This window comes from Proteus sp. G2609, from assembly GCF_963896135.1.
GTDB lineage: Bacteria > Pseudomonadota > Gammaproteobacteria > Enterobacterales > Enterobacteriaceae > Proteus > Proteus mirabilis.
On sequence record NZ_CAWQNB010000029.1, the window covers coordinates 115,343 to 173,013 of the forward strand.

Consider the following 57,671-nt stretch of genomic DNA (forward strand, 5'->3'; position numbering starts at 1 on the left):
TTTAACAAATTCGTGATATTTGTTCGTTCTGTGGTTTCCTTTTGTTAACTCTATGCAGACTATTAGAAACACTTCTAATTCTTTGGTAAATAATCAATAAATTCACTTGCACCTCTCTCTATATTTTGTCAGGTTAGTGTGAAGTCTCTCACTATTCCTACAGACAAAGACAGGGTAATTACAATGAAAAATGTTGGTTTTGTGGGCTGGCGTGGTATGGTCGGCTCCGTTTTAATGCAAAGAATGGTTGAAGAACGTGATTTTGATGGGATAAACCCTGTTTTCTTCACCACTTCTCAATTAGGTGAAGCAGCACCTGCTTATGGCAATCATCGTAGTACACTGCAAGATGCTTATGATATTGATACGCTCGCCTCACTCGATATCATTATCAGTTGCCAAGGGGGTGATTACACCCATGATATTTATCCCAAATTACGTCAAGCGGGTTGGCAAGGTTATTGGATTGATGCGGCATCTGCACTACGCATGAATGATGATGCGGTGATTATTCTTGATCCCGTTAATGGTCAACATATCCAAGATAGCCTCAATAAAGGTATTAAAACCTTTGTGGGGGGGAATTGCACCGTAAGCTTAATGTTGATGTCTTTGGGCGGACTTTTTGCTAACGATTTAGTTGAGTGGGCTAGTGTCTCCACTTACCAAGCCGCATCCGGCGCAGGTGCGCGTCATATGCGTGAATTATTGTCACAAATGGGTGCATTACATAACCAAGTGGTTAAAGAGCTAGAAAATCCAGCCTCGGCAATTTTAGATATTGAGCGCAAAGTCACTAACTTTACTCGCAGTGGTACTATGCCGACAGAGCAATTTGGTGTTCCACTGGCAGGTAGCTTAATTCCTTGGATTGATAAACAATTGGAAAATGGCCAAAGCCGTGAAGAGTGGAAAGGCCAAGCTGAAACCAACAAGATCTTAAACACCGGTTCAAATATCATTCCTGTGGATGGTCTTTGTGTTCGTATAGGTGCATTACGTTGTCATAGCCAAGCATTCACCTTAAAACTGAAAAAAGATTTACCGGTTAACGAAATTGAGCAATTGCTTGCCCAACATAATGATTGGGTAAAAGTAGTGCCAAACGATCGTGAATTAACAATGCGCGAATTAACCCCAGCAGCCGTAACGGGCACATTAAGTACCCCTGTAGGACGTATTCGCAAACTGAATATGGGACCTGAATTTATTTCTGCCTTTACCGTGGGTGATCAGTTGTTATGGGGTGCTGCAGAGCCACTTCGTCGTATGCTGAAGATCTTAGCTTAAAACACAACGAATACTATAGATATAAAAAACCCGCTAACCTATTGAATTAGCGGGTTTTGTTTGACTCAAGAAAACGTTATTTATTAGATATCGATATTTTCTGCTTTTAGTGCATTCTCTTCGATAAAGGCACGACGAGGTTCAACAGCATCACCCATTAAGGTTGTGAATAACTCATCGGTCGCAATCGCATCTTTCACAGTGACTTGCATCATACGACGTGTATCTGGGTTCATGGTGGTTTCCCATAATTGTTCTGGGTTCATTTCACCAAGACCTTTATAACGCTGTACAGCAAGACCACGACGTGATTCTTTGGTTAACCATTCTAGGGCTTCTTCAAAGCTTGAAATCGCCTGACGACGTTCTCCACGCTCAATATAGGCCCCTTCTTCAATCAGGTTACCAATAATATCGCCCAAATTAGTAATACGTTGATATTCACTACTATGAATAAAATCGTAATCCAATTTATAGTCTGTATCGATACCGTAAGTACGAATGCGTAATACTGGCTCAAATAAACGATTTTCTTCGTTTTGTGTGATGGTATAGCTGTAAGTACTGCTTTGCTCTTCCGCATTATTTAAACGGTTCACCAAGCCACTCATCCACTCTTCCACTTTCGCTTTATCAGAGAGATCATCTTCTGTCAGCGTTGAGTGATAGACCAAGCTATTTAACATACTCAGTGGATAGAGACGCTCCATACGACGAATAATTTTATGCGCAGCATGGTAGTCAACAACCAGTTTTTCTAATTGTGCACCATGCATAGCTGGGGCATGTTCACTGACGTAAAGCGCTGCACCATCAAGCGCAATAGACATCAGATATTCATCCATCGCATCATCATCTTTAATGTATTGCTCTTGTTTCCCTTTTTTCACTTTATAGAGAGGTGGCTGAGCAATAAAGATATGACCGCGTTCGATAATTTCTGGCATTTGGCGATAGAAGAACGTCAGTAATAATGTACGAATGTGAGAACCATCGACGTCCGCATCCGTCATGATAATAATGCTGTGATAACGCAGTTTATCTGGGTTATATTCATCACGGCCAATACCACAACCCAATGCCGTGATAAGCGTTGCCACTTCTTGAGATGCCAGCATCTTATCAAAACGCGCTTTTTCAACGTTTAAGATCTTACCTTTTAACGGTAAAATGGCTTGTGTTTTACGGTTACGCCCTTGTTTTGCCGAGCCACCCGCAGAGTCCCCTTCCACTAAGTAAAGTTCAGAAAAAGCAGGATCACGTTCAGAACAGTCCGCCAATTTACCCGGTAAACCGCCTAAATCGAGTGCGCCTTTACGACGCGTCATCTCACGTGCTTTACGCGCAGCTTCACGGGCACGAGCGGCATCAATAATTTTACCAACAACAATTTTTGCGTCAGTCGGATTTTCTAATAGATATTCCACCAGCTTCTCATTCATCAGCGTTTCTACCGCTGTTTTAACTTCAGAAGAAACCAGTTTATCTTTCGTTTGTGATGAGAATTTCGGATCAGGTACTTTAACAGAAATAACCGCAATCAGGCCTTCACGAGCATCATCACCCGTTGCACTGATTTTCGATTTCTTATTAAAGCCTTCTTTATCCATATAGTTGTTTAGCGTACGGGTCATTGCGGTACGGAAACCAACTAAGTGAGTACCACCATCACGTTGTGGAATATTATTGGTAAAGCAATAAACGTTTTCTTGGAAACCATCATTCCACAGCATCGCCACTTCAACACCAATGCCATCTTTCTCTGTAGAAAAATAGAATACATTTTGGTGAATAGGGGTTTTATTACGGCTTAAGTATTCAACGAATGCTTTGATACCACCTTCATAGTGGAAATGATCTTCGCGGTTATCACGTTTATCAATTAAACGAATAGAGACTCCTGAGTTTAAGAAGGAGAGCTCACGCAGACGTTTCGCTAAAATATCATATTGGAATTCAGTCTCACCTTTAAAGGTATCAAGACTTGGCCAGAAACGAACAAAGGTTCCTGACTTATCTGTTTCACCAATCACTTTTAAGCGATCGTCAGGTACACCTGAACGGTAAATTTGTTGATGAATTTTACCATCACGATGGATAGTCAGTTCAAGTTTTTCAGACAACGCATTAACAACGGAAACCCCTACACCATGCAGCCCACCAGAGACTTTATAGGAGTTATCATCGAATTTACCACCCGCATGCAGAACCGTCATAATCACTTCTGCTGCAGAAACGCCCTCTTCTTCATGAATACCCGTTGGAATACCACGGCCATCATCGCGAACAGAGACTGAGTTATCTGAATGGATAGTGACAATAATCTCATCACAGTAACCCGCGAGGGCTTCGTCGATAGCGTTGTCGACCACCTCGAAGACCATGTGATGCAGACCGGTTCCATCATCTGTATCCCCGATATACATCCCCGGGCGCTTACGCACCGCATCCAGCCCTTTTAATACTTTGATACTTGAGGAGTCATATGTATTCGACATCAACGTTTCTCGCTTTATTCCTATGGTTTAACCTCTATTTTGCCATGTTCTACGCTAAATAGCCTGCTATTTACATCTAGCATATCTTTAACTTGCCCAGAAGTGATTGCACTGACAAACACCTGAGCTTGCGTAGACTTTAAACGCTCGGCTAACAACTGGCGCCGATTTGCGTCTAATTCAGAAGCAAAATCATCGAGCAGATACAGGCATCTTTGCCCATTCTTACGAGTGAAATATTCACCTTGTGCCAGCCTTAATGCACACATTAACAACTTAAGCTGACCCCGTGACAACATATCTTCTACCGGAGTGCCGTTAGCACGAATACGTAAATCCGCTTTATGAGCACCTAACGAGGTATATGATAACACTTTGTCACGTTCAAATTGACGTTCTAGCAACTGTGCATAATCGGTTTCTTTATCCCATCCTCGTTGAAAACTGACTTTCAAGGTAAATTCAGGGAGAAATAATTGGCACGTTTCTTCAATATCTTTGGCGATATCTTCTGTATATTCAGCTCGCCATTGGCTTATCTGTTCTGTCAGTAAGATAAGCTCTTTATCCCAAGGTAAGAGTTGTCGATAAGACGACGCTTGCCTAAGTGCTGCATTACGCTGTTTTAAAACGCGTTTCAAATCTGACCATGCAGCAAAAAATCGAGGCTCATTATGAAAACAACCCCAATCGATAAAAGCACGACGATATTTAGGCCCACCATTAAGTAATGTGAACCCCTCAGGGGTGATTAATTGCATCGGTAATAACTTCGCTAACTCTGCAATTTTATGCCCATCGCTACCATCAATACGTACCGTACTGTTACCCTCGCGATCTTTACTTAAACCAATCGAGTAACCGCGACTTTCTTCATCAAGGCCACTTAAACGCCCATGTAAAATAAACGCATTTTCATCATGCTGGATCACTCGATTCGCTTGGGCACTACGAAATGCCCGTCCATGGCCTAATGTGTAAATCGCTTCAAGTATACTGGTTTTCCCACTCCCGTTTGGTCCTACAAGAAAATTAAAACCATCCGCTAATGGCAAATCAGCCTGTTCAATATTTCTAAAATGGCGGATCAATAAACGGGATAAAATCATATTAATCGTGATTACAAGCGCATCGGCATAACAACATAAGCTGCAGCTGCACTTGCCACATTCTCAACCTGTACACTTGAAACAGCATCAGTCAGTAATAATTTTACCTCTTCACACTTGAGTGTATTTAACACATCAAGAAGGTAGCTCACATTAAAACCGATCTCCATCTCTTCCCCCTGATACTGAACATCGACAATTTCTTCTGCTTCTTCTTGTTCAGGGTTGTTAGCGGTAATTTTTAATTGTCCATTAGTGAGGTTAATACGCACCCCACGGAATTTTTCATTCGATAAAATCGCCGCACGAGAGAACGCTTGTTTGAGGATATCACAACCTGCGATAACTGTTTTAGTCGGATTTTTCGGTAATACGCGGCGATAGTCAGGGAAACGACCATCAACCAGTTTCGAGGTAAAAATAAAGTCGCCTACATGAGCGCGTAAATTATTACTGCCAATTTGTAACTGTAATAAACTCTCACCACTGCCATCAAGTAAACGCATCAGTTCAATAACACCTTTACGTGGCACAATAACAGAATGTCCGGGTAAAGATTGTCCAATATCCATGGCACAGACCGCTAAACGGTGACCATCAGTAGCAACCGTGCGCAATTCCGTGTTTTCCGTTTCAAATAACATACCGTTGAGGTAGTAACGCACATCTTGATGCGCCATTGAAAACTGTGTGGATTCAATCAAACGTTTTAGAGTGGCTTGTGGCAAAGTAAATTCAACCTCACTTTGCCAATCGTCTAAATTCGGGAAATCAGACGCAGGGAGTGTCGATAAAGAAAAACGACTTCTTCCTGAACGAACGAGTAAGCGATCACCGTCTAATTCTACGCTGATTTCTGCTCCCTCAGGTAATCCGCGCCAAATATCAAAAAACTTACGCGCAGGAACAGTCGTTGCACCGATTTCATGAGATTGGCTAAGACTCACTCTTGCCATCATCTCCATCTCAAGGTCTGTACCTGTTAGCGATAAGGTATTCTCCGTCACCTTAAGCAACAGGTTGCCTAAAATAGGTAAAGTTGGGCGACCGCCTAAAGGGCCGCTGACTTGTTGCAGCGGCTTTAGCAGCTGTTCTCGTTCAATGATAAATTTCATAGCGCTAGGATGATAATGTTCTGATTAAGTTAGAAAAATCTTCTTTGATATCGTGACTTTCTTCACGCAGTTGCTCTATTTTTCGGCAAGCATGCAGTACCGTAGTATGGTCACGACCACCAAAGGCATCCCCGATTTCAGGCAAGCTGTGGTTTGTTAATTCCTTTGCCAGCGCCATTGCCATTTGCCTCGGACGGGCAACCGATCGGGATCGTCGCTTCGACAACAAATCCGCTACCTTAATTTTATAATATTCTGCTACAGTTTTCTGAATATTATCGATAGTAACGAGTTTCTCTTGTAATGCGAGTAAATCACGTAATGCTTCACGCACAAAGTCGATGGTAATGGCTCGACCGGTAAAATTTGCGTTAGCTATTACTCGGTTTAATGCACCTTCTAGTTCACGGACGTTAGAGCGGAGTCGTTTGGCAATAAAAAACGCCACTTCATCAGGTAACTGGATTTGATTTTCGTCCGCTTTTTTCATCAAAATCGCCACACGCGTTTCTAATTCTGGTGGTTCAATGGCTACGGTCAATCCCCAACCAAAGCGCGATTTTAATCGATCCTCTACCCCGTTAATCTCTTTAGGATAACGGTCTGAGGTTAAAATAATTTGCTGATTTCCCTCTAACAAAGCGTTAAAGGTATGAAAAAACTCTTCTTGTGAACGCTCTTTATTGGCAAAAAATTGAATATCATCAATTAATAGCGCATCTACAGAGCGATAGTAGCGTTTAAAATCTTCAATAGCATTATTTTGTAACGCCTTTACCATATCTTGCACGAAACGTTCCGAATGCATATAAACAACTTTAGCATTGGCTTTACGTTCCATAATACTGTTGCCCACTGCATGCAATAGATGCGTTTTACCCAGACCCGTTCCCCCATATAAAAACAGTGGGTTATAAGCTCCTCCAGGATTATCAGCAACTTGTCTTGCGGCAGCTCTAGCAAGTTGGTTCGATTTACCTTCAACGAAATTATCAAATTTATGTTTAGGATTAACATTAGAACGATAATTAAGTTCAGGTAACTGGGATTGCGGTTGATTATCCCAGCTAGGACGCACAGGCTGGCTGTTAGTCGGTGTGGAATTAACCGCGGGATGTGTCACGGTTTTGGGAACACTCTCGGTGGTACGTGCTGATACAGGTTTATTCCCCACTTCAAAACGCAACGAAGGGACATCAGAACCACAAAAGTCGACTAATAACGCATTAATATTGTTAATGTACTTTTCTCTTACCCAATCTAACACAAAACGATTAGGTGCATACAGTGCCAGCGTGTTATCGCTTAGTTCTGCCTGCAAGGGACGTATCCACATACTAAATTCAGTGGCAGGTAACTCATCCTGCAATCGGGCAAGACAATGCTGCCAAAGCGAAAGTGACACGGCGGACTCCCCTCAAAAACAAGACTAAAAAATAAACAGGAAAAATGTGATTAAACACTTAGGTACACAACACCGTTCCTCTTCAATTCTTAATAAGGAACAACTTTGATGACCACGATTTTTACATCGTGCTTCACGATCGCAGACTGGTTGTTCTGATCGTGACGGGGGATCATATCGCAAAATGAAACGAAGATCCTCTTTCTTTTACACAGTTTTTATGGTTTTTATCCACAGGCTTACCTATTTGTGATAATTCTCCGAAATAAATAGGTAAGGGAGTTCTAGTGTACTTGAGTCACCCTATAAATAGCAATTGGGGATAACTTTCTGTAGGTAAATTTCTGCTCTTCTTATAAAGGATGATCAATTATCTGCATGATGATCCACCAAAGATCCTTGCGCTTTCACCCTGAGTCCGTATAATCTTGCACCCTGCGTGCTTGTACCAACAATTCGCCCTTTATCTTCCCTTTTTAGGGTGTCGATAAGAGCGAGCGTTGCGCATAAGTAAGGATTGATAATCGGGTTTGCTAAAAAAGACGACAAAAATCGGTACTTAAAACGTCATCTTCATTGACGCATTTGAGTGATTTTATTACAATCCCGCATCTTTCCATCATTGATGCTGCGATTGAAGTACTGGTTTGTTTATTTATTGCACTCCTGTCTGTCAACGCATTTGCTGAATCAGTAATAATATAAAGTAGGTAGAAATCGCTATGAAACGCACTTTTCAACCGTCTGTACTGAAGCGCAACCGTAACCACGGCTTCCGCGCTCGTATGGCCACTAAAAATGGTCGTCAGGTTCTGGCTCGCCGTCGTGCGAAAGGCCGCGCTCGTCTGACCGTTTCTTCGAAATAATAAAAGCTAACCATTCCGTGGTTAAGCTCGCTTTTCCAAGGGAGTTACGTTTGTTAACTCCCAAGCATTTCAATTTTGTTTTCCAGCAGCCACAGCGTGCGAGTTCACCAGAAGTTACAATTTTGGGTCGCCAGAATGAGCTGGGGCATCCCCGCATCGGTCTAACTATCGCAAAGAAAAACGTTAAACGTGCTCATGAGCGTAATCGGATTAAACGATTAGCCCGTGAATACTTTCGTTTACATCAGCATCAATTACCTGCTATGGATTTTGTGGTATTAGTAAGGAAGGGGGTAGCTGAACTTGATAACCACCAATTGACGGAAGTGTTGGGTAAATTATGGCGTCGTCATTGTCGCTTGGCTCAAAAATCCTGATCTTGCTGATTAGGGGCTATCAACTGGGGATTAGTCCTCTGTTGGGGCCTCGTTGTCGTTTCAATCCTACGTGCTCTCATTATGGTATTGAGGCATTGCGCAGGTTTGGAATGATAAAAGGTAGTTGGTTAACAGTGAAACGCATATTAAAATGCCACCCTTTACACGAAGGTGGTGATGATCCTGTCCCACCTAGAAAAAACGACGATAACAGAGAAAATTAACGATGGATTCGCAACGCAATCTTCTATTCATCGCTTTACTGTTCGTTTCTTTCCTGATCTGGCAGCAGTGGGAGGGTGATAAAGTATCACAAAACACCACCACTACTACTCAGGTCTCGCAACAAGCGGACATGCCAAGCAGTGATAGTCTTGCTGTGACTGGTAACAGCAATGAGCAGGCAAAATTGATTACCGTAAAAACTGACGTACTTGATCTTCGTATCAATACTCAGGGCGGTACTATCGATGAGGCTGATTTGTTAGCCTATCCCGCCGAGCTTAATTCAAAAACCCCTTTCCGTTTACTGGAAACTACACCTCAATTCCTGTATCAGGCTCAAAGTGGCTTAATTGGCCCTGATGGTCCAGATCAGAAATCTCGCCCTGTCTACAGTGCCACACAACAAGAATTTATCTTAGGTGAAAACCAAGATGAATTACGTGTACCTATGACTTTTGTGAATGAAGAAGGCGTGAAATTCGTCAAAACCTTTATTCTGAAAAAAGGTCAGTATGACATTGGTATTGAGTACAAAGTTGAGAACCCAACAGATAAAACACTGACAATGAACTTTTATGGTCAGTTAAAACAGTCTGTTAAGTTACCAGAACACCGTGATACTGGAAGTAGCAACTTTGCGCTACATACCTATCGTGGTGCGGCTTATTCATCAGATGAAACCAACTATAAAAAATATAGCTTTGGTGATATCGAAGATAAAAACCTTTCTATCACAACCAACAATGGTTGGATTGCGATGTTACAACAATACTTCGCAACCGCGTGGATCCCAGCTAAAGATAGTCAGAATAACAACTTCTACTCTATCACTTTAGATAATAAATCTATCGCACTGATTGGTTATAAATCAGCACCTATTACTGTTGCACCGAATAGCACACAGGATATCACTTCAACATTATGGGTCGGGCCTGAGATCCAGTCTGAAATGTCTGCAATCGCACCACATTTAGACCTATCTGTTGACTATGGTTGGTTATGGTTTATCTCTCAGCCACTGTTTAAGCTGTTGAAATTCCTGCACAGCTTTATCGGTAACTGGGGTTTCTCCATCATCATGATCACCTTTATCGTTCGTGGTATTATGTATCCACTCACGAAAGCGCAATACACCTCTATGGCGAAAATGCGTTTACTGCAACCAAAACTGGCGGCACTTCGTGAGCGTATTGGTGATGATAAACAACGTATGAGCCAAGAAATGATGGCGTTATACAAACAAGAGAAAGTTAATCCTCTTGGTGGTTGTTTACCGCTGATTATCCAGATGCCAATCTTCCTTGCCTTATACTATATGTTAATGGGCTCGGTTGAATTACGTCATGCACCATTTATATTATGGATCCAAGACTTATCAGCACAAGATCCGTACTATATTCTGCCATTACTAATGGGTGTGACGATGTTCATCATTCAGAAACTGTCACCAACAGCAGTCACTGATCCGATGCAACAAAAAATTATGACCTTTATGCCGGTTGTATTTACTGTATTCTTCCTGTGGTTCCCATCAGGTCTGGTTCTGTACTATATCGTCAGTAACCTAGTAACCATTATCCAGCAGCAGTTAATCTACCGCGGTCTGGAAAAACGTGGGCTACATAGTAGAGACAAAAAATAAGGTCACATCAGGAAAAACCTCTTCTTTGGTTACATTCAAAGAAAAGTGACATAAAATAGTGAAGGCGGTCTAATAGGCCGCCTTCTGTTTTTTTATTTTTATACGATTAATGATTATTCTGATTAAGCGAGTTCACCATGCATAGCACTGATACTATCGTCGCTCAGGCCACACCTCCTGGAAGAGGCGGTGTTGGTATCCTACGCGTTTCTGGCCCTAAAGCGGCTGTTGTGGCACAAACTATTTTAGGCAAAGTACCTAAGCCACGTTATGCCGACTATCTTCCTTTTCGTAATGAAGATAACTCAGTGCTTGATCAGGGTATCGCCCTTTTCTTCCCTAATCCTAACTCTTTTACGGGTGAAGATGTTTTAGAACTACAAGGCCATGGTGGCCCAATTATTCTCGACTTACTCTTAAAGCGTATTCTACAAATTCCCGGTATACGTATTGCTAAGCCCGGTGAGTTCTCAGAGCGAGCCTTCTTAAACGATAAACTCGATTTAGCGCAAGCTGAAGCAATTGCCGATTTAATTGATGCCAGTTCAGAGCAAGCGGCACGCTCTGCGATTAACTCTTTACAAGGTGCTTTCTCCTCTCATATTAATGAGATGGTCGAGTCCTTAACCAATTTGCGTATCTATGTTGAAGCGGCTATTGATTTCCCTGATGAAGAGATAGACTTTCTTTCTGACGGGGTGATCGAGGGCAAACTCAATACGGTTATCAGTCAATTAGACGATGTTCGTGCGCAAGCGCGCCAAGGCAGCCTATTGCGTGAAGGGATGAAAGTCGTCATTGCCGGGCGCCCTAATGCCGGTAAATCAAGCTTATTAAATGCATTAGCGGGAAGAGAAGCGGCCATTGTCACCGATATAGCGGGTACAACACGAGATGTATTACGCGAGCATATTCATATTGATGGTATGCCATTACATATTATCGATACAGCAGGTTTACGTGAAGCCAGTGACGAAGTAGAACGTATTGGTATCGAGCGTGCATGGCAAGAGATTGAGCAAGCAGATAGAGTCCTCTTTATGGTTGATAGTACCACCACCGAGGCGACGACACCGGAAGAGATCTGGCCTGAGTTTATGGCTCGTTTACCTAGCACACTGCCGGTCACCGTTATTCGCAATAAATCAGATTTAACGGGTGAACCTGCCGAGATCACCTCGCAAGGTGACTATCCGATGATCCGTTTATCTGCCCGTGATGGAATGGGCATTGAATTACTACGCTCACACCTTAAAGAAGCCATGGGCTTTAACAGCAATACTGAAGGGGGCTTCTTAGCGCGCCGTCGTCATTTACAAGCATTAAACACAGCCGCTGAACACCTACAACAAGGCTATCAGCAATTGGTTTATGCCAAGTCAGGTGAGCTATTAGCAGAAGAGTTAAGACTTGCTCAACAAGCATTAAGCGAAATTACTGGTGAATTTACATCGGATGATTTATTAGGGCGAATTTTCTCTAGTTTCTGTATTGGGAAGTAACGACCAAACTTTACCTGCTATAGCGTGTAAATATTACTTTACCGGTTATAGCAGGTAAAAATTGCATATATACGATATAAAGTTAGTTAATACGTTTTTTCAAAAATAGTGTCATAAATTAATTATTTTTATTTATTATATTATTTAATACTCGATTTTAATTAACCTATTAATAATATATATCAAACAACATACTTGGTTATTTTTTATTTAACTATAAATCTAATAAAGCAATCGTTTACTTTATCTTTTATTTTTCAATAGATAAATAGATTTCAGATAGCAAAAAATTTGTTATTTAAATGATGATGTTTAATGATCTAAATATAGTAAATCAACTAATGACAATGCTAAACTTCACCTTTAGTTAACAGGGTAAATATCCCCACTACTTTTAAGAGTCTATCGTGAGAACGCTTTATTTTACTGCGCTGACAACAGGCATTCTTTCTGCCATTTGGGCATTTGTTGCTAGCCAATTTGACTTATTAAGTTGGGCTGGTTTTTTAGGTTGCACGGCTTATTTCGCCTACCCTAAAGAAGGTTTTAAAGGCTTAGTCGTGACGATTGCGACTATTATGAGTGGTGTTATTTGGGCATTAGCGATTATTTATGGTAGCCAACTGTTTAATGATAGTGCGATTTTTGGCTACGCCGTCACCGGTGTAATTGCCTTTGTAATGTGTGTGCAAGCTAAAAGCACATTACTGGCTTATATTCCGGGTACTTTTATTGGCGCATGTACTATTTTTGCCGCACAAGGTCATTTAACACAAGCTATCCCTTCACTCATTCTCGGTATTTTATTTGGTTACTCGATGAAAATGAGCGGACTGTGGATCGCGAATAAATCACAGAAGAAAGCCATTTAATCAATTTACCTCACCATAAAAAAGCGGTAACTCTATAGGTTTTATTTCTAGAGCGCCGCTTTCTCTTTTTCACCACTTTCTCCAATGTTTCTCACAGTCCACTAATAAACTTTGCAATTGTAGTTTATGGCTATTTAGGTCAAAAAGGAGGCTAACCCATAAAAATGTAACGAGGAGTATCGCGATGACAACAACACAATCTACTGATTACAATATTATTGTCATGTCAGATCCACAACCTTGGCGTCTAGATCTGGATAATAATGACCCCAATAATGATCAATCCCGTTGGGAAACCACCGTAAAAAGCGTTAGAGACAGTATTCAAGCATTACACCGTGAAAAATCTTTTGCTTTTGGCATTATAAATGGTGACTTAACAGAATTTGGCCGTCGCTCCCAACGTGAGAGTTTTCGTGCACTGTTTGCCCCTTCACCTTTAGGATTTAATACCTATGTTGGACTTGGTAATCACGATTATCAAAACAATGTGGGTGACTGTGCAGAGCCGAGTAATGCCGATTACAGTATGAATGCCTGTGCAAGAGGCATGGTTTTTGATATGCACTACCGTATTGAAGAGTATCGTAATTATGCGACTTCAGGTAATTTTAGATACGATAGTAGCGAATATTCAGGTAGTAAGGCTTACTCTTGGGAATATGGTGATATCCATTTTGTACAATTACAAAACTATCCCACTTATCATGTGGTGCTCGATCACTGGTCAGCTTCAACCATTAATGTCACAGATTCTATTGATTGGTTAGAAAAAGATTTAATTCAGGCCCGAAATAGCAATAAAACCATCATATTAAACTTCCATGATGGAAACCAACACTTCCCAGAAAAATCCTCTCAAGAAGAGCTGACCTTCTTTAAATATATGCTAGAACATTACGGGGTAAAAGCGGTATTTGTTGGGCATACCCATTATGTTGGTCAAGATAACCGTTATGGTGGCAGTGAGATCTTCGGCGATGTCCCAGTTTATAATAGTGGTGCGCTATTTAAAGGAGATTATTTAGCCGTAGAAATCCGTGGTACAGAATTATCTATCACTGTTTATAACGGCTTATCAGGTACACCTCAATTAATAGAAAAATGGAATTAAATAATACTACGTCAGAGAAGGAGTCTCTTTTATGCATTTAAATCCGTTAAAAATATCAATAAGCCCTTCGTCACTCCCCTGCACTCAACCTTTAACCTGCATTGAATATGAGGACTTAAAGGATGGGATGTTAGATATGATTAATCGCAACAGTAATATATTACCCACTGTTGTGGATGAATTTAATCAACAAGATCCGCTTAATGCGCCTATTATGGTGGGTGAAGTGGTCGTGGGTCATATCATTGGTCTAATACCCGTTGTTGGGGGGGTACTTTCAAAAATTACTTCCGCGCTTTTTGGCCTCATGAATAAAAATATGAAAGATAGCTCTTTAGCTGAGCAAATTATTGCCCATGTCTCTCGTATTATTGATGCTAAAATCACTGATAACAATATAAAAATCATTAAACTCACAACAGAAGGAATTAGTGACGTTTATCAATTATTTTCAGATTCTCTCGCTCGTTACCTTGACCCAAAGGTGCATTATTCAGAAACACAATTACGAGATTTACGGGAACAAGTTCTTAACCGTTTTGATGATGTGATTTCGACAATTATTGCTCAACAACCATTAGTATTAAATTTAGCACAATCAGCAGGATTGCCCTTTTATTGCCACTGTTGCGCACTTTTTGTCGCCGCCCATTGCGATATATTAACCAATAAAGAAAAACTTGCTCTGGAAGAGGATTATTTCAAAAATAATCTAAAAACATTAAGAAACAGCATTGATAAATTTAACGCCAATATTCATAAAGCCATTTATCAGCAGACCTCCCAAGTTCTTAAAGATGATTATAATAAATGTAATACTTTTTTAGTGGGTATCTATACTTCTGGTTTATCTTTCTATCAAACTTGGGTTAAACGTAGTTTTGAAATTGAATTTACAACCCCCTTTGCTCGTTGGAATAGCTTAGAGCTTTATGGAAATGACTATAGCCATGATCCAAAAATCAGTTATTACAAGACTTACGTTGAGATGGGAAAAGATATATTACATAGAACATCCATGCTACAAAGTATTGAATCCTACTCTCATATTGATGCAGTGATCCGTTTAAAACAGAACTACTTAACACCTGAAAAAGAGGTAGATAGTTTTCAATATGAAGGCTGTAATGGCGTGGCAGGAGATAGCCATGATGTTATAAAAAATGACACATTTTTTACCCCAGACAGTCAGAAAGCCTATCTGTCACCAACGCAAATTTTACCCTCCGTTCGCTATATTTCTGACACACCTTGGGGAGGGTTAAAATATATGGTACTTGATGATGTTAACAATAATAGTTTTACTATCGGTCAAGGTAATCGAGATAATAAATCGTATCTTAATATTCCTGGCTACTGCTTTAATGGCGTAAATCTTTATTTAAGTCGTCACAATGGAAAAAGCTGTCAAGCTGACTCAGGAGCTTGGTTAACCGAATCTGCACCTATATTTCGTTTTTATGATGGTTATGCATCCTTACCCCTTGACACTAAAAATCATTTACCCACAGCAAAAAAGAGCTATGAACTCGATTTAAATCATGGATTTATGACTCAATTAAGCAAAGCTCAATATGGCTATAGTGATATGTTAGTGGGGAAAAATTGTATTTTATTAAATCACGATGCCTATTTTTGCTTACCATCCGAAGAGCCGATTGGCAAAGTGGGTTTATCACAAAAAATCACCTTGTTATTACAGTGTGCAATTACGCAGGAACAATCGTTAGCTGTAGTGGCAAGAACGGGCGATGCGACCCAAGGCACTATTATTGGTTCTGCTGAATTTAAGCTCGCCACAGAACAAGATAATATTATTTATAAAATAACCCCATTACTTAATCATCCTATTTCCGATAATAAAAGTTATTTTTATACTTATCAAATTGATTTATCTTGTATTTTTAGTCAAGAAGATCAAAAAAATCTCTATTTTCATCTCTATTTCTTTGAGCCTAATACCTTGTTGGCTGATATGACTGTTTTATTCTAATGTTTTATTTCGATAAAATACCTAAGTGTAATATTGACTTAGGTATTTTTTATTCAATTTAATTGAAATTTTAACGAGATAGTTAAAGGATCAGATAAGTTATTAGGTTTCGGGCCAATTGGTTTTACCCGTTTTACCGCAGCAAGTGCAGCATTATCAAGAGATGCCACCCCTGAGGTCTGCTCAAGTACAACGGATGAAATATAGCCTTCATCGGTTAATGAAAAACGCACAACAACCAGCCCTTCATCTTGCATACGACGAGCTTGCGCAGGATAACGCTTATGACGCTCAATTTCTCGGCGCAATAAACTGATATAGTGATTTTCAGACTCTCCCTGTCCAATACCATGTTCACTTAATGCACGACTGCTCCCAGCCAATGAACTCGCGGTATGCTGTGTTAAGTTTTCTGCTGATGGTTGTGATGTACTTTGAACTATGTTGTGATTTGTTAAATCACGTGGTTTTATAGGTACTGTTTTGTCTACTACTGGCTGTTTTTTTACCTGTTTTATCGCTTTAGGTGTTATTGGGGTCGGTTGTTGTTGACGCTTTTTTGCGGGTTGTTTGGGCGCTTCAATAAATTCACCGTTCTCACTTCTTGGTAGTGCAATAGGTGGTTGTTGTGACTCGATCTTTATTCTCGGTTCAATCATGGTAGTAGATTGTTTAGGTGGCGAAAACATCACCTGATAGACCGATAATGTATTTTGCTGTTGCTGATCAATATGGTGCGCACTTTCTGTCATAGACCATGAATTAAGTACCCAACTCAATAAACTGATATAAACTAATGATATCGCAATGAGCCAATAATAAATATTAAGTGGCTGTCTGACAGAAAGTGCCAACATAAATAAAACTCCTATTTTATCCTTGTATTAAAATTGGGCTGTTACACCTAATCGCAAACTTCTTCCTGGTGCCGGCATACCAGAACGGGTCAGCGGATCAATGTAATATTCATTTAATAAATTACTTCCTGTTATTTCAAAAGATAAATTGGGGCTATATTGATAGGTTGCATAAGCATCAATAGTAAATACTTTTGCCCAACGCATCGGATTATTATTTATGCCAAAATAGCTATTAGGTAAATTTTCTTTAAGCCATTTTTCATCTTTATTTTCAACTTCTGATGAATAGAGCCAGCGACTACCTAATTCTAATTTATCATTTAGCCAGCGCGTGCCTAAATGTAGGTTAACTGAGTATTTAGGCTGCATTGAGGTGCGCAAAAATCCGCCAGGGTATCCCCCTGTCATACAGTTTTTAATACCCGATAATCCTGATGCATCAAGCTCATAAAAAGCATTTTCATCACAGACTTTATTTTTATGGCTATACACTAATGCGGTATCAAAGAAAATAAATCCATTATCAAACCGGGCTTGTAACTCTACACCTTCTAATATTTGTTTTTCTAACTGTCTAATTTGCCAATTAGCATCTCTATCAAATACATTTTCAATGTTCGTTTTAAAGTAATTAATTTTAATATCAGCGTGGCGCTCTATATTCAACCAATGCGTAAAATCAACAACCACACCAAACTCACTGCTTTTGGCACGCTCTGGCTTTAACTTAAAACCATAATAGCGAGCTTTAGAGCCTGAAAAACCACTGGTATCTTCAAATAAGTTAGGTAAACGCAATTGCTCAGTATAACGGCCATAAAAACGCACCATATCGTTGGCATAAAGGGTGGCAGAGATTAAAGGGGAAAATGCGCCATGCTGATAGCTAGGCTCCAGTGCGTAGGGATCTTGAATATCTTCTGATAGAGAAAATGCCTGAGGATTAATAACATCTTTTTCAAAGCGATAGACTAACTCCCCCGTCACTGGATGAGGGACTTTTTCCTCCATATCAAGAAAACCATTAAGTAAAATATTCTTACTCTTAGATAGCACGCCATTTTCATCAAATAACCAAAGGCTAAACTCTCTTTTCATCGGGATGGCTTTAGCGTTTTTTATTTGCATCTTTCCATGGTTATTACGAATAAAATCTTCATGCTCCATATCATGCTGTATTCTCTGAAGATATGGCCTAACTATCTGCTCCTTGATTTCCTCTAGCAAAGCGCCACCTTCAGGGTAAACTAAATCCGCTTGTTGAAAGTCTCTAATTTTTTTACTCAGCTCAGCAGAATTTCGGTAATTTTTTAACTCGTCAGGTAAAGTATCGACATCAATTTTGTTAACCGCACGATAGAGTAAATACTCTTCTGGGGTTAATACTCGTCGATAAGAGATCAGATAACCGCGGATAGGGGCTGTTTTCTCGTAATTTTTAACCCTATTCTTCCGTTTATTATTTAAAAAGGTATCCGTCAGATGATAGTAATGATATTTACCGCCAATATTCATCGCAAACCAGGGTAATGGTTTCCAATCTGTGGCTAACGCTAAATTGACTTCATGACGTTGCCCTGCTCGCCCCTCGGTCACGAAATCAAAACCCATGGGAAGTTCAAGCTCATGACTATCTAATTTTTCCAATTGATATTGACCGGAAAAAGAAATAGAAAACTGAGGTGATAATTTAAATAACGATGAAAAATCAACACCATAACGATTATTATCTTGATATAGAGAAGCTGTATCTAAAAAACGAGTATCAGTGTCATAACTCATACCACTTTCAGATTTTGATTTCATAAATAAATATCGATCAAAATCATTAGTTATATCTCTATTCTTAGGTTGTCGAGGTGCTCCTCCTCGAGTATTAGTATTTCCTGTCGTTAAATTGCCCCATAAACGCAGTAATAAATCTGTTTTTTTATCTTCTGGTTTATATTGATAAGTTAATATGCCTGCTTGTTGTGTAATATTTGCCAAAGGCCATTGATTAACTAAATTTTCTTCATAACGAGCCCAACTTAAACGTAATGGCATAATGTCGCCAAATAATAAATCGGTGTATCGATAATTAATGGAGAAACGATGCGCTTGTTGTGGAAATAGAGTTCCTTTTACTAAAAAAGAGCGGTTACGATTAGATGTATTTGGCACTTCATTACCAGGTCGATAAATATGAGCAATAAAAGGCACATAAGGTGTTAACCTGAATTTATGATCTGTAGCATGTATCTCATGCATGTAATCTGTTTTAAGATAATCGTCTTTATTTCTTTTACCTGCTAAATAATTTCCCTTTTCACGTAATGCATATGCAAAGAGTAAATTAAATTTTTCATTCTCAAATCCTATTCCAATACGAAACGCATAGTCATTAAACTTTAAATCTTTATTTTTTTCAGGTGTTATTTCTAATGCGGGATCAGTTAAAAAAGAATATTTATGATAGAATTTTGGATAATTACGATAATCTTCAATCATATTGATATAAATATCTTTATAACCTGTGGCATTATTACTAATATCCCCTTTAAAATTAATACCAAAAGACTCACCAATGGGCACAATATCACGTATATCTAATGTTTTAATGGCAACCCCTCCGCCAATCCCTGTTTTTATATTAGGATTAAGTGAAGGGCCTTTTTCTATATAGATACTGCTTATCAAATTTGAATCAATATAGTTACGATTAGATGCACCGCTATAACCACGATAAACCGTAATCGCCTGCTCAGTACCATCCACAGTAACGGGGATACGTCCTTGGCCTTGAATACCACGAATATTCGGATCCAATGCTCCTCCATTACGGGCTTCACCACTATAAACACCTATCGCGCTTTTAAATAAATCTGCAGGTGATACCCCTTGATAACGTTCAATAAGGGCTTTGCCTAAATAAATATTAGCCACATCCTTTTCATAGACTTGAGCATAACCTTGTTGATCTTTTTCTAAATTATCTGCAACCTGAATTTGTCCAAGATCGGTTGTATTATCCTTAGTCTTGGAATAACTATTGAGAGAAAATAAGGAGAGTGAAACTATCATGGAGACTAACGTACGTTTGTGAAAAAGCACTACATGCATTGTGTTACCTACTTAATTAATAAAGAAGTCATGCATTAAATTAATTAAAATTGTTTTTCTAATTTAAATAAGACTTCATGCTGCTGATATTGATATAACCAATCCACATTGCTTAATCTACGGGTATAACTTAATTCTATTGCTGGATAAAACCCCCAGATAATAGGTGCTTTATTTTTAATAGTTGTTGTAAAAACAAAGCCATTATCTTCTCTTTTCTTATTTAATAATGGATTATAATTATTAAAACTTTTAAATTGATATTGTAAAGAAAGAGAAACTTGCCAATTTTTTGGTAATAAGTAATAAACACCCGTTTTTATATCATATTGCTGATAATTTAATAAAGTATTTTTTTTACGACTACTATAATAGTTTAATTGATTAACTAATTGAACATTCTCTGCTAATGTATAGTAATAGCTAATAGCATATAGCTGCTTATGATTATTTAAGTTTATTAATTCTTTATTATATTTCTTTATATAATAATTTATAGATAAATTAATAGAATGATATTTATTAATAGAGAAAAATAGCCCGGTATATACCCCAATAGATTGATACTCAAACGCCTTTTTAGGTGATTTTATTTCATAATAAGGAGATAAGGTCCACCGATAATCCTTTTTTTGGTACTGATAACTTAATTGAGTATATAAATGTGTAAAATTAGCTTGTTTATATGCAAAATAATCACGGTAGCGTGCTGAAAAATAGCCTGATAGGGTATTATTAGCGTAAATAAAAGTGGGCTGATAGAAAGAAAAAAGATGACTAACCCCCATCGATGCTATAGGTTGAGCGCCTTTTCTGGTCATGATGACTTGCGTTGATTGCGAAACAATTTGCTCATCAAGATAAGGTGCATGATTAATATTATCATCATAAAAAAAACTGATTTGATAAAAACGCCTAGCTTTAAAATAATCGTTAAGCTGTTTCTGATAATAGATAATTGCTTGATTAATGGCAGGTGATAATCCCGATAAACGACTTAATTGATTTAGCTGGTATTGTGCTTTTTTATATTCTCCTTGAGAAAAGTAGAGCTGAATTAGACCTGTTTGTGCCGGAATAAAATCTGCTTGCTGCTTAAGTTGCTGCTGATAATAAAATTCAGCTTGTAAGAAATTACCATTCTTCTGTGCTAATAGTGCTTGAGCATAATAGACTAATAAAGTTTCGTGTAATGGTAATTGCTGATAATTAACTAATAGTTTTTCCGCTTGATACCACTGCTGTTGCTGTAAATGGTGATACAGTTGTTGACCTAATTGAGCGACCTTCTCTTTATTAAGCTGCTCTTGATTAGGTTGTGTTGCCGCCCCCTGTGACGAATGAAATAAGATATTAATAATAAATAATGACTTTATTAGCCTTTGATAATAACGCATGGTTTATCCTTATAATAACAATAGATCTATTCCTTACAATCCGTTTTTTAAGGCAAAAAAAAACAGATAACCGTATATTTGATTATCTGTTGCTAAAAACTAGCTTAATGACCACTAATACCACGTATGTAAAAGGACTAAATTGTTTTTAAGCTCCGAACTTAAAACCTAACGTTAAGAGGCTTCTGCACTATCTGTTACGCTATCTGTTGCAGTATCTACTTCAGCACTATTTTTGCTTCCTCCAAAACCAATATCTTTAGTATGATCGGTGTGGAAGACGACAATACCAGCCAATGTTTCAGCATTTTCACCAAAGAACGCCCCTTCAACAATACCGGATGTGGTATCTTCTTTTGCATCTGCAGAGAAAGTTACTTGGTTATTTGCGGTATAAATATTGCCACGTTCTAACTCGACAGTACGTAGGCTATTAGCCAGTGAACCACCAATTGTCTTTTGTGAAAAATCAACATCAAAAGTACCAGACAGTAAATTATCACCACTATATTGACTGATACCTGTTACGGTATAAGTTGCACTGTCTGTCGGTAGCGTACTAGTAACCTCTTTACCTACATAATAAGACTGATGAGTGATATCTGTAACAGAGGCTGTTTTTGCCCAAGTACCAAAATAGACATTGGCATCAGTCACCTGTGAAAAATGAAAAACGCCAAGATTATTATGATGATGATTAGATTGGACAGTATAAACACCATGGCTATCCGCCCCACCACTCATATTATTTGGTGTTAATGACGCAAAACCAATTTTTTTACCCCCATATAGATTAGAAATACCAACACCCGGCTCCCCACCTGCTGATTGATGAGGGCCATGAGTCACGGGATCACTCGCCCCCACACTCATGGTGGTTAAAGGGCCACTTTGATTAGAATGGATTTCTGCTTGTGCCATACTCATGCTAGATAAAACAAATAGAGTACCCGTAAAAATGTTTATTTTTTTCATAATAACTTCCTTATTATTTATTACATAAGATCATAATTTATTATCACTAATAAATTATCCATGAGAGAGATATTTTAATTCTCTCTTTCTTACTCAATATTAAAACAAGGCAAGTACCTTTCTTGAGTTGACTGCCCTTTGATATTAAACATTCTTATTTTATTGTAAATAGATCTTTTAAAGCACGCTAATTCCCATTAAATACATTTAACAAAACAAAAATCATTTAACTTAATGTTTTAAATTATTTTTTATCATAAAGCTTAAATAAAACCTTTATAAACTTATGTTTATTTTTTGTGAGAGTGATCTCAGTTGATTATTCCTATTTATTTTAAAACTAATTAATATTTAATAGAGACTAAAAATTGAAATAGAATATTTATATTAAAAGAAATAAAGAAAGCTAATTGTTTATTTAATATCAATTTTTTCAGTAATTATTTTAATAAAAAGATCACGTTCTTTATTTTTAATATTACTATTCCAAATTACACCAATTTTCCATTGTGTGTATAACCCAGATAGAGGTAACAATGTGACTCTTTGTTTATCACAAATTAATTGCGCGCTTTTAGGCACTAATGCTATCCCTAACCCAGCTGCAACTAGCGCTAATTGGGTCTGAATATCTTGAGATTGCTGTAATAAACGCGGAGCTAGTTTATGCTGTTGTAAAAAAGCATGTATCTGCTGATACAGTTTTTTCCCTTTTTCTGGAGCAAGTAGAATAAGCCCTAATGAATCAAAATAATGTAATGGGTTATAATCTGCCTCCAACACCGTAATATGTTGTGTTGCAATAGCTAACATCAGTTGCTCTTGTGTCAACGCTATCCCTTGTAAAGGGGGCATAACGGGTAAACGAGAAAAAGCCACATCAAGTTCACCTATTAATAATTTTTCTTCCATTTTATGAGAAGACATATCATCAATATTGACACTAATATTTGGCTCAATTTGATTAAATCTCGCCAATAGTGAAGTAATAAAACTTAATGATGACAGACCGAATCCCGCATAAAGTGAGACTTTTTGTGGCTCAACTAATTGACGAGCTTGTTTTTCTAAAATATGGGATTCCCGTAATACCACTTGAGCTTGATTGAGTAAATATTGTCCTTCTTGCGTGAGCTTTGCACCATGGCGACCACGCTCAAACAACACGATATCCAGTTGTGATTCCAACGTTTTAATCTGTTTAGTTAATGCGGGCTGGCTAATACAAAGCTGTTTGGAGGCTTCACCAAAGTGCCCTGTATCAGCTAACACCACAAAAGCATTTAATAAACGTGTATCCATTATTTATCATCAAACCTATATTAGTTTCTTTTATTATTCTAACATAAAATAAATTAGTAAAATTAATATTAGGTGTTAATCTTTTGCCTGATAAATAATTATGCTCTTTTTATAATTATCTCTATTAGTCCTTGTTACCAAAACGAACGGAAATCGGATCTTGTTCATTACCTTGTCGAGTGGTGAGGATCTGATATAGCTCTGGTCTTCTGCCCGTTAACCAGCGTCTCCCTGTTGATTCAGGCAAAAGCGTTAAATCAATATCCGTGACGACTATATCGTCTTCTATCGCACAGCTTTCTTTTACAATACGTCCATAAGGATCGATAACCATCGCATTACCCGTTCTCACCTCTTCTTCATCACGCCCAACCCCATTACTGAAGATGATAAACATACCATTATCGTGAGCTCTAGCAGGTAACCAGCGCATTAGCCATCCTTTGCCATGTTCACCTTGAAAAGCAGCTTGTAACGCTTGTGGATCTTGCTGACGATTTTCCCACAACGCCATTGGAATAGGTTTCATGCTGTGTGGACTACGAGAGTGGGTTCCGCCAGTTTGATGAGGAGCCAATAAAATATCTGCCCCTAATAACGCCGTCGCCCGTGCGTTCTCAACTAAATTATTATCCCAGCAAATTAAAATACCCATTTTAATCCCCCATGGGGTATCAAATACGGTGTATTGATCTCCGCTACAAATAACCGGATGTTCAAATGCATGCAATTTACGATGTTTTTGTAATGAACCATCAGGCATACAAACAACCCAAGTATTATACAAATTATTATTGTTATCCCGTTCAATTAATCCAACACCAATAGCCATTGCATACTGTTGTGCTTTTTGTTTAATGGATTTTAATGATGCGCTATCAGCCAGTTTTTCACTTAATGCATAAACCTGTTGCGCCGGTAATTTAGGGACATGCCAGTATCCCGTGATACACATTTCAGGAAATACTAGAAGATTCACTTTTTCACTGGCAGCCATCTCAATAAACTGATGTATTTTGGCTAAATTATAATCTTTATCATTAGCCTTATGTTGTAGTTGTACGCTTGCAACACGTAATGTCGTTAATGGGTTCATAAACTGTTACCTCTACACTGTCTTATTTATCACCTTTTCACCTTTATTATCTAAACGTTTTTTTTGTCCAAAATATAATCAATTATTTTCTGTTTTTAATAACCTTTTGGAATGGAAAGGGATAAGCATCAGAAATGGCACGCTGTTATAGCGTTATTTTACGGAATAACACCCTAGTTTTCTGGCATCATAATAGTAATAAAAAGGAGTATTTATGTTGGCTAGAGCCTTGTTTATCCCTCTTTCATTCCCTTTACTCGCCTTATCTTGCTACTGTTGGGCAGGAAATGGTCTGGTGGATAGAACATGGACAGCTTCAGGAATGGATAGCTATAGTTATCGCCAAGCGCTAAGACAGCCAACGGTTGGCTCACGTTATACTCTTTTTAATATTACACCCGATATGCCAACGCCAGGTGGCACGAGTCCTGTTGGTACTAAAGGAATTCGCTATATTGCGATGAAATATGGCCCTTATGGGCAACCTGAACACTATAAAACCTACCAAGTGATGTTTTCTCACTATTCCACCACCACCACACGTAAAGTTCGTTATTTAGGTGAGTTATATACCGTTGTCGGTGATATTTATTTAATCGATCCTGCTGCTACCACCAATGAATGGCAACGCGGTCGTAGCCAAATAGTTGAAGAGTATTATGAGATTTTAGATACACATGGAAATAGGACAGGCAAAGGATTGCGTTTTAACCGCTGGGATAGACCTATAAATATAACAAATTGGTCTACATATTAATATATATTTAATTTCTCATCTTTTTATTAATTCTCTCTTAATGTCAATATTGCTTTCTCTTCTATAATAGTTTTTTTATTCTATAAAGCTTATCTAGAAAGCCATTGATTCTATATAAAAAAATGATAATACAACAAAGAATATATCTGTATTCTTTTGTATTTTTGTTTTCTATAAATACATAAAAACATTAAGGCTAAATTAATAAAAAATTAATTTCTCCTAAGGCAAAATTATATAAATAAAAATTTATAATTATCTTACTTAAATATTTAAAATAAACAGTTGCATATGAAAATTTTAGAATATTATTTCAAACAATTACGCACGCTCGCACAGCCAGATCGTGTTTATCTAAAAAATAAATTTATTCGTAACTTAGGTTATCAACCTAATTTTCGCCACCCCATGTCATTGAATGAAAAAATCAATGCACGTATGTTATTTGATAGAGATCCTATCTATACACGCTTAGCAGATAAAATCAGTGTCAGGGAGTATGTAAAAGAAAAGATAGGCGAAAAATATCTGGTCAAAATCCTTAATACTTATCGCCATCCAAATGAAATCGAACTTAATACACTACCTAACCGTTTCGTATTAAAATGTAATCATGACAGTGGCAGTACTATTATTTGCCTTGATAAATCTCAATTTGATTTGGAGATGGCAAAAAAGAAACTTAATTTTCATTTAAAGAGAAATCTCTACCACGTTACTCGTGAATGGCATTATAAAAATATTAGTGCGCAAATTATCTGTGAAGAGTATATCGACCTCTTTGATACTCAATGTCCGATGATCCCAACCACATGCCGTATTCACTGTTTTCATGGTCAGCCTCATTATGCGGAAATTGATATTTCGGATACAAAGGGATGCGAGTATATCAATGTTTATGATACACAATGGCAATTACAGCCTTTTACTCTAGAAGATCCCAATACCCCAGAATATATTGAAAAACCGCTACAATTTGACAATATGCTCACATTAGCCAACAAATTAGCTAACGATTTTGCCTATTGTCGGGTCGATTTTTTAATGTCAGAAACCACACTACTGTTTAGTGAAATGACCTTTACCCCCAATGCGGGGCGCATTCCCATTAAACCAAAAGAGTGGGACTATAAATTAGGTGAACTATGGACACCTATTGCTTCTTAACAAAAGGTATATGTATATCATGAATATATTTATCACCGATTTTTACCATCGCAGCGATTTGTTAGATAAAGCAGAAGCCATGATAGCCAACCATTGGCCTGCTTTTATGATGGGAACTTCTGTTGATGATAGCTATTGGGAACGCTTATATGATGTGCCTTTTTCCCATTACCAATTTATGGCGGTATTAAAAACGCAAACAGAAGAAAAGGTTATCGGTGTAATTAACTCCATTGCGTTACCTTGGCAAACCAACTCTCTCAACGATTTACCGGATGAAGGTTGGGATCGTGTTTTTCAGCTAGGCATGGAGGCTGAAGAACAACAATTACCTTGCCATCTTATTTCTGCTTTGTCGGTTACTATCGATCATCATTATCGGGGGAAAGGTATTGCTCAACGCTTAATTAATACCTTAAAGGAGCATGCAAAAAAACAAGGTTACCTCGGTGTTGCTGTACCTGTACGCCCTACATTAAAACATTGTTATCCATTGCACTCTTTTGCTGAATATTGCCAATGGAAAAACGATAATGATGAGCCCTTTGATCCTTGGATACGTACACATTGGCGCTTAGGTGCCACCACGATCAAAATTGCCCCACAGTCTATGAAAATTGAAGCACCGACAGAAAAATGGCAACAATGGACTTCATTACGATTTCCTGTCAGTGGTGACTACACCATTCCTATGGGGCTGGCACCGTTAAATATCGATATTCAACGTCAATATGGTGTCTATCTGGAACCCAACCTTTGGATGTTTCACCGCATACGTTAATCAGTGAGTCGTTGTGGATGAGTAAAAACAGTTGCTCTTCCACGGCGACAAAAACCCACCAGCGTCAAATTATATTGATTCGCCACTTCAACGGCGAGTGAGGTAGCAGCGGAAACCGCAAATAAAATTTCGGCACCACACATTGCTGATTTTTGCACCATTTCATAACTTGCACGACTTGATACTAATATTGCACCCTCTGTCCACTTTTGTTGTGTTTTTAAGCCAATCAACTTATCAAGAGCTACATGGCGCCCGACATCTTCGCAACCGCCTTGTAATTGCCCCTCAGGAGATAGCCAAGCTGCGGCATGAGTACATCCTGTTAGCTCGCCAATTTCCTGTACGGTTTTTAGTTGCTCAAGTGCGTTATCAAGCAAAGAGAGTGAAAATGTTTGTGTAAAAGGTAATGGCGCTATAGGGCGAAAAATTTCTGCTAATTGTTCTGTACCACAAATACCACATCCGGTGCGTCCCGCCATACTACGACGTCGCTCTTTCAATTGCATAAAGCGCCGACTTGATAATTCAATTTGTACTTCTGTGCCACCATGGCAACTTTCAACGATTTCAATACTGCGAATTTCGTTAGAAGATCCTATAATGCCTTCAGATAAGGAAAATCCGACAGCAAATAACTCTAAATTTTTAGGGCTTGCCATCATAACAACGTGAGATATTCCGTTGTACACTAATGCAACTGGAACTTCGAGTGCAATATAATCCTGCTCTGCTTGGTTAAGGGAGCCTTTGTGTTGCACAGTTGTTTGATCTATGCCAACAATTACACGTTTAGTTAACAAGTTTGTCGATTTTGTTTCATCCATAAGATGAATTCCTAATTTTATTAATACATAATAACAATACGGGTAAAACGATTTTACACTACCTATCAGGCAATGAACCTGATCCTATTAAGGATAATAGGAATAAAAAAACAATCAGCTCCTGTTTTCGTGAAGAAAATCAGAGTCAGTAAAAGCAATGTATGATGAGGAGAGACCCCATGCAGGTCAGCAGAAGACAGTTCTTTAAGATCTGTGCTGGCGGTATGGCAGGTACTACAGCGGCTGCCTTAGGTTTTGCACCCGCTGTTGCGTTAGCAGGCTCACGTCAGTATAAATTACTGCGTGCCCGTGAAACTCGCAATACCTGTACGTACTGTTCTGTCGGTTGTGGACTATTAATGTATAGTCTGGGCGATGGCGCGAAAAACGCAAAAGAAACCATATTCCATATTGAAGGTGATCCTGACCACCCAGTAAACCGTGGTGCACTTTGTCCTAAAGGTGCTGGTCTCGTTGATTTTATCCATAGTAAAGGCCGTTTACAATATCCTGAATATCGTGCTCCCGGCTCAGATAAATGGGTAAAACTTTCATGGGAAGAGACCTTTGATCGCATCGCACGCTTAATGAAAAAAGATCGCGATGCCAACTTCGAAAAATTCAATAAAGAAGGTGTTGAAGTAAACCGTTGGTTATCAACGGGGATGCTTTGTGCCTCCGCAGCAAGTAACGAAACAGGCTTTTTGACCCAGAAATTCTCAAGAGCACTTGGGATGCTGGCTGTCGACAACCAAGCGCGTGTCTGACACGGACCAACGGTAGCAAGTCTTGCTCCAACATTTGGTCGCGGTGCGATGACCAACCACTGGGTTGATATGAAAAATGCCAACCTTATCGTCGTTATGGGCGGTAATGCGGCTGAAGCACACCCTGTCGGTTTCCGCTGGGCAATGGAAGCTAAAATCCATAATAAAGCCAAGTTAATTGTGATTGATCCTCGCTTCACACGTACTGCGTCTGTTGCGGATTTCTATACGCCTATTCGTTCAGGTACAGATATCACCTTCTTATCGGGGGTTATCTTATATCTGCTCGAAAATAAAAAATATCAAAAAGAGTACGTTGAGGCTTATACCAATGCCAGCTTGATTGTGCGCGAAGATTACCATTTTGATGATGGTCTCTTTAGTGGTTACGATCCTGAAAAACGTCAATATGATAAAACCACTTGGAATTACGAGATGGATGAAAATGGTTTCGCTAAACGCGACACCACGCTTCAACATCCTCGTTGTGTCTGGAATCTATTAAAAGAACACGTTAGTCGCTACACACCTGATGTGGTCACTCAGATTTGCGGTACACCAAAAGAAGATTTCTTAAAAGTCTGTGAATATATTGCTGAAACAGCAGCGAAAGATAAAACAGCCTCTTTCCTGTATGCATTAGGCTGGACTCAACACACTGTTGGTGCACAAAACATTCGTACTATGGCGATGATCCAATTACTGTTAGGTAATATGGGTATGGCAGGTGGCGGTGTTAATGCTCTACGTGGTCACTCTAATATTCAAGGCTTAACAGATCTTGGTCTGCTATCACAAAGCTTACCGGGTTACCTAACCTTGCCTTCTGAAAAGCAAACATCGTTAGAAACCTATTTAGCAGCTAATACGCCAAAACCGACCGTCCAAGGGCAGGTTAACTACTGGGGTAACTATCCTAAATTCTTCGTCAGTATGATGAAGACATTTTATGGTGATCATGCTCAACGTGATAACGATTGGGGATTCTCACTATTACCTAAATGGGATAAACCATACGACGTTCTGCAATATTTCGAAATGATGGATAAAGGTGAAGTCAATGGCTATATCTGCCAAGGCTTTAACCCTGTAGCTTCATTCCCGAATAAGAACAAAGTGATCCGTTCATTATCAAAACTGAAATTCCTTATCACCATGGATCCGTTAAATACAGAAACATCTTGTTTCTGGCAAAACCACGGTGAAGAGAATGATGTGAAAACAGCAGATATCCAAACTGAAGTTTTCCGTCTACCTACGACCTGTTTTGCTGAAGAGAACGGCTCTATTGTTAACTCAGGACGCTGGTTACAATGGCACTGGAAAGGTGCTGATGCCCCAGGAATTGCACTGCCTGATGGTGAAATTCTCTCAGGTATTTTCCATCGTTTACGCCAACTTTATAAAGAAGAAGGTGGCGCAATGCCTGAGCAGGTGTTGAATATGACTTGGGATTACTTTGATCCTAATAATCCAACATCTGAAGAAGTGGCTCAAGAGAGCAATGGTAAAGCCCTTGTCGACTTAAAAGACGCTGATGGCAATATCATTTTGAAAAAAGGTCAGCAACTAAGCTCATTTGCTCAGTTACGTGATGATGGTACAACGGCAAGTGGCTGTTGGATCTTCGCGGGTAGCTGGACAGAAAAAGGCAACCAAATGGCTAACCGTGATAACTCAGACCCATCAGGTTTGGGTAACACATTAGGTTGGGCGTGGGCATGGCCTTTAAACCGTCGCATTATTTACAACCGTGCATCAGCAGATCCACAAGGTCAACCATGGGATCCAAAACGCAAGTTAATCGAATGGGATGGTAGCAAATGGACAGGTATTGATGTACCTGACTATAGCAATGCCGCACCTGGCTCTGATGTTGGTCCATTTATTATGCAACCTGAAGGTATGGGGCGTTTATTCGCTATCGACAAGATGGCAGAAGGTCCATTCCCTGAACACTATGAGCCAATTGAAACCCCATTAGGTACCAACCCACTGCATCCAAATGTTGTTTCAAATCCAGCAGCACGTGTGTTTAAAGATGACTGGAAAGAGATGGGTAAAGCAGAAGAGTTCCCATATGTAGGTACGACTTACCGTCTGACTGAGCATTTCCACTTCTGGACGAAACATGCGCTGTTAAATGCCATTATTCAGCCTCAACAATTTATCGAAATCGGTGAACGATTAGCGGCAGAAAAAGGTATTTCTCAAGGTGACACCGTTAAAGTCAGTTCCAAACGTGGTTACATTAAAGCAAAAGCTGTAGTGACCAAACGTATTAGAACACTTGATGTTGATGGTCGCAAAGTGGATACCATTGGTATTCCGATCCACTGGGGTTTTGAAGGGGTTGCGGTTAAAGGCTTTATTGCTAATACCCTAACGCCATTCGTCGGTGATGCAAATACACAAACGCCAGAATTTAAAGCGTTCCTTGTTAATGTGGAAAAGGTGTAAGGAGATAAATTATGTCACTGCAATCACAAGACATTATTCGTCGCTCTGCCACCAATTCCCTTACTCCCGCACCACAAGTGCGGGATTACAAGGAAGAAGTGGCAAAACTTATTGACGTTACCACCTGTATTGGTTGTAAAGCCTGTCAGGTTGCTTGTTCTGAATGGAACGATATCCGCGATAAAATTGGTACTAACGTCGGTGTTTATGACAACCCAACGGACTTAACGGCTAAATCATGGACAGTGATGCGTTTCTCTGAAGTTGAAGAGAATGGCAAATTGGAATGGTTGATCCGTAAAGATGGTTGTATGCATTGTGCTGATCCGGGCTGTTTAAAAGCATGTCCTGCGGAAGGCGCTATCATTCAATATGCTAACGGTATTGTGGACTTCCAATCTGAGCACTGTATCGGATGTGGTTACTGTATTGCTGGTTGTCCTTTTAACGTACCGCGTATTAATGAAGAAGATAACCGTGCTTATAAATGCACCTTGTGTGTAGACCGTGTTGAAGTGGGTCAAGAGCCGGCTTGTGTTAAAACCTGTCCGACTGGTGCTATCCATTTTGGCTCAAAAGAGTCGATGATTAATCTTGCCAATGAACGTGTTACAGAGTTACAAACTCGTGGCTATGACAACGCTGGACTATACGATCCACAAGGCGTTGGTGGCACACACGTTATGTACGTGCTTCATCACGCGGATAAACCCAACCTGTACCATGGTTTACCAGAAAACCCAGAAATTAGCTCTACGGTTAAATTCTGGAAAGGTATTTGGAAACCATTAGCGGCGGTTGGTTTTGCTGCTACATTTGCAGGTGCTATCTTCCACTACTTAGGTGTTGGCCCTAACCGCACCACCGAAGAAGATGAAGAAGCGGCACAAAAAGAGATGGAAGCATCTTCTAAAACACAGACCTCTGTGAATAAGGAGGAGCAAAAATGATGAAGAAGAAAGGTGATAAAATTCTTCGCCATACCGCATCAGAGCGAATTAATCACTGGGTTGTTGTGATTGTATTTCTATTCACAGCCATCAGTGGTTTGGGTTTCTTCTTCCCATCTCTGAACTGGTTTATGAACATTTTAGGTACGCCTCAACTGTCACGTTTACTTCACCCATTTGTGGGGAGTGCGATGGCCATTTTGTTTATCTTTATGTTCTTCAGATACCTGAAGTACAACTTTATTGATAAAGATGACTTAGTTTGGGCTAAAAATATTCATAAAGTGCTAAAAAATGAAGAAGCGGGTGATATTGGTCACTATAACTTAGGTCAGAAAGGCATTTACTGGGCATTATCTATCAGTTTGATCCTGCTGACGGTCAGTGGCATCATCATCTGGCGTCCTTATTTTGCTGAATATTTCTCCATCCCGGTGATTCGTATTGCATTGCTGGTGCACTCATTTGCCGCAATCTTACTAATTATTACCGTTATCGTTCACGCTTATGCAGCGTTTTGGGTAAAAGGCTCAATTCGTAGCATGGTTGAAGGTTGGGTGACTCGCGGTTGGGCGAAAAAACACCATCCTCGCTGGTATCGTGAAGTACTGGAAGAAGAGAAAAAAGAAGCCGAAAAGCAGTCACAGAAATAATGCACTAACGCTAATTTGCTGAACAAACGGAGGCTGACTGTTGCCTCCGTTTTTATTTTATTTACCCGATCATCTTCAAGCGTAAATAAACAAGAAATTGACTATATCCTTACCTGCTGTCATGGCTTCAAGTAAAAATTTGCATTATTCTGATGCCAATATTTGTAGGTAATACACTATGAAGGAAGATAGAACGTTATGAGTATTCGCATCGTTCCTAAAGAGCAATTAGGTAAAGAGCCATCAGAAAAAAGCATCAGCTTTATTCCACCGGTGTTATTCCCTAATTTAAAAAACCTCTACCAACGTCGTGCTGAACGTTTTCAAGCATTAGCCAAAGACAATCCTTTCGCTGATTATCTTGAATTTGCTGCCGAAATTGCCTTAGCACAAGAAAAAGCATTACATGATAACCCGCTTGAATTAGATTTAACCCCATTACTTTCTCAACAAACGGGTATAGCGCCGTTAGATAAAAAGACCTTTAAGCGTAGTAAGCATTGGCATGCACTACTCGCCTCAATCATTGCGGAATTACAATCCGTTGTACCTGAAAGTGCTAAAATTGCCTTAGAAAATCTCTCTAAAGCCTCTGAAACCGAATTAGAAGAGATGGCAACAGCACTATTAAACGATGAATACTCAAAAGTTTCCGCTGATAAATCAGTGTTTATTTGGGCGGCATTATCACTTTACTGGGCGCAACTGGCGGCAAACATTCCCGGTAAAGCAAAAACAGAATATGGTGAAAATCGCCAATTTTGCCCCGTTTGTAACAGTATGCCTGTATCGAGTATGGTACAAATTGGCACCACTCAAGGACTGCGTTATTTACACTGTAATTTATGTGAAACCGAATGGCACGTGGTACGTATAAAATGTACTAATTGTGAATTAACGGGCAAATTAAACTACTGGTCTCTTGATAGTGAAAATGCGCCAGTCAAAGCAGAAAGCTGTGGCGATTGTGGTAGTTATTTAAAAATTTTATATCAAGAAAAAGATGCTAACGTCGATGCTGTGGCTGACGATTTAGCCTCCCTTATTCTTGATGCAAAAATGGAAGAAGAAGGTTTTGCACGCAGTAGTATTAACCCCCTTCTATTCCCCAATGAATAATAATTAGGTATTAACATGACACATGATACGCGTTCACTTTACAGTCAACTGTCATCGATAGACAGTTTGCTCCATCAGGCCGACATTCAAGCTTTAGTTGATGGTTATGGGCAGACCTTTATCGTTGAACATTTACGCAAACTACAAGAAGAAGCGCGTATCATTATTCGACAAAATAATCAGTTACCGCAATGGCATGATAATTGGGCGGAAGAATTAAAAAATCGTATTGCATTACAACGAAAAGCCGCCATTAAACCGGTTTTTAATTTAACAGGTACTGTATTGCACACCAATTTAGGTCGAGCGTTAATGGCTGAGTCAGCGATTGAAGCGGTAAGCCAAGTCATGCGCTCTCCGGCAACATTAGAATACTCCCTTGATGGTGCTTCTCGAGGACATCGTGATCGAGCCATTGCCGATCTGTTATGTGAATTAACGGGCGCCGAAGATGCTTGTATTGTTAATAATAATGCCGCTGCCGTTTTATTAATGCTGGCCACCGTCGCACCAGATAAAGAAGTGGTTGTTTCTCGTGGCGAATTAGTTGAAATCGGCGGTGCTTTTCGTATTCCTGATGTGATGTGCCAAGCGGGATGTCGTTTAAAAGAGGTGGGAACCACTAACCGTACCCATCTAAAAGATTACCGTAACGCGATTAACGAAAATACTGGGTTGCTAATGAAAGTTCATACCAGCAACTACAGCATTCAAGGCTTTACCGCTGAAGTTGAAGGTGCACAACTTGCGGCGCTGGGTAAAGAGATGAATTTACCCACCGCCATAGACTTAGGCAGTGGCTCTATGACCAATTTGGCTGCACTGGGTTTACCTAGCGAGCCGATGCCACAGGACTATTTGCAACAGGGTATAGATTTAGTCACTTTTTCAGGAGATAAACTATTAGGTGGCCCACAGGCAGGAATTATTTTAGGTAAAAAAGCGTGGATAGAAGCCATCCAACATCACCCTCTAAAACGAGCGTTACGTGTCGATAAAATGACATTGGCAGCATTAGATGCCACCTTAAGACTTTATCAACAACCTGAAAAAATGATCAAGGATATCCCGACATTACGTTTACTCACTCGTACACAAACCGAAATTCATGATATGGCGCAACGGTTACTTCCTCATTTTCAGGCATATTATGGCGATAACTACCATATCACAATATCCTCATGTGCTTCGCAAATAGGAAGTGGCTCATTACCGATTGAAAGCTTACCCAGTGCAGCCCTTACCTTTGCTGCCAAAGATGGGAAAGGAAGTCAATTAGATGCCCTTGCGGCACATTGGCGTAACCTAGAAAAACCTATTATCGGCCGTATTACGGATGGTCGCTTATGGCTCGACCTACGTTGTCTTGAGGATGAAAATGCATTAATACAGGCTCTATCACTATGATTTTTGCGACAGCCGGTCACGTAGACCACGGAAAAACAACATTAATACAAGCGATCACCGGTGTAGATACAACTCACTTACCTGAAGAAAAAAAACGCGGTATGACCATCGATTTAGGTTATGCCTATTGGCCACAAACCGATGGATCAGTCATTGGTTTTGTCGATGTCCCCGGTCATGAAAAGTTTCTTTCTAATATGTTGGCCGGTATTGGGGGAATTTCTCACGCCTTATTAATTGTCGCTTGTGATGACGGTGTGATGGCACAAACTATTGAACATACAGCTATCTTACGTCTTGCCGGTTGTCCTAACATCACGGTGATCCTCACCAAAGCAGATCGTGTAGAGCCACCACGTATTGATGAAGTTAAACAGCAGATAACTACACACTTACTTAATCTAGGTTGGTCAGCACCACAAATCTTTGTCACTTCAGCCTCAACTGGCGCGGGTATCGCGCCATTACGGGACTATTTAGTTACTCTACATCAGCAAGAGCAACAACACCCTCAATGGCATAAGCGTTTTCGCTTAGCAATTGATCGTGTATTTAGTATTAAAGGTGCGGGTTTGGTGGTCACAGGTACTGCACTTGCCGGGCAAATTGCACTAGGTGATACTTTTTGGCTAACCGGTGCAGATAAACCGGTAAGAATTAGGGCATTACATGCGCAAAATCAGCCAGTAGAACAAGCTGGTGCAGGTATGCGCATTGCGATAAATATTAGTGGTGATGTCAGTAAAGAAACGGTTTCTCGTGGTGATTGGTTACTATCACAAGCACCACTTTATCCTTCACACAAAATATTAGTCAGTCTAACAGCTGATGAACCTATTAAACATTGGCAACCGGTTCATATTCATCATGGTACACGTCATATTACAGGACGTATTGCACTTTTAAATAATACAGATGAAACACCGCTATTAGCAGAGCTTATTCTTGATGAACCCTTGTGGCTGGTGGATAACGATAGACTGATTTTACGCGATATCAGTGCACAACGAACTTTAGCGGCGGCCAAAGTGCTCTGCTTACACTCTCCTCGTCGGGGTAAACGACAAGCTGAATTTTTATCTTGGCTAAGTGCACTTGATAAAGCCAACACGGTGAGTGATAACCTCGCACTCTATTTACCCAAAGGTGAATTGTTATTGACGCAATTTGCTTGGGCACAGCAACTGACGGAAACTGCACTTGATACGCTATTAACCACCTTTGATGTTATTTCTATTTCCGGCGTCGTCATTTCGAAAGCCAATGCCGAACAGGCCAAAGCAAAGCTATTACGCACACTAGAAGAATATCACCAGCAACATAACGATCAAATGGGTGTGGGCCGTTCCCGTTTAAAACGTATGGCTCTTCCCACTTATCACGATGAGCTGGTTTATCACTTAATTGATCAGTTACGCCAAGAAGGTGCTATTAAGCAAACTCGAGGCTGGCTACATCTACCAACACATGGGTTAGCTTTCACAGCAGAGCAAGAGGCACTATGGCAGATTGCCAAAAACTATTTTCAACAATCAGAGCCTTGGTGGGTTCGTGATCTCGCCCATGAAATGAAAAATGATGAAAAAGTCATACGAGGCTTATTACGCAAAGCTGCTCAACTAGGTCTTATTATCCCCATTATTGCCGATCGCTATTATACTCATGATTCGATAGAAAAATTTGCCGCTATCATCGTAAAATATAACGAAACTAACGGCAGTGTAACCGCAGCCGATTTTCGTGATGAACTGGCCGTAGGTCGCAAACTTGCCGTACAAATTCTTGAGTATTTTGACCGAACAGGGTTCACTCGACGTAAAAAAGATCTTCATATCTTACGAGATAAAGGGTTATTCTAACTTAACTGGTTACTCTTTATGATTGGCTGGATATGAGCATTCAGCCAATTAAGGTATTCTTCGCTTGTCTTTATCAATAAACTTTTAATCACTATGCTCGGAAGAGATATGAAAAAATTATCAGGGCGTATATATCTTGCGCTTGTTCTTATTGCTTCATTATTTATTGTCTTTGAGAAAGCTTCTCTAATTTATACCGCACTACTGTCTGTCAGTGTTTATTTTATTATTTTTACGCTGTGTTTTGTTTTATCGTCCCGCGCGCTATTCTCGGCAATCACAACAGGGACACTCTTTATCATTATCAAGTTTATCAATCAGCTTAAAGTCCACTATTATAAAGAGTCACTGCTATTTTCAGATTTTAACCTTGCTTTTGATAGCTCAAATTTAGGCACCTTAACGCAGTATTGGGAAGCCGGTGTCGCGATTATTGCCATGGCTATTTGGCTAATCATTAATATGGTTACCGCGTGGCGTTTCTCCCGTAAATCACCTATTGCTACACGCCTAAGTAGCTTATTGCTCATTATTATTGGCCTTACAACTATTCATTTTACAGTGAATAAATGGCAATCGGAGTGGGAAGGTACGCTTCCCGGTGGTCGAGGAACTGTGACTAATTTAATTATGTCGGGTTATCAAACGGCTTATCATCCCCCTTACTATGCACAAAGTGCAGACTACTTTATCGAGCAAGCCAACCGTGTGGTCTTACCGGAAACACAAACCGAGGTAAAACCCGATATTGTTGTATTACTACAAGAATCTACCGTAAACCCAAGCATTTACCAATTTGATAAAAACGTGGATTTGCCCGATCTTTTTATGTTTAAAAAAGATGAAGGTGTCAGTGCCCAAAGCCCATTACGAGTACAAACCTTTGGTGGAGGAACTTGGCTTTCTGAGTTCTCAGTATTAACTGGTCTAAATACCGATGATTTTGGTGCGCGTAAAAACTCTGTGTTCTATTTTGTGGTTGATAAACTCAATGAAAGTTTATTCCGCCAACTCAAATCTCAAGGGTATTACACCGTACTGCTCACTCCCTTTAATCGTAACGCCTATCACGCGGGATATGCTTATGAAAAATTAGGGGTAGATGAGATTATCCAGCCACAAGAATTGGGTTATCCGGGGAGTTTAGAAGAGAATTTATGGACTATCCCTACCCAAGATATGATTAATTATCTAAAAGAAATCTTAAAAACACATACAGATAAGCCATTATTTATCTTTTCTTTAACTATGTATGAGCATGGCCCTTATAAAGGCTCACATAGTGATGATTATCAATTAGCTGGCCAAACAGAAAGCCCTGATGCACCGGGTAAATTTAGCCACTATATGGAAAAAATTATTGCCAGTGATCCGGCTATTGAAGATTTTTCTCACTTTGTCGCAAATAGAGAGCGCCCCACCCTGTTTCTTTATTTTGGTGATCATCAACCTAATATTGACCTAAAAAATTATCAATCACCTTTTAGTGATCCAGCACATATTACTCAATTCACCTTAAGGGATAATTTAACGCAAGGTGCAACCCTTTCTACTGGAGAATTAACGGATATTAATTTTTTAGGGGGAATGTTGTTAGAGCGCGCTCGTTTACCTTTATCACCTTACTATAAAGCCAATATTCAAATGCGTCATTTATGCCAAGGCAAATTAAATGATTGTGAGGATGAAAAATTAGTTAATAGTTATAAGAACTATATTTATGACAAATTAAACGTTGCCGGTGGCAAAGATAATTAATTTTCAAATTTACTGATAAAAGGTGATCGGGATTACTAATCAGTAACAACACGATTATTGACTCGTCCTGATATCGAACAAAAAAGAGGCTAATAACTGGCCTCTTTTTATTTTAATGGCTATATCCACCGAGGCTAACTAATAGTCATTGTGATTATTCTGCGCAAAGGCGGCTAATAAATGTAAGGCTGAAGAGTAATAATCCGTATCCTTAGTTAAATCAACATTTTCAATTGCTGTTTTCATTGTCAGATCTCTTACCGCCATCATACCTGGCGTTAAGTTATAATCGGCGCGCTCTTTACCATCAATACTGATCCACGCAGGCGTCTTATCACGATCAAATTGTTGCCAATAATTCACAAAAGGTTGTAATGCGAGTTTATCTTGTGCCCATGCTAAATAAAGAGGAATGCGAATAGCATCAAAACTAAATCGTGCTGGCCATTTTTCACTCGGGGCAAGATGACCATCAGGGTATAAACTTACCCAATCACTTGGTAATTTATATTTACCAAAACGCATTTTTCTTAATAAGGATTGGCTATCGTTAATTAAATTTTTCCAGCGACTATCATGACTAACTCGATAGAAATCTTTCCATGCCGGAAAGATAAAATAGGAGGGGTTAATGATAATTTCTTCGGGAGTTTTAAAACCATTAATTCCCGGTAAGAGTACACTGTAGTTTTCTGTCTTCACTAAAGTGTGTTCAAGGATCGCATGCTGAATAGAATCTGATGCTGAAAGATAGCTTTCATCATGCCATTTTTCCCCAGCCTTTAATAATGCCCAAGCAATTAAAATATCACCATCTGTTGCATTATTAGGATCGGGTGTATGTTGATTATTTTCGGGTTCATAACGCCATTTAAATAAGCCAAGATCACCACGATACAGCGACATTGCCGTCCAGTGCCATAATTGTGCAAAGGTTTGGCGATCGTCACTCATAACCGCCATTAACATGCCATATCCTTGACCTTCTGAGTGTGAAATATTTTGATTAGCACTGTCAATGACACGCCCCTCGGGAGTAATGTAACGCGCTTTAAATTGTTGCCATCCTGCTTGGGTTTCTGTCGCTTGTGTGATTGGGGATATCATTAACATCACACTTAGTGTTAGCAAAATACCAAGTCGATGAGTCAATCGAGATAACTGTCTTATGGACATTGTCTCTTTCTCCTTCTTTTGCCGACCGCTAAATGAACTCGGTCGGCATACTACTGATTATTGCAAAATAGCCTCAAAAAATTGTCATCACACTGTTATCGACTTCTTTTAGTGTTGGGCGATTATTGGCCATAGTTTGGGATAATACATCTTTTGCATATAACTCTTGTATCCAATGAGCGAACTCTTCTTTCAGTTCGCTATTATGTAAACCATACTCAACAAAGGCTTTCATATAACCGAGTTTATTACCACAATCATGAGATTTGCCAACTAAGGTGTAAGCTTCGGCAACCTCTTTTCTCAATAAGAGATCAATAGCATCCGTTAATTGGATTTCGCCGCCAACCCCCGCAGGCAACCCATCGAGTAACGGCCAGATTTCTGCAGAGAAAACATAGCGCCCCACCACAGAAAGATTAGAAGGTGCTTGTTCTGGATTAGGTTTTTCCACAATACGACGAATAGGCGCCCAGTTACCTTGTGGACAAAAAACACCTTGGCAATCAACAATTCCATATTGATGTACTTGAGTGAGTGCGACAGGTTCAACCATAATTTGGCTACGCTCTGTTTTTTGGAAGCGTTTGATCATGGCAGATAAGTTATCATGGCAAGGATCACAGTAGTGAGAATTTAATAGCACATCGGGGAGTAATACAATAAAAGGATTATCACCAATGACAGGGTGAGCACAACAAATGGCATGCCCTAATCCTAATGCTTGCCCTTGGCGAATTTGAATAATTTTTACATTTTCAGGACAAATAGAGCGAACTTCTTTTAATAATTTATTTTTTATTCGTTGCTCTAACATATTCTCTAATTCAAAGCTGGTATCAAAATGATCAGCAATTGAGTTTTTAGATGAATGTGTCACTAAAATAATTTCTTCAACGCCCGCTTGTGCACACTCTTCAACAATATATTGAATTAAAGGACGATCAACTATCGGTAACATTTCTTTTGGAATGGATTTAGTTGCAGGTAACATACGTGTGCCTAATCCAGCGACAGGAATAACAGCTTTCATCATAATATACTCCTCAAATAATTATTTATATAAAAACAATACATTGTTGTTAATTGAAAATAATTTTCTTTTATTTTCTTTTCTAAAAAACTCTCTATTTAAAATATAAGTATCCCTCTCCAGATAAGGAGATTTTTATTTATTAATAATGACTTTTATTTGAAATATAGTGTTATTTAATACTCTGAATAAAAACCGTATTTATTTCCTCCTTTCTCTTTTATTGCATAAAGCTGTTTATCTGCTGACTTTAATAGTTCAGATAATGTCTTGCCATCCTTAGGGTATTCAGCAATACCTAAGCTAATAGAAGGAACGATTGTTTTTTCTTTATTGATTTTTATCGGTTTTTCCATCCCTCGCCATAGCGATTCGATGATCTCCAATAACAATAAAGAGCAAGAACGTAATCCAGCAGGGAAAAGTACCGCAAATTCATCGCCACCAAGTCGCCCACAGTAAACCTGCTGGCGTTCTAAGGCTAATAAACGCTGCGCTATCTCACATAAAACATGATCACCAATAGCATGGCCATATTGATCATTAATCGTTTTGAATTTATCACAATCAATAATCCCAAGACAAAAAGATGAAGGTGTCGCGATATTTAATCGCTCCTGTTCAATTTTCTCAATAATACTTAGACGGTTAGCCATTCCAGTTAAAGAGTCAATATAGCTTTTATTTAATAAATCATTTCTTAACTTTACTTTATCCGTGATATCTAAACTTAAAAATGCATAATGAGAAATTAGATTATTTTTATCAAAAATTGGAACAATATTAATATCTTCCCATACTTCTTGTTTATTTTTATTTAGGTGTTTTGCTTCTAATCTTATTACCTCTTTATTATCACTAATGTTAGAAAACACATCTTGATTTTCATCAACTAAATAAAATAAGTTATATCTTTTATTTTTTATACTTTCAAAATCAATATTATTAAATTGGCAGTATTTTTTATTAGCGTAGATAATATTACCTTTTATATCTGTTACTATCATCATAAATACATAATTAGTAAATTGCTTTATTAATAAGTCATTAACAATATTATTATTAATTACTAATTCACTCATTTTTTCCTCCTATGCTTATCAATAAAGCATAGTTTTTATTATTTATCTGATGAACTATTCGCATAACGAAAAATAAAGGCATCTTTTGCATCTGTAGCTTGACGGTGCACATGCATTTTATCATTTCCCCCTTGATGAGTAAGCCAGCCTTCATATAGCCCTTCTAATACACTGGCACTCGCTGCACGCCAATTAGCTTCCTCTTCATTTGCTGAAAAATGTGGCCATGCACAGTGAACTAATAGCAACTCACTCATTGCTGGAGAGATAGTCACAAAGCCCCACTTAAACAGTGTTAAAACTTGATTGATATGTGATTCTAATGACTGGATATTTTCGCTATCAGGTAATGGGTAACGTTGAGCGATATCTTTCCCGATATCCCTTAATTTATTTTCGGCCTGCGTAATATCGTTATCACTAACTATTTGAAAAAATAATAGTTGTGTCAGATCTTGCCAACCGCTTTCAAAAGGTAACTGTAATATATCGCTATCATGTTGGTTCATTACTTATCTCCTTAATTATTTAGATAAAAAGTCTGGGGTGTATTTTAGATATAACCACATATTATCTTCAGCATAATCACCCGATGTATCATGAGATAAGCTGAGTCCTAATTCTGACTCTTTATTTAAATAATATTTAGCATCGAGCCCTAAACGATAGGTAATATTGGTTTCATCTTGCTCTTCATAACGAGATTTAATACGTGAGTCACTCGTATGACGTTTGTTTAACGCATTTTGCATATAAGCATGGGTTGGAAAATAATCACTCCCCTTTTGCTTGTAACTCTGTACCCCTATCGCACCATTTAGCGATACCTCTCCTTTTTCAAAACGACGGGTATAAGCAACAGGCAAAGAGACAGCGACATAATCTTGTGGGCTAAAGTACCCCCCATGCCCTAATGAGAAGTAATTTTGGTTGTTTTTAAAGTTCATATAGTCCACATGAACACCCGCTTTGACTTCTTGTTGCTCATCTTTGTAGAAGTTTGCATAAGAGCCAAGCCAAACTTTTACCTCTTCATTACTTTCAACACTTTTCCCTTGGTAGTTATAGTATCCCCCACCAATATAGGCACCGACTTTGCCATCATCCCATGCATATTGCGCTTTAGCACCATTACGCGTGACCTGTCCCCAGGTTTCTCCCGTTATAGGATCGGTACGTCCCATATAGGAAAGTAAGCTATCTTTAATCGCTCTACGCTCTGCGGTTAATGTTAACTGTCCATTTTGGCCAATTTTTGGTGAGTAAGTCAGTCCACCAACAATAGTGGAACTATCTTTATTCAAAGGTGTTGTTCCAACATCAAAACGTGTATTGTGATCAGATAAAACCAATCCTAATTCAACACCTGAAGCCCGCTGGCTTCCCGCATCATCTGCGTTTATTTTGTTCTTTTCATCATGATTATCACTGTTTTTCGCAAAACGTTCAGCATGCTGCAATTGCCCCGAGCCAAAGCGATTAGCGCGCTCTCCAGAAGCCGTACCGCTGGTGATTGAAACGGGATTAATATTAAATTGCCAGCGCCAATCTTCACCAGGAACACTTGAGATAGCAATCGGTGCCGATATTTCAGTCAAATTTGATAATCCCTTATCACCATTACGATGACGAATAGCAATACCACCTTGTACCCAAGGAGATATCTGCTGCTCTAATTGACGAATGGAGCGTTGAACAGCAACCATCTGTTTATCTTCATTTATAGAGCCAGTCATCACACTATTTTCACTCTCTAGTGCCATTAACTGCCCTGCTGCGGTATTCACCGTACCTGTTGTGTTATTTGTCGTTTGCCATTGTGCGCTACGCAATAACGCCAATGCCTGACGATTTTCACCGTTTAATTGCGCTACTTGTGCTGCTTGTAATAGATAAGCAGGTTGTGAAGATGTCGGTATTTGTTGTAACAGTGTTTTGGCTTTACGACCGTCTTTTTGCGCCAGAGCAACTTCAATTTGTGCTTGAAGTAATTTGCTATCTCTCCCTTGCTGTTTTTCAAGGTAAGAGAGAATTTTATTTGACTGCTCTGGCATAGATTGCGCTAAATACACACGACTTAAAGCCATTAATAAGTCTGGATCATCAGGACTTACCTTTAATGAGGTGACGAGAGTTTGATAAGCGGCTTTGATTTCACCTTTTTCCCGTAAACTATCCGCTTGCGCAACATTTGTCAGTATAGCTAAACGTTGTTTCTCGGCTGCTGGTGTTTGTTGCTGTAATGCGGGATCATTAATCAAGCTCGAGGCTTGTGCATAACGTCCTAACGCATTAAACACATTGATATGCCCTGCATAATTTCCCACAGAGCCTTTAGTCCCTTTAGCCAGATCATTTTCAATCAATTGCAGTGCTTCATCTTGTGCACCACTATTTACCAGTTTTTCAGCTAATTCCCCTACATCATTTGGATAATCAGCCACTTGGTTGATTAAAGGACGTAGCGTATTGCGCATCGCAACGAGATTGCCCGTTTTATAGTAACGCTCAGCTTGTGTCAGTTGACGATAAAAACGCGCTCTCTCTAATAACGCTTTTTCCGCCTCATTTTGTTGAGGTTGACTGTTCAGTAGGCTAAAAACTTTATCCCACTGTTTTTGTTCAACATAAAAGAGAGCTGCAATATAATTGGCATCACGTGTTTGACGACGTTCAAGTTGTAAAATGAGCTGATCCGCTTGCGTTTTATCACCTTCGGCTATCATTAAACGGGCTAAATCAAGGTATACCCAATTATTTTGCGGGTTTTTACGTTGTGCCTGAGTTAATAATTGTCTTGCCTGAGTGCGATGACCATTTTCTAACGCCTTTTGCGCATCACGACGTAATCTTTCTGATGGATCAGTATTTGCCGTTAATTTTTGTCGTAAAGATGCGGGTTGTTTTGCTACTAACTGCTCAGCTTGGCTGTTTTTTCCTTGTTGAATAAGCAAGTAGTAATATGCGGAAATAACTTTTTCATTTTGACTATGCTGTTGATATAGTTCAGATAATAGCTGATAAGCAGCAGGTAAATTACCTTGTTTGCGCAATAAATCCGCTTGCAATAAATGTGCTGATAATCCTTTTTCACCCGATGAGTGAGTTAAAGGTAATAATTTATCCAGTGCTTGCTGAGTATTACCTTGCTTAGCTTGTCGTTGCACTTCTCGTAATTGAGAATAAAAACCCGCATCCTCTGCTTGTTGTTTCCATTTTTGCCCTTGTTCCCCCCCTGACTGAGAGGCTTGGTTTAATAACTTTTGTCCGGTTGCCAAATCACCTGAACGTAGAGCCACATAACCTAATCCTGCTAACGCTTGAGCATCTTGACTATCGACCGTTAATGCTTGTTTAAAGTAAGTTGTTGCTTGCTTTAGGTTGCCTGTGTTTAGCGCTTCATAACCTGCTTGTCGGGCATTACCTTGTATTGCTCCTTGGTAATGCTGTGCAATGGCTTTATCGTTAGGATTAGTTTGTAGATAAGATTGATACAGCCCTTCATCATCAGGACGTACATTAAGCCATAGTAAGGCTTGTCTTAATCCATTTTTCGCCGTTTCATCACCAGAAATTTTACTTAAAATAGCAATCCCTTCACGACGAGTTTCTTCGTTATAAGTTAATGTTAATCCTAATGCTTTTTGTGTTTCTTTATTATCTGGCATCCGCTGAGCACGTTGTTTTAACCCAGCAATCGCTTGTGGCAACATTGCCGGTATTCCAGCCATAGTTTGATAATATTCAAGTGATAGCGTATCAGGTGGTTCATGTGTGACAAATAAGCGCTGATAGGCTTTTATTGCCTCTTCATGTTGCCCTTTTTGGGCTAATTCTCTCGCGTAACCCAATTGCTGTTCACTAAATTGAGATGAGCGAATATTTTTTAATCCCGCAATACGCGGATCTTGAGGTGCAATCCGTGCCAGTTTTTCACGCCAATAGCTGGCTTGTTTTTCATTTCCTTGTTGCGCAGTAAAAAAAGCCATTAAATACAGCGCATCTTGATTATTATTTTCCATGATCAGCACTTTTTGTAGCGCTTCAATGGCTCGTTCATCATGCGCTTTTCCATGCCAGTAATTTGCTTGCTCTATTAACGAGCTGACAATATTCGCATCTGTTGCATTAGCAAGCGTGGAATGGGTAACGCCTAATAAGCAACTGGCATAAATCACTTTAACAATCATATTAAGTGTCTGTTTTTTCATTTTATTCCCCCTATTTATCAACATGGCGCTTTGATATTTCACTCAGGCGACGCGTTGAGCGACGTTGTAACCAGCAATAAACCACGCTCCCTGTTAGCGCACAAAAACCGACTGCCAACATGCCAAGCAAATAGACATGTCTGGTGCAATACCAAAGAAATTGCTGTAATAGAGGCAGGTTTCCCTGTGAAAAATGTTCTCCTAAATGGAAGCTCATCACCGTATCTTGACCACTAATTAAAGTCAGATCCCCTTTAATAGCGGCATTGACATTTGCATGGTTCAAATCACCAATGATGTTTTTAATTGAGTCATTACCTTTTGCAGTCACTAAAACAACCACACGATCTTTAGCCCAAGGAGAGATAAAACTCATCATTCCCCGCCAATCATTTAACGGAGCAAGATAATTTGCCGCATCACTACTTGGTGATAATGGATCACCGGCTAACCAACTTTTAGCTTTATCTATCAATGAGGGAGATTGGATCTCAAGTTGGTTATTTATAAAAGAGAAGGTTTTTTGTGAAAATGCACTTGGCAAAAAGCCGTTACTACCTAACTCCCCAATCGCCAAGATATCTTTTTGTGCTAACTGATTTTTTTCTAAGGCTTGCGCACCAAGAAAAACAGAAATATAAGAAACAGGTGTACCGGTTGAATAGCCTGATCTCGCCATTAAATTAACTAACGTATATAGCTCTTCAGTTGTGGGATTTTCTGGCAATAATAATGTGGTTTGAGAAAAATCTGCCCGGCGACTAAATGGGAACGATGCACCTGAAAAATAGGCTAAATTAGGCATTCTGGAATAGTGCCACGTATTTTTAAATTGTAAGGTTGATTGCGGATCAATACGACTAATCAATCCTTGGCCATCCGTTAAAATACAGGGGGCATCATCATACTCATGTAAATCAAAATAGAACTCTAATTGATTTTGACTGTAGATTTGTCGTGGATCTAAATAAAGCGTACTACTTTGCTGTGCACTCTCCATCCCTAACCACTGTCTTAATATTCCTAATGGCTCTGAACGAGAAGGATATAACGCACCAATAAATTGATGGTTTAAAGAGGCAATTAACGAAGAGTGACGGCTATTTATTTTATCTGAATGAGGAAAAACATATTGCAGATCTAAAGGTAGCGCATCTCCATCCCACCAAAAGAGATCGGGTGAGACACGAAACGAAAATTGATTAGGAGCATGATTTATTCCTTGGCGAGTAAAATCATCACGACCATGAGCTATCTCACCCAATGTTACGGGATAATTGGTATTTAACCAACGTGGGGCATCATAATCCTGACGTACCGGAATATGTTGAGCAGCAACCGTTAATTGGTCATTTGGTGGTAATTTGCCACTATTTAATGCCCATGCAGCTTGACGTAATGTTTTTTCATCATCACCGCTAATCAGTAATAATTTAAATACGGGATCAACAGGGTTATCGACTATCGTGAGCTGCCCATTTTTTCCTGATGGTAAGGTAATACCTGCAATAGTCTGTCCGGCATAACCAATTAAAACACCATCGCTATCAGGTAGTTGATTCATTAATACAGGTAAATCTATTTGTTTAATATCATGACTAAAACTACCAAACCAAGAAGCAGCAATAGCGGCAGCTGTTACCTGCCCATTATCTGGTTTATCGGCTAAAACAATAGGTAACGAGGTCGCTGTCATTCTGTCAGGATCAAAGAACGGTAGGGGCAGTCGTTCCAAGCTATACCCGCCATTAATCCAACGACCTCGATAATTTAATGATGAATCGGGCGAAATCACCAAACTTAACTCATCAGCTAAAGGAGGCATACACTGCTTTTCATCTAAAGCATCGCGACTGGCAAGGCGAAAACTCAAGTTGTTTACATTGGTCAACATCATTTCAGGGATTTCTAACATATACTCATGTTCTTGCTCACCTTCTTCTAAAGGCAAAAATCCCATAGGTTGACCATTTAGCATCAAATGTAACGTTTTATCGGCTTGTACTAATCCCGATGAAGCTTTCACTTTCATGGTGAGTGTTGCACTATCGATAAACAGATCATTTGCCATACGAAATGTCACGCCGGATAATAAACGTCGACCGGATAATACTATTGGTGATGGACTCCCCATTTGAGCTAATGTTAACTGTTCTTCAATATTACGCGCCTCGGAGAGTGCAACATCATCAAATAGTTGCGTACTTACTGTGGGTTGTAGTGGCGGATGAGTATAAGATGTTGGCTCTGGTAATACTTCACCATCTAGCTCTAGCATTCCTGTTGTCGCATAGCAAAAATGAATACTCGCCATGGCAATAACCGTCAGACTTAGTATTGATGTCAGTTTCTTTTTCATACCTAGTCATCCCCATTAATAGATTGCACAGAGAGAGAGGTTTTTGTTCTTTTTACCGGTGCTTTTACTTTTTGACGACGACCAAAGAACAACTCAAAAATACAGCCAGTGATAGCACCTAACTCTTTTAATGGTTTGTCTTGATATTGTGTTTGATGAACCCAAGCATCTGCTCGACCAAAGATCACCCGTACTAACTTACGGCGTAGATTTAAATCCATTGGTAAAAAAGCGAGACGTAACTGGCTATTTTCTAAACTGACCATTTCCACAGGAAGCGTAACAACATCACGTTGCACCATTAACGTAATGCTATTAACGGTACGCTGGCGTAATTCAGCTATTTTATTAATCGCAATACGCACTCCCCCCATAGAAATATCTTCGGTGGTAGTTTGTAATTTAGCGCCATCATCAAAATGTAAAGTGATAGGAAGTGATGCCTTAATGCGGGTATTTTTACGAATTTGGCGTGTTTCTTTACCTACTGCGATCGATGCCAACACAATAAATAAACTATAAGTTGCCCAAACCAAATTCAATACAATGACTAAAGGGTCGATGCCTTGAAAATCATTTAATAAATAACGAATGATGACCCATGAAATACCCATAACTAGAAGCAGTGCAGTAATAATCAAAGGGCGTACCGTTAGATAATCCATATAGCTTTTATCAAGCAAATCGCCTTTATCAGTGACATTAAATTTACCTAATTTAGGCGAGACTAAACTGAGCAATGTAGGCAGTACTAAACTAAATGCCATCACTGTTTCATAGATTTCTCCCCAGAAAGAATAGCGATATTTACCAATATTTCGTGAGTTTACATACACCGACATAATTAAATGTGGTAATGCAAAGGCAAAAATCATACTGGCAGAAGAGGCGATAATATTGAGGTTGAATAACATAAACAGTAAAGGTGCGGTTAAAAAGATAATCCGAGGCAATCCATACTGAAAATGCATCATCGCATTGAGATAACATAACCGCTGAGGAAACGTTAAGCCACGGCCTAACATAGGGTTATCAACACGAAAGATTTGTGTCATTCCTCTAGCCCAACGAATACGTTGATTAACATGTAATGCTAAACGCTCTGTTGCTAGACCTGCAGCTAAAGGAATATCAATAAATGCCGAATTCCAACCTAAACGTTGTAATTTTAATGCCGTATGGGCATCTTCTGTGACTGTCTCAACCGCAATACCACCAATTTCTTCTAGGGCACTACGACGCATTACCGCACATGAACCACAGAAGAAGGTTGCATTCCAATTATCATTACCTCGTTGAACAGGGCCATAAAAAAGTGCACCTTCGTGAGGGCCGTTTTTGGCGGCACTTAAATTACGTTCAAAAGGATCGGGTGAATAAAAATAGTGTGGTGTTTGCACCAAAGCTAATTTTGGATCTTCAAGGAAATAACCCACCGTTGCCTGTAAAAATATACGGGTAGAGATATGGTCACAATCAAAGACGCAAATAAGCTCACCATCAGTTAATGCCATTGCGTGATTTAGATTACCTGCCTTAGCGTGATCGTGCTCTTCACGCTCAATATAAGTCACACCAACATCATTGGCGAATTGCTTAAACTCTTCACGGCTACCATCATCCAAAAGATAAACTTTCATTTTATCTTTTGGATAATCAATACCTTGTGCAGCTAAAACCGTATCACGCACCACATCTAAACTTTCGTTATATGTGGGTACATAAATATCCACTGTTGGCCATAACGAGATATCTTTTGGTAATGGCGCTATTTTTCTATTTAATGGCCAAGCTGTTTGGAAATAACCTAAAACTAAAATAATCCAAGAGTAGATCTCAGCTAAAAATAATCCTGTACCCAATATCCCTTCAATAGAGGTATTAAAATTAAGTGTGTGGGTTGCTCGCCAATACAGATAACGTGTAGACATTAACAATGATAAAAAAATCATTGTTAATAATCGTTTTTTTGACTTTTTAGAGCCAATAATAAATAACAGCAGAATATTAATTATACCAAATATATATTGTTGTTTAGCACTCATTGGCATAACAATAAGCGAAAACATTGTTATTAATAAAAAAGCTGTTATTAATAATTTAAATAATTTATTCATAACCCCGTACCTTGCCATTGCTATTTTTTTCTTTTTTAAGAAAAAATTTATTCTTGGTACAATAGACCAATAAATTCTTTTAAAAAAAGAAAATACCAATAGCTATAAATTGACATAAGTCAATATTATTTATATATAAGAGCTTGTTTAATTAGCTGATGCAATAAATGCAAATATCTTTTGCAATGAGAGCTTTTCATTTACTTGGCACTTATCTGTGGTTTTTTTTTCAAATAACTGATTATCTAGCAAACACTTACTTCGCTTATTAACTCTATTTTTTTCTTTTACTTCCGAGGCTAAATCTTGTGAATAAGAAAGAGAGGTCGCTATATTAGCTGTTTGTTTTTGCCTATTTTTAACTTTAGATATATTCAAGAACTCTTCATTATCCTCTGATAGGGAGTCTTTATTATCCTGTTGATTTATAACACTATTACTAATATTACAGGCTATATTACCTGTCGTTTGAGAAGAGAAATCTTGAAAAGTAAATCCCTCTTCCTGGAACTTATTTTTTAAATTATTTATATCATCATACATAATATGAACCCTTAAATAATCGCACCTAACACCTTGTCAAACAATTAAAAACCTCACCAAGATAAGGATACGAAAACAATTAAAATAAGCTTATTTAAAAGCTAACACCTAAGAGTTGCAGGACAACTTTCATTTATTTATACAAATCTAAATCATGCAGAGTAATTTTACTTGTAAAATATTTCATCTAATAAAAAAGACACTGTCTAATTGTAAGTAATGATTATTTAATTTGAATTGTATAATTATTTTAATAGGAAATACAACGTCTTCAAAATAGCTATTTTTTGCTCAGCTTGTATTTTATTTTATCTAACTGTGTATTTTTACTTAATACAATGTTAATGAAAAACACAAAAAGAAAGTCACTTTTTAACGTAAAAAAGCAGGTTAATTCCCCATATAATAACGTGATAAAACTAATAACAAATTGTATAAATTTTATAAAAATAAAATCCTGTAATTATTACCTTGTAATATAATTTATTCTAAGAAGAAAAAACATTGAGAAAAGTAATATGAAAATTTTCAGCTACTGATCTTTTTTAAATGTAAAGAATGGCTCACAAAGCAAAATGCGATGTTGTTTTTTGTGTTGATCATCATCAAAAAAAGACACGTTTTTATAAGTGAAAAGTGTATTTTTTTCATAGAGTAGCTAACACATTGTCATGCTATAAAAAGAAAATAACTTTATTTATTCAGACCCATTAAGATAATCTAAAAAAAATAACTTAAAAGCGATGATTTAATAACAATATTCTTTATTGTTTATTAATAGGAAAAACAACTATCATTAACCATAAAATCAGGATAATTAACTAAGATTATATTTTACGTATTAAATAATATTGTTAATAATACTTAATAAAAAGAATAAATATACTAGATACGAATACATTAATTAACTTTAACACTATAATAACAATAAATTTTTAACCAACTGATTTATAATAAATAATGTATACCTTGTAGATACTATTACTATATACACGTATTCATACGTATATTTTTATTTTTTTATATCATTAAATAGCACTTAACTACGTTTTTATACTAATAAAAACACATCAAATAACAACCATCTATTTTAGATACAATGTTAACGATAACATTTTTATAGCCACTCTTTTTAAGAGTATTCCTATCATATTAATCCATATTTTCTTTATTAAAATCTAAAAAACAGTCATTTTATGATAGTTTTTTTCTATTAAAAATGGGTTAGAAAAAACGTTTCACCTCCTGATAAGATCACAAAATGCGCTTATCTACGATTGTTTCTATGCTATCTTTAATAAATAGTGATAAATCTTATAATCTGTGGAAGTAATAGACAGAGAAAAAACGCATTAACTGAAGTGATGACCATTAAGCACCATAGCTTCTTCTCTATTTAATTAAGCTACGGATTACATTTACAGGATAACTAAGAGACTGATATGTATTATGGTTTTGATATGGGCGGCACAAAAATCGAGCTCGCCGTTTTTGATAAAGATCTGACTCAAGTATGGCAAAAACGTGTACCAACGCCAAAGAATGATTATCAAGCTCTATTAAATGTTTTTAAAACACTCACTTTAGAAGCTGATAATGATTTAGGCTGTAAAGGAAAAATAGGTATCGGTGTTCCTGGCATCGTCAACGCAAAAGAAGGAACTGTATTTACCACCAACGTGCCTGCTGCCAAATATAAACCGATGATCCACGATCTGGCTAATATTCTTGAACGCCCCGTCAAAGTTGAGAATGATGCGAACTGTTTTGCCTTATCAGAAGCATGGGATCCTGAATTTCGTCATTATCCTTCAGTACTGGGCTTAATATTAGGTACGGGTGTTGGCGGTGGTTTTGTCATTGATGGCAAAGTACTCTCTGGTAAAAATGGTATTGCCGGTGAAATAGGTCACATGAATCTTAATGTAGATGCTGATAATGTGATTGGTGAGATCATGCCAAAAATATTGTGCGGTTGTGGTAGAAAAGCCTGCTTTGAGACTTATTTATCTGGTCGTGGTTTTGAACGTATGTATAAAGCCTTTAATGGCTCACCACAAAGAGCGGTAGATATCGTTGCACAATATTATCAAGGTGATGAACAAACCCAACAGCATGTTGACCGCTATATGAAAGTATTAGCCATTTACCTTAGCAATATTCTGACTGTACTTGACCCACATTTAATTGTCATTGGTGGCGGTTTATCGCAATTTGACGCACTGTATACCCTATTACCCGATTATCTCTCACATTGCGTATACGGTAATACGCAAATTCCAACAATAGAAAAAGCACGTTATGGTGATGCGGGTGGAGCAAGAGGTGCTGCCTGCTTAAATTTATTAGACTGAATATAATAGAAGAAGAGCCATCTAACAGAAAGGCTCTTCTCTTTACAGTAGATTCAGAAATAAAGGTCATCACCTACAATAAAGGCTTATCGTTATGGATCGTCTCTGGCTAAAAAGAAGAATTTATATTCTCGGTGGTTTAACTATCCTTCTTTTCTTATTACAAATTATAGGGAGCCTCTTCCCAGTCCATCTTCTTCAATATGGTATTATTCCAAGAAGCAGCGAAGGTTTATTCGGTATCTTTATTTCACCTTTTATTCATGGCTCATGGTCTCACCTTTTTAGTAATTTATTACCTTTTCTTATCCTTAGCTTTTTATTGATGACACAGTCATTACGAGAATATTGCTATTCAAGTATTTTTATCATTATCATCAGTGGGTTATTAGTTTGGTTGTTTGGGCGTAACGCTATTCATGTCGGTGCAAGTGGGTGGATCTTTGGATTATGGTCACTGCTAATTGCCCATGCTTTTACTCGCCATAAAATTATCGATATCGTCATCGCCTTATTTGTGCTGTTTTATTACGGCTCTATGGCTTATGGATTAATCCCCGGGCAATTAGGAGTTTCTACAGAATCACATATCGCAGGCGTTATCTCTGGGTTGCTTTATGCTTGGTGTGCAAGAAAAATCATTCGTCGGAAAAGCCGTGTAGTAGAAATAATAAAATGAAATAATTACACCATCATTTATCAATAACAAGTTGATAAAATTGATCTATTAATACCAATATTTACTTTAATATGCATTTTTATAGGAAGAATTGAACTAGAATTAATCTATCTCTAAGTGAATGTTTAAACCAATAAGCGAGCCTATTATGAAAAAAATACTAGTTTTATTAATTGGTAGTACATTGGCTTTTGCATCTCAAGCCAATTCAAACCAACAAAATAGTGGTGGTTTTGTTGCCCCACAAAGCGCTATCACCACCACAGAGCAAGGTGGATTTAAAGGTCCTTCAATTAGCGAAACCACCGTTGCTAAAGCAAAAACACTTTCAGATGATACTTGGGTTATCTTAACAGGTAAAATCACCAAAAAAATTGGTGATGAGCTTTATGTTTTTGAAGACACAACAGGTGCTATTAATGTTGAAATAGACCAAAAAAGATGGCGTGGTCAAACCGTTACGCCTGAGAATACCGTAAAAATTGAAGGTAAGATCGATAAAGAGTGGACAAGTACTGAAATCGATGTAAAACAACTGAGCATTGTTAAATAACTATACTCTTTAAAAAGACACATAAAGATTAAAACATTATGTGTCTTTTTATTTATTCCCTTCTTTTATCCTTATCCATTGATGCTTCCTCCATCAATTTATCATCGGATTATGAACAATATAGCGCCACCGTTTTATTGTTAGCTTTGTCACAAAAGCTTTTTTGATTGTTTTTATTTTAAGTAAGAAAAAATACTTAAATTACGTAATTATTAAATATTTTTTATAAAAAAAACAAAACACATCAAAAAATGACGGCTATAATTTGATAAATTACTATACCGCCATAGGAGGATGTATGTTTAAAAAATATTTATTAGCAATTTCTTTATTAGCATTATCCAGCGGTACTACTTTAGCAGCTAACCCTATTGCTAAATTAAAAGTCACAGGAAGGATCAAGCCTCCGACTTGTACTATCAATAATGAAGAGCAAGAAGCCACAATCATCTACAACTTTGATATCACTCCAGGTCTTTTCCCTGAAAAGGGTGACTTAAAGTTAGCAGGTCAATCAAAAAACATTGTTATTTCTTGTGATTCAAGTACTTATTTAGCTTTTGTTGCAACAGATAATAGATTGGGGACACAGAGCCAAGAAAGTGAAGCCTTCTTTGGTTTAGGTCACTATCAATTTAAAAATAAAGATGATGGAAAAAATGCAGAAACAAAAGTGGGCTATTACACCATCAATATCAGCAATGCCACTGTCAAAAAAGAAGATGGTAGTAAGTTTGAAAAAGCTTATATCAAATCTAACAACGCCACGACATCAGTTCCTAATACATTAATTCATAAACAAAGTGAGTATGGTTGGGCTTTGCCTGGTAAGACATTTGTTGCAGGAAAATCTTTTGCTGCTGACTTTGAAGTCAACCCCGTCATTAATAGCCAAATGAAAAAAATCGAAGGCGAAGCTGAATTAGATGGCTTAGCCACTTTGACATTTCAATTTGGTATTTAATATTAATAAAGTGTAAGGTATTTAACAATTACCTTACACTTTTTATTATATTCTTTTTTATTTATTATAATAAGACTCATATTTAAATACTCAAACAAAGAAAGTAATTTATTAATTATCTTATTTTGATTTAAATAACATTTAATGACTATCTTATTAAGATTAAAATATTTAATTCTTATCTTTTTTATGCATTTAAAGTTTATTTAATTATAAATACTATTTTTTATTTTTTATCAGCGTATAATTATTTGTAAGGTATTCTTATTAAGATAATAATATAAATAAGCAACTTAAAAAGTTGAGAGCATTTTATTATTTTAGAAAAAATAAAGTGCATTAAAAAGGTATATATGTATCGAATTAAGATATATATATACTTCCACTGGAGGATGTATGTTTAAAAAAAGTTTATTAGCTGTTTCTTTACTTGCTCTAACAAGTAGTGTTGCCTTTGCAGCTGCACCTACTGCTAAACTAAAAGTTATCGGTACTATTCAAGCCCCTACTTGTACAGTTAATGGGGAAACAAGTGAGACTACTGTTGAATATAAATTCGATGTTAGCCCAGGCCTTTTCCCAGCAAAAGGTAATCTAACATTAGAACCAATTTCACACAACATTACTGTAACTTGTGATGCTAGAACCTATTTAGCTTTTGTTCCTACAGATGATAGAGCAGGTTCAGAATTAGAAGCAAATGCGGCTAACTTTGGTTTAGGTACACACCACGACACAAACAAAGAGGGTGAAGCTGTAGATACTAAAGTAGGTTTCTATGGTATTACTATGAAAAATGCGACAGTAAAACCAACTGCTGATGCAGAAGAAGCTAAAGTTTCTGTATTCTACAATGGTGCTGTAAACAGTTCTCAAGGTCTTCAAAAAGAAAAAGTGTTTGCGTGGGCTAAAAGCTCTACCGATTTCTCTGCCGGTGAAGTATTTGCAGCTGATTTCGAAATCAAACCAACTATCAATAGTGAACTAAAAAATAGCGGAGGTGAACCTAAATTAGATGGTTTAGCAACTCTTGCTTTCCAATTTGGTATCTAATTTAATTAAATTAAATTAATCTAAATTAATTTAAAATAGAATGTAAGAAATTAAACAAATTTCTTACATTCTTATTTTCCACAAAAACAACCTTCTCGATAATATCAAAAAAAAACCATCAAGAAAAAAATCTATATTTAGGTATAAAATATAGAAACTCCATCAAATAAAGAAAATCATTTTCTGATAAATCATATTATATTTAATCTTTTGTTAAATTATTAATGCGAAAAATTTAACCAAGGGTGTTAATATTTATATATACGCGTATAATATATAAATACAATCTTATTTAGATGATT

Annotated in this window: 43 protein-coding genes; 24 read left to right on the plus strand and 19 right to left on the minus strand. The window is 38.1% G+C overall.

The genetic code is table 11. The annotated features are described in order from the left end of the window. Positions 1 to 183 precede the first annotated feature (183 nt). The gene (asd, locus tag AACV01_RS08820; protein ID WP_004249769.1) at positions 184 to 1,290 is read left to right on the plus strand and encodes an aspartate-semialdehyde dehydrogenase; all 1,107 of its coding nucleotides are present in this window, start codon (positions 184 to 186) and stop codon (positions 1,288 to 1,290) included. A gap of 83 nt (positions 1,291 to 1,373) precedes the next feature. Here asd and gyrB read toward each other — a convergent pair whose 3' ends face one another. The 4 genes from gyrB to dnaA are packed head-to-tail and all read right to left on the minus strand — an operon-like array spanning position 1,374 to position 7,417. Continuing rightward, on the minus strand, positions 1,374 to 3,788 hold the full coding sequence (gene gyrB, locus AACV01_RS08825) for a DNA topoisomerase (ATP-hydrolyzing) subunit B (protein ID WP_004246504.1): 2,415 nt from the start codon (positions 3,786 to 3,788) through the stop codon (positions 1,374 to 1,376). A gap of 20 nt (positions 3,789 to 3,808) precedes the next feature. Beyond that, positions 3,809 to 4,897: a DNA replication/repair protein RecF gene (recF, locus tag AACV01_RS08830; protein ID WP_004246505.1), complete on the minus strand. Its 1,089-nt coding sequence runs from the start codon at positions 4,895 to 4,897 to the stop codon at positions 3,809 to 3,811. Positions 4,898 to 4,908: 11 nt separating this feature from the next. Beyond that, the gene (dnaN, locus tag AACV01_RS08835; protein WP_004246506.1) at positions 4,909 to 6,012 is read right to left on the minus strand and encodes a DNA polymerase III subunit beta; all 1,104 of its coding nucleotides are present in this window, start codon (positions 6,010 to 6,012) and stop codon (positions 4,909 to 4,911) included. Between the two features lie 4 nt (positions 6,013 to 6,016). Then, the gene (gene dnaA, locus AACV01_RS08840; protein WP_004246507.1) at positions 6,017 to 7,417 is read right to left on the minus strand and encodes a chromosomal replication initiator protein DnaA; all 1,401 of its coding nucleotides are present in this window, start codon (positions 7,415 to 7,417) and stop codon (positions 6,017 to 6,019) included. Positions 7,418 to 8,139: 722 nt separating this feature from the next. Between dnaA and rpmH the strand changes: the two genes are divergently transcribed. The 8 genes from rpmH (at position 8,140) to AACV01_RS08880 (ending at position 16,008) form a co-directional block, all read left to right on the plus strand. Then, on the plus strand, positions 8,140 to 8,283 hold the full coding sequence (gene rpmH, locus AACV01_RS08845; RefSeq protein ID WP_004246509.1) for a 50S ribosomal protein L34: 144 nt from the start codon (positions 8,140 to 8,142) through the stop codon (positions 8,281 to 8,283). Between the two features lie 17 nt (positions 8,284 to 8,300). Further along, positions 8,301 to 8,660, plus strand: a complete 360-nt coding sequence (gene rnpA, locus AACV01_RS08850; RefSeq protein ID WP_004246510.1) for a ribonuclease P protein component — start codon at positions 8,301 to 8,303, stop codon at positions 8,658 to 8,660. After that, positions 8,624 to 8,884 carry a membrane protein insertion efficiency factor YidD gene (gene yidD / locus AACV01_RS08855; RefSeq protein WP_012368639.1) on the plus strand — a complete coding sequence of 87 codons (261 nt, stop codon included), beginning with the start codon at positions 8,624 to 8,626 and terminating at the stop codon, positions 8,882 to 8,884. The genes rnpA and yidD overlap by 37 nt, the downstream gene beginning before the upstream one ends. Positions 8,885 to 8,886: 2 nt before the next feature. Next, positions 8,887 to 10,527, plus strand: a complete 1,641-nt coding sequence (yidC, locus tag AACV01_RS08860; RefSeq protein WP_004246512.1) for a membrane protein insertase YidC — start codon at positions 8,887 to 8,889, stop codon at positions 10,525 to 10,527. Between the two features lie 137 nt (positions 10,528 to 10,664). Beyond that, complete coding sequence (gene mnmE / locus AACV01_RS08865; protein ID WP_004246513.1) at positions 10,665 to 12,029, plus strand: tRNA uridine-5-carboxymethylaminomethyl(34) synthesis GTPase MnmE; 1,365 nt, start codon at positions 10,665 to 10,667, stop codon at positions 12,027 to 12,029. 407 nt (positions 12,030 to 12,436) lie between these two features. Next, entirely contained in the window at positions 12,437 to 12,901 is a 465-nt protein-coding gene (locus tag AACV01_RS08870; RefSeq protein WP_012368636.1) for a DUF1097 domain-containing protein, read from the plus strand. 184 nt (positions 12,902 to 13,085) lie between these two features. After that, positions 13,086 to 14,015, plus strand: a complete 930-nt coding sequence (locus tag AACV01_RS08875; protein ID WP_004246518.1) for a metallophosphoesterase — start codon at positions 13,086 to 13,088, stop codon at positions 14,013 to 14,015. A gap of 31 nt (positions 14,016 to 14,046) precedes the next feature. After that, positions 14,047 to 16,008 carry an insecticidal delta-endotoxin Cry8Ea1 family protein gene (locus AACV01_RS08880; protein ID WP_196296602.1) on the plus strand — a complete coding sequence of 654 codons (1,962 nt, stop codon included), beginning with the start codon at positions 14,047 to 14,049 and terminating at the stop codon, positions 16,006 to 16,008. 53 nt (positions 16,009 to 16,061) lie between these two features. Here AACV01_RS08880 and AACV01_RS08885 read toward each other — a convergent pair whose 3' ends face one another. The 6 genes from AACV01_RS08885 to AACV01_RS08910 form a co-directional block, all read right to left on the minus strand. Then, a complete protein-coding gene (locus tag AACV01_RS08885) occupies positions 16,062 to 16,865 on the minus strand; it encodes an energy transducer TonB family protein (protein ID WP_161682736.1) in 804 nt (267 codons plus the stop codon). Positions 16,866 to 16,892: 27 nt separating this feature from the next. Beyond that, positions 16,893 to 19,970, minus strand: a complete 3,078-nt coding sequence (locus tag AACV01_RS08890; protein ID WP_161682738.1) for a TonB-dependent receptor domain-containing protein — start codon at positions 19,968 to 19,970, stop codon at positions 16,893 to 16,895. Positions 19,971 to 20,014: 44 nt separating this feature from the next. Continuing rightward, positions 20,015 to 21,367 carry a surface lipoprotein assembly modifier gene (locus tag AACV01_RS08895; protein ID WP_012368632.1) on the minus strand — a complete coding sequence of 451 codons (1,353 nt, stop codon included), beginning with the start codon at positions 21,365 to 21,367 and terminating at the stop codon, positions 20,015 to 20,017. Positions 21,368 to 21,541: 174 nt separating this feature from the next. After that, positions 21,542 to 22,342: a Slam-dependent surface lipoprotein gene (locus AACV01_RS08900; protein WP_161682740.1), complete on the minus strand. Its 801-nt coding sequence runs from the start codon at positions 22,340 to 22,342 to the stop codon at positions 21,542 to 21,544. Between the two features lie 414 nt (positions 22,343 to 22,756). Then, on the minus strand, positions 22,757 to 23,644 hold the full coding sequence (locus AACV01_RS08905; RefSeq protein WP_004249779.1) for a LysR family transcriptional regulator: 888 nt from the start codon (positions 23,642 to 23,644) through the stop codon (positions 22,757 to 22,759). 124 nt (positions 23,645 to 23,768) lie between these two features. After that, positions 23,769 to 24,740, minus strand: a complete 972-nt coding sequence (locus AACV01_RS08910; RefSeq protein WP_004249780.1) for a nitrilase family protein — start codon at positions 24,738 to 24,740, stop codon at positions 23,769 to 23,771. Between the two features lie 214 nt (positions 24,741 to 24,954). Between AACV01_RS08910 and umoA the strand changes: the two genes are divergently transcribed. From umoA to AACV01_RS08925, 3 genes are all read left to right on the plus strand, one after another. After that, positions 24,955 to 25,497, plus strand: coding sequence for a flagellar biogenesis regulator UmoA (gene umoA / locus AACV01_RS08915; protein ID WP_004246526.1), 543 nt, complete (start codon positions 24,955 to 24,957; stop codon positions 25,495 to 25,497). A gap of 291 nt (positions 25,498 to 25,788) precedes the next feature. Continuing rightward, positions 25,789 to 26,664 (plus strand): ATP-grasp fold amidoligase family protein, encoded by an 876-nt coding sequence (locus AACV01_RS08920; RefSeq protein WP_161682742.1) that lies wholly within the window; start codon positions 25,789 to 25,791, stop codon positions 26,662 to 26,664. Positions 26,665 to 26,683: 19 nt separating this feature from the next. After that, entirely contained in the window at positions 26,684 to 27,445 is a 762-nt protein-coding gene (locus tag AACV01_RS08925) for a GNAT family N-acetyltransferase (protein ID WP_232464478.1), read from the plus strand. On the opposite strand, the gene fdhD is transcribed toward AACV01_RS08925, so the two are convergent. Next, the gene (gene fdhD / locus AACV01_RS08930) at positions 27,442 to 28,272 is read right to left on the minus strand and encodes a formate dehydrogenase accessory sulfurtransferase FdhD (protein ID WP_004246534.1); all 831 of its coding nucleotides are present in this window, start codon (positions 28,270 to 28,272) and stop codon (positions 27,442 to 27,444) included. The genes AACV01_RS08925 and fdhD overlap by 4 nt on opposite strands. 179 nt (positions 28,273 to 28,451) lie before the next feature. Between fdhD and fdnG the strand changes: the two genes are divergently transcribed. The 7 genes from fdnG (at position 28,452) to AACV01_RS08965 (ending at position 39,245) form a co-directional block, all read left to right on the plus strand. Next, positions 28,452 to 31,499, plus strand: a complete 3,048-nt coding sequence (fdnG, locus tag AACV01_RS08935; RefSeq protein ID WP_080749536.1) for a formate dehydrogenase-N subunit alpha — start codon at positions 28,452 to 28,454, stop codon at positions 31,497 to 31,499. 11 nt (positions 31,500 to 31,510) lie between these two features. Next, positions 31,511 to 32,449 (plus strand): formate dehydrogenase subunit beta, encoded by a 939-nt coding sequence (gene fdxH / locus AACV01_RS08940; protein ID WP_004246537.1) that lies wholly within the window; start codon positions 31,511 to 31,513, stop codon positions 32,447 to 32,449. After that, positions 32,446 to 33,102, plus strand: a complete 657-nt coding sequence (gene fdoI, locus AACV01_RS08945; RefSeq protein ID WP_004246538.1) for a formate dehydrogenase cytochrome b556 subunit — start codon at positions 32,446 to 32,448, stop codon at positions 33,100 to 33,102. Before fdxH ends, fdoI begins: the two co-directional genes overlap by 4 nt. 198 nt (positions 33,103 to 33,300) lie before the next feature. After that, positions 33,301 to 34,221 carry a formate dehydrogenase accessory protein FdhE gene (gene fdhE, locus AACV01_RS08950; protein ID WP_004246539.1) on the plus strand — a complete coding sequence of 307 codons (921 nt, stop codon included), beginning with the start codon at positions 33,301 to 33,303 and terminating at the stop codon, positions 34,219 to 34,221. A 15-nt stretch (positions 34,222 to 34,236) separates the two neighbouring features. Further along, positions 34,237 to 35,628: an L-seryl-tRNA(Sec) selenium transferase gene (selA, locus tag AACV01_RS08955; protein WP_041701446.1), complete on the plus strand. Its 1,392-nt coding sequence runs from the start codon at positions 34,237 to 34,239 to the stop codon at positions 35,626 to 35,628. Next, complete coding sequence (selB, locus tag AACV01_RS08960) at positions 35,625 to 37,487, plus strand: selenocysteine-specific translation elongation factor (RefSeq protein ID WP_020946492.1); 1,863 nt, start codon at positions 35,625 to 35,627, stop codon at positions 37,485 to 37,487. The genes selA and selB overlap by 4 nt, the downstream gene beginning before the upstream one ends. Positions 37,488 to 37,595: 108 nt before the next feature. After that, positions 37,596 to 39,245 carry an LTA synthase family protein gene (locus AACV01_RS08965; protein WP_012368625.1) on the plus strand — a complete coding sequence of 550 codons (1,650 nt, stop codon included), beginning with the start codon at positions 37,596 to 37,598 and terminating at the stop codon, positions 39,243 to 39,245. 138 nt (positions 39,246 to 39,383) lie between these two features. On the opposite strand, the gene AACV01_RS08970 is transcribed toward AACV01_RS08965, so the two are convergent. The 8 genes from AACV01_RS08970 to AACV01_RS09005 form a co-directional block, all read right to left on the minus strand. Further along, positions 39,384 to 40,421, minus strand: a complete 1,038-nt coding sequence (locus AACV01_RS08970; protein ID WP_161682744.1) for a glycosyl hydrolase family 8 — start codon at positions 40,419 to 40,421, stop codon at positions 39,384 to 39,386. A gap of 73 nt (positions 40,422 to 40,494) precedes the next feature. Further along, positions 40,495 to 41,457, minus strand: a complete 963-nt coding sequence (gene galU, locus AACV01_RS08975) for a UTP--glucose-1-phosphate uridylyltransferase GalU (protein WP_020946490.1) — start codon at positions 41,455 to 41,457, stop codon at positions 40,495 to 40,497. A 173-nt stretch (positions 41,458 to 41,630) separates the two neighbouring features. Next, on the minus strand, positions 41,631 to 42,536 hold the full coding sequence (locus AACV01_RS08980) for a sensor domain-containing diguanylate cyclase (protein WP_161682746.1): 906 nt from the start codon (positions 42,534 to 42,536) through the stop codon (positions 41,631 to 41,633). A gap of 38 nt (positions 42,537 to 42,574) precedes the next feature. Continuing rightward, positions 42,575 to 43,045 carry a cellulose biosynthesis protein BcsD gene (gene bcsD / locus AACV01_RS08985; protein ID WP_004246549.1) on the minus strand — a complete coding sequence of 157 codons (471 nt, stop codon included), beginning with the start codon at positions 43,043 to 43,045 and terminating at the stop codon, positions 42,575 to 42,577. Positions 43,046 to 43,060: 15 nt separating this feature from the next. Next, positions 43,061 to 46,747 (minus strand): cellulose biosynthesis protein BcsC, encoded by a 3,687-nt coding sequence (locus AACV01_RS08990; protein WP_161682748.1) that lies wholly within the window; start codon positions 46,745 to 46,747, stop codon positions 43,061 to 43,063. A 10-nt stretch (positions 46,748 to 46,757) separates the two neighbouring features. Beyond that, positions 46,758 to 49,106: a cellulose biosynthesis cyclic di-GMP-binding regulatory protein BcsB gene (bcsB, locus tag AACV01_RS08995; protein WP_161682749.1), complete on the minus strand. Its 2,349-nt coding sequence runs from the start codon at positions 49,104 to 49,106 to the stop codon at positions 46,758 to 46,760. Between the two features lie 2 nt (positions 49,107 to 49,108). Next, positions 49,109 to 51,223 carry a UDP-forming cellulose synthase catalytic subunit gene (bcsA, locus tag AACV01_RS09000; RefSeq protein ID WP_052715525.1) on the minus strand — a complete coding sequence of 705 codons (2,115 nt, stop codon included), beginning with the start codon at positions 51,221 to 51,223 and terminating at the stop codon, positions 49,109 to 49,111. 147 nt (positions 51,224 to 51,370) lie between these two features. Next, positions 51,371 to 51,766, minus strand: a complete 396-nt coding sequence (locus AACV01_RS09005; RefSeq protein ID WP_046334400.1) for a hypothetical protein — start codon at positions 51,764 to 51,766, stop codon at positions 51,371 to 51,373. A gap of 1,442 nt (positions 51,767 to 53,208) precedes the next feature. On the opposite strand from AACV01_RS09005, the gene nagK reads away from it, so the two are divergent. The 5 genes from nagK to AACV01_RS09030 all read left to right on the plus strand — a co-directional run bounded on the left by nagK (position 53,209) and on the right by AACV01_RS09030 (position 57,369). Then, the gene (nagK, locus tag AACV01_RS09010; RefSeq protein WP_104836837.1) at positions 53,209 to 54,120 is read left to right on the plus strand and encodes an N-acetylglucosamine kinase; all 912 of its coding nucleotides are present in this window, start codon (positions 53,209 to 53,211) and stop codon (positions 54,118 to 54,120) included. Between the two features lie 94 nt (positions 54,121 to 54,214). Then, on the plus strand, positions 54,215 to 54,799 hold the full coding sequence (locus AACV01_RS09015) for a rhomboid family intramembrane serine protease (protein WP_017628739.1): 585 nt from the start codon (positions 54,215 to 54,217) through the stop codon (positions 54,797 to 54,799). Positions 54,800 to 54,947: 148 nt separating this feature from the next. Beyond that, the gene (locus AACV01_RS09020; RefSeq protein ID WP_004249797.1) at positions 54,948 to 55,352 is read left to right on the plus strand and encodes a YgiW/YdeI family stress tolerance OB fold protein; all 405 of its coding nucleotides are present in this window, start codon (positions 54,948 to 54,950) and stop codon (positions 55,350 to 55,352) included. Between the two features lie 298 nt (positions 55,353 to 55,650). Then, a complete protein-coding gene (locus tag AACV01_RS09025; protein WP_161682751.1) occupies positions 55,651 to 56,316 on the plus strand; it encodes a fimbrial protein in 666 nt (221 codons plus the stop codon). Between the two features lie 396 nt (positions 56,317 to 56,712). Continuing rightward, a complete protein-coding gene (locus AACV01_RS09030) occupies positions 56,713 to 57,369 on the plus strand; it encodes a fimbrial protein (protein ID WP_046334401.1) in 657 nt (218 codons plus the stop codon). The last annotated feature ends 302 nt before the right edge of the window (positions 57,370 to 57,671 follow it).

Coding starts and splice junctions, on each gene's coding strand:
- asd (WP_004249769.1), top strand. CDS start 184: ATGAAAAATGTTGGTTTTGTGGGCTGGCGTGGTATGGTCGGCTCCGTT.
- gyrB (WP_004246504.1), bottom strand. CDS start 3,788: ATGTCGAATACATATGACTCCTCAAGTATCAAAGTATTAAAAGGGCTG.
- recF (WP_004246505.1), bottom strand. CDS start 4,897: ATGATTTTATCCCGTTTATTGATCCGCCATTTTAGAAATATTGAACAG.
- dnaN (WP_004246506.1), bottom strand. CDS start 6,012: ATGAAATTTATCATTGAACGAGAACAGCTGCTAAAGCCGCTGCAACAA.
- rpmH (WP_004246509.1), top strand. CDS start 8,140: ATGAAACGCACTTTTCAACCGTCTGTACTGAAGCGCAACCGTAACCAC.
- yidD (WP_012368639.1), top strand. CDS start 8,624: ATGGCGTCGTCATTGTCGCTTGGCTCAAAAATCCTGATCTTGCTGATT.
- yidC (WP_004246512.1), top strand. CDS start 8,887: ATGGATTCGCAACGCAATCTTCTATTCATCGCTTTACTGTTCGTTTCT.
- mnmE (WP_004246513.1), top strand. CDS start 10,665: ATGCATAGCACTGATACTATCGTCGCTCAGGCCACACCTCCTGGAAGA.
- AACV01_RS08875 (WP_004246518.1), top strand. CDS start 13,086: ATGACAACAACACAATCTACTGATTACAATATTATTGTCATGTCAGAT.
- AACV01_RS08880 (WP_196296602.1), top strand. CDS start 14,047: ATGCATTTAAATCCGTTAAAAATATCAATAAGCCCTTCGTCACTCCCC.
- AACV01_RS08885 (WP_161682736.1), bottom strand. CDS start 16,865: ATGTTGGCACTTTCTGTCAGACAGCCACTTAATATTTATTATTGGCTC.
- AACV01_RS08890 (WP_161682738.1), bottom strand. CDS start 19,970: ATGCATGTAGTGCTTTTTCACAAACGTACGTTAGTCTCCATGATAGTT.
- AACV01_RS08895 (WP_012368632.1), bottom strand. CDS start 21,367: ATGCGTTATTATCAAAGGCTAATAAAGTCATTATTTATTATTAATATC.
- AACV01_RS08900 (WP_161682740.1), bottom strand. CDS start 22,342: ATGAAAAAAATAAACATTTTTACGGGTACTCTATTTGTTTTATCTAGC.
- AACV01_RS08905 (WP_004249779.1), bottom strand. CDS start 23,644: ATGGATACACGTTTATTAAATGCTTTTGTGGTGTTAGCTGATACAGGG.
- AACV01_RS08910 (WP_004249780.1), bottom strand. CDS start 24,740: ATGAACCCATTAACGACATTACGTGTTGCAAGCGTACAACTACAACAT.
- umoA (WP_004246526.1), top strand. CDS start 24,955: ATGTTGGCTAGAGCCTTGTTTATCCCTCTTTCATTCCCTTTACTCGCC.
- AACV01_RS08920 (WP_161682742.1), top strand. CDS start 25,789: ATGAAAATTTTAGAATATTATTTCAAACAATTACGCACGCTCGCACAG.
- AACV01_RS08925 (WP_232464478.1), top strand. CDS start 26,684: ATGAATATATTTATCACCGATTTTTACCATCGCAGCGATTTGTTAGAT.
- fdhD (WP_004246534.1), bottom strand. CDS start 28,272: ATGGATGAAACAAAATCGACAAACTTGTTAACTAAACGTGTAATTGTT.
- fdxH (WP_004246537.1), top strand. CDS start 31,511: ATGTCACTGCAATCACAAGACATTATTCGTCGCTCTGCCACCAATTCC.
- fdoI (WP_004246538.1), top strand. CDS start 32,446: ATGATGAAGAAGAAAGGTGATAAAATTCTTCGCCATACCGCATCAGAG.
- fdhE (WP_004246539.1), top strand. CDS start 33,301: ATGAGTATTCGCATCGTTCCTAAAGAGCAATTAGGTAAAGAGCCATCA.
- selA (WP_041701446.1), top strand. CDS start 34,237: ATGACACATGATACGCGTTCACTTTACAGTCAACTGTCATCGATAGAC.
- selB (WP_020946492.1), top strand. CDS start 35,625: ATGATTTTTGCGACAGCCGGTCACGTAGACCACGGAAAAACAACATTA.
- AACV01_RS08965 (WP_012368625.1), top strand. CDS start 37,596: ATGAAAAAATTATCAGGGCGTATATATCTTGCGCTTGTTCTTATTGCT.
- AACV01_RS08970 (WP_161682744.1), bottom strand. CDS start 40,421: ATGTCCATAAGACAGTTATCTCGATTGACTCATCGACTTGGTATTTTG.
- galU (WP_020946490.1), bottom strand. CDS start 41,457: ATGATGAAAGCTGTTATTCCTGTCGCTGGATTAGGCACACGTATGTTA.
- AACV01_RS08980 (WP_161682746.1), bottom strand. CDS start 42,536: ATGAGTGAATTAGTAATTAATAATAATATTGTTAATGACTTATTAATA.
- bcsD (WP_004246549.1), bottom strand. CDS start 43,045: ATGAACCAACATGATAGCGATATATTACAGTTACCTTTTGAAAGCGGT.
- AACV01_RS08990 (WP_161682748.1), bottom strand. CDS start 46,747: ATGAAAAAACAGACACTTAATATGATTGTTAAAGTGATTTATGCCAGT.
- bcsB (WP_161682749.1), bottom strand. CDS start 49,106: ATGAAAAAGAAACTGACATCAATACTAAGTCTGACGGTTATTGCCATG.
- bcsA (WP_052715525.1), bottom strand. CDS start 51,223: ATGAATAAATTATTTAAATTATTAATAACAGCTTTTTTATTAATAACA.
- AACV01_RS09005 (WP_046334400.1), bottom strand. CDS start 51,766: ATGTATGATGATATAAATAATTTAAAAAATAAGTTCCAGGAAGAGGGA.
- nagK (WP_104836837.1), top strand. CDS start 53,209: ATGTATTATGGTTTTGATATGGGCGGCACAAAAATCGAGCTCGCCGTT.
- AACV01_RS09015 (WP_017628739.1), top strand. CDS start 54,215: ATGGATCGTCTCTGGCTAAAAAGAAGAATTTATATTCTCGGTGGTTTA.
- AACV01_RS09020 (WP_004249797.1), top strand. CDS start 54,948: ATGAAAAAAATACTAGTTTTATTAATTGGTAGTACATTGGCTTTTGCA.
- AACV01_RS09025 (WP_161682751.1), top strand. CDS start 55,651: ATGTTTAAAAAATATTTATTAGCAATTTCTTTATTAGCATTATCCAGC.
- AACV01_RS09030 (WP_046334401.1), top strand. CDS start 56,713: ATGTTTAAAAAAAGTTTATTAGCTGTTTCTTTACTTGCTCTAACAAGT.